We start from the raw sequence: 49482 nt of genomic DNA on the forward strand, positions 1-49482 counted from the left end.
TGCTTTGCGGTCTCTGCATAGAGCTTTGCCAGGGCTAGGCTGGCGAGGGATGCACGTGCTAGCTCGTCCGTACCACTGGTGTTAAGCGCGAGCAGTTCGTCTCGAAGCGCTTGGGTAAAAGCCTGACTAGCGCGGGATAACAATTGCGGTGAGCCCCGGTGATCGAACCTAGCTACCACAGCATCCACCCCATCCAGGCTCGTGCCAGACATGAGGCCGATGTAGATGGGGTCTGTCATGACCGGGTTCGCGTGCGCCAGCTATATTTACTGCTGCGCAATACTTGCAGACTCATCAGGGGCTGATGGCTGTTGAAATTTCGCCAGCACTTCGAGCTGTTGTTTGAAGGGGGCTACGGCTTTAGCAAAGGTCTGCAATTGCTGCACTTCGATCGGCTGTGATTCAGGTAAGGCAACGGTCAGAGGGTCAACGGGTTTGTCGTTAATTCTGAATTCGTAATGCAGATGCGAACCTGTCGACCAACCCGTGGATCCGACGTAGCCAATGGTTTGCCCTTGAGCGACCCTAGCACCTTTGACCAAGTCTTGAGCGAAGGCTGATTGATGGCCATAAACGACGGTGATGTTGCCAGGGTGACGCAAAATAATCACGTTGCCATAACCATTTTGCCACCCGATGAAATCAACAATACCGTCTGCGGTTGCTTGAATCGGCGTACCGGTGGGCGCAGCATAATCAACCCCTGCGTGGCCTGACCACGAGCCCAGAATGGGATCGCGACGTGTGCCAAAGGTCGAACTTATCCGAGAAAACTTCAATGCGTTACGCAGGAAGGCACCTCTCAGGGCTTCACCATCCAAACCGTAGTAGCCGCCCGATTTGCCATCTTCACCGTTAAACCACACGGCGCTATACGACTTGCCTTGATTGACAAATTGCAGCGCTAGCACGCGCCCTGCCCCGACACTACGCCCTTCATGAAATCGGCTCTCGTATACAACCCTGAACTGATCCCCTTTGCGCAAACCGCGCAGAAAATCGATTTTGCTACCCAAGATATCGGCCATCTGGCTCGTGATGTTATCGGGGATGTTGGCCACATCGGTCGCAGCAAATAACGAGCGCGTGATCACACCCATGCCGACTTCAATGTGTGTTTCGGTCTCTTCTTCTATTTCGTTGAATGAGTAGCTACCTACTTGAGGCTTAACTTCAAGCATCTTGGTGATGACTTTGCCATTGGTTTCAACACCTGGGGTGTGGACATATCTCATCCACAATAAGTCACCGTCTTGCGTAGTGGCAGTTAGAACGGTTCGGCCAGGGCGCAATTTGTAGATTGACCGCGCATGACTATCACTGGTGATTGCCGTCAGCAACCGAGTATCGGTGAGCCCAACGCGCTTGAGCACAGAGGCAACCGTGTCGCCAGGCTGAATATGCGTCTCGGTGATGTAGGGTGCGTCTGCGCTAGCGTTTACCTCTGTGTGCGCCAGTGCCTGATCGGGCATCGGGACGACATCTTGTAAAAGAGTTTGTTCTGGTGCAGGCAAGTCTGTTGAGCTTGGGACCACCATGCCGAAGGCGCCTACGCCAATACATAAACAGACGATTGAACAAATGGCAAGGCCGTAAACGACACGACCGCCAACCGAGCCGGCGGGCGATATTAACGGTGAGCGCAGTGCCGCGACGGCACGCTGAAATACTAGGGATACTTTAGAAATCAAAAGAAAAAATCCGATTAGGGGGCGCACAGTGCCCACACGATGATGCTGATTTTGGCGCGTCGACGTCAGAATGCGTATGATTCGTCTGCATGACAAAAGTTGCAGTTCGAAGTCGCTCAACTTGAAGCCCAAAGTTTAGCCGATTTCATCCGAAAAGCTGTAAAAATTTCGTAAAAATTAATAATTTGTTACCAATTTCGTTTAACTATCAGTCAAGTTACACTATGTCACAGTCAAAATACGCGATCACGCCCTCCGTTGAAGCCAGTATGCGAGTCGCCCTGCGCGGCTGTGATGAGTTGCTGGTGCAGTCAGAGTTTTTGCAGAAACTGGCACGCAGCGAAGCGACCGGCGTGCCTCTGCGCATCAAGCTAGGCCTGGATCCAACAGCCCCCGACATCCATCTGGGGCATACCGTGGTCTTGAACAAAATGCGGCAACTGCAGGATCTTGGCCACACCGTGATTTTTCTCATTGGTGACTTCACTTCTATGATCGGTGACCCCTCGGGCCGAAATTCGACGAGACCACCGCTGACGCGTGAACAAATTGAAGCGAATGCCAATACCTATTACGCGCAAGCTAGCCTGGTGCTGGATCCACAGAAAACTGAAATTCGCTACAACTCTGAATGGTCTGACCCGCTGGGTGCCCGAGGGATGATTCAGCTGGCATCCCGATATACCGTGGCGAGAATGATGGAAAGGGATGATTTCACCAAACGCTATAAAGGCGGTGAACCGATTTCGGTGCATGAGTTTCTCTATCCGTTGATGCAAGGTTATGACTCGGTCGCCTTAAGGTCGGATCTGGAGCTGGGGGGCACCGACCAGAAATTCAACCTGCTGGTCGGACGTGAACTGCAGCGAGAGTATGGCCAAGAACCCCAATGCATTCTGACGATGCCGCTGCTGGAAGGTACCGATGGCGTCGACAAGATGTCAAAGTCCAAAAACAACTACATCGGTATCAGTGAAGCACCCGAATCGATGTTCGGCAAGCTGATGTCGATTTCTGACACCTTGATGTGGAAGTATTTCGAACTGCTGTCGTTTAGCAGTCTTGAGGACATTGCCGCGTTGAAGTCAGAGATTGATGGCGGGCGCAATCCCAGGGACGCCAAGGTGATGCTCGCCCAAGAAATTGTTGCCAGATTCCACACAACAAGTGCAGCTGAGGGTGCTTTGGCTGCCTTCGAGGCGCGCTTTCGGGATGGTGCTATCCCCGAAGATATGCCTGAAATAACGGTTGCAGGCGCGCCGATTGGCATCCTTAAAGTGCTTCGTGAATCTACCTTAGTCGCATCAGGGGCAGAGGCTCAGCGAAATATTGAGCAAGGCGGGGTACGCATCAATGGCGATAAGGTTGAAGATAAGGGCCTGCAATTGATGGCCGGTACTTATGTGATTCAAGTCGGAAAGCGTAAATTTGCTCGAATCACCGTTGTTTGACGCGAGCAAATTCGCGTGAGGCAGTGGCAGTACACTATTACCCTCATATCAACTTGCCAGGAAACCCCATGTTTGACCGTAGCCTAACCCTCGACCGTGTTGACGCTGAAGTTTGGGCAGCCATCCAAAAAGAGGATCAGCGCCAAGAACACCATATTGAGCTGATTGCGTCTGAAAACTACGCCAGTCCTGCTGTGATGCAGGCACAAGGCACGCAGATGACCAACAAATATGCCGAAGGCTATCCCGGCAAACGTTACTACGGTGGTTGCGAGTATGTTGATATGGTTGAACAGCTGGCCATTGAGCGCCTGAAAGCATTGTTCGGGGCCGAGGCTGCTAACGTGCAAGCAAACTCTGGCTCGCAAGCCAATCAGGCGGTCTATCAAGCTTTCTTGAAGCCTGGTGATGCCGTGCTGGCGATGAGCCTTGCCGAAGGGGGCCATCTGACGCATGGTGCATCAGTCAATTCCTCTGGCAAGTTGTACAACTTTCAACACTATGGTTTGGATGCGGACGAGGTGCTCAACTATGATCAAGTTGAAAGTTTGGCGCGCACACATAAACCTAAAATTCTCGTGGCAGGGGCGTCGGCCTATTCGCTACGAATCGACTTCGAACGTCTGGCGCGGATTGCGAAGGATAATGGTGCACTCTTGATGGTTGACGTGGCGCATTATTCAGGTCTGGTGGCTGGCGGTGCCTACCCCAACCCCGTCCCATTTGCTGACATTGTGACCTCGACGACCCATAAATCGTTGCGCGGCCCTCGCGGTGGCATCATCATGATGAAGGCCGAACACGAAAAGGCAATTAATTCTGCGATTTTCCCCGGCATTCAGGGTGGCCCCCTCATGCACGTGATTGCAGCTAAGGCCGTCGCATTTAAAGAAGCATTAAGCCCTGAGTTCAAAACCTATGCGGCCCAAATCGTCAAGAATGCTGACGTGCTGGCCAAGACGCTGGTGTCACGCGGGCTTCGCATCGTTTCTGGCCGTACAGAGAGCCACGTGATGCTGGTTGACTTGCGATCCAAAGGGATCAATGGCAAAGAGGCCGAGGCTGTGCTGGGTCAGGCGCATATCACTTGCAACAAAAATGCGATCCCGAACGATCCAGAAAAACCGTTCGTCACCAGCGGTATCCGTTTGGGGACACCAGCCATGACGACACGTGGCTTTAAAGAAGCTGAGGCTGAGTTGACAGCAAATCTGATTGCCGATGTGCTCGACAATCCGCGCGATGAAGCCAATATCGCGGCGGTTCGTGCGAGAGTCAATGCGCTGACGGCGAACTTCCCCGTTTATCGTTAAATGCTGCGATGAAGTGTCCTTTCTGCGGATTTGTTGATACTCAAGTCGTTGATTCTCGCGCAAGCGACGATGGCGACTTTATCAGGCGCCGCAGAAAGTGCTCGTCTTGCGACCGTCGTTTTACGACGTATGAGCGCCCAGAACTGGCCATGCCTTATGTGGTCAAGCGTAATGGTAGTCGTCATGATTACGACACGAGTAAATTGCGCGCCAGCCTTGCCTTGGCTTTGCGCAAACGGCCCGTGAGCGCGGTGTTAGTCGATGCAACCGTGATGCGCATTGAAGATAAGCTGCTCACCAGTGGCGAGCGTGAAGTCAGTACTGCGCATCTGGGTGAGTTGGTCATGGCTGAGCTTAAAAAAATCGACAAAGTTGCCTATGTGCGTTTTGCGTCGGTCTATAAAAGTTTCGAAGATATCGGCGAATTCGTTGAGGCGATCCGTGAAATGCAAGTCCCAGCGGCAAAATCCAAAAAATCGTGAGTAACCCTGATCAGGATATTTTCTTCATGCGTCAGGCGTTAGCGTTGGCGCAAGGGGTACTTTACTTGCCCTCACCGAATCCCCGAGTGGGTTGTGTGATCATCCGAGACGGGGCGGTCATTGGGCGTGGTGCGACCCAGTTGGTCGGTGGTCCGCATGCAGAAGTGATGGCGTTGCGCGATGTCGTCAGCAACAGTCAATCGACAATAGGCGCAACGGTGTATGTGACCCTTGAGCCCTGTTGTCATCACGGGCGTACCCCCCCTTGTGTGGATGCACTGATTGCCGCTAAACCAGAGCGTGTTGTGTTCTCGCATTTTGATCCTAATCCGAGTGTGGCCGGTCGTGGCTTGCGTGCGTTGAGAGAGGCAGGCATACAAGTTACCGTGGGCGTCTGTGCCGAAGAGGCGCTTGAGATCAATCCGGGTTTTATTTCTCGGATGACTCGAGGCGTACCTTATGTCTGGTTGAAAGCAGCGGCATCGCTCGATGGCCGAACCGCTTTGAGCAATGGCGAGTCTCAGTGGATTACTGGGCCGCAGGCCCGCGCCGATGGCCACCATTGGCGCGCGCGCAGTTGCACCGTGTTGACCGGTATCGGCACGGTTCGTACCGATAATCCGCAGCTTACCGTCAGACATGTCGAGACGCCTCGGCAACCGAAGCGTGCAGTGATTGACCCAAGTTTGAGTATTGATGAAAATGCTCTCGTGTTGAAAGGGGGAGGCACAACCCTCTTTACCGCGATCAAAGATCTTGATAAAGCCGCGCGCTTGGCAGACCTCGGCACAGAGGTTGTTTATGTGCCCGAGACCAAAATGGTGGCCACGACAGCGTTGAGCAGTAAATCTCGTGCGCGGGTTGACTTATTGGAGGTGATGCATTGGCTTGCTCGGCGCGGCGATAATGAAATCCATGTTGAGGCGGGCTCAGGGATGAATGGCGCCTTGTTGCAGGCAGGCTGTGTTGACGAGCTGCTGGTTTACACCGCCCCGATGTTGATCGGCGAGGGGATGGGGGTTGCCAAATTGCCTGGTTTGAACAAGTTGTCGCAAGCGCCGCGTTTTGAGTTTATTGATGTGGCCAGATTGGGTGCGGATGTTCGTCTGCGCGCACGGTCAATATCCCGCTGGCAAGATTTGTTGAAAAAAATCCACTTGAATTGATGTGGTTATTGATGCGTTTAATGTTTTGAAGAGGGCAAGCCATGTTTACCGGTATCGTCGCAGCAGTCGGTCGTATAGAGAGCATTGTGCCTTTTGAGGGCGGTAGTTGGGCAGGTGTTCACTTGAGTATCAATGCCGGTGGGTTAGACCTCAGTGATGTGGGTCTGGGTGACTCGATTGCTATTCAGGGCGCGTGCATGACGGTTGTATCTAAAAGCGATAAAGGCTTTAGCGTTGACGTTTCACGTGAGAGCTTGCGTTTGACTCGTGGGCTGGACGCTATCGGTGAAGTCAATCTTGAAAAGTCGCTGCGTGTTGGCGATCAGATTGGCGGCCATCTGGTGTCGGGTCACGTTGACGGTTTAGGTGAGGTAATTAAATTCGAACCGGTGGGTGAGTCGTGGTTGTTGGTGATTAAGGCACCCGAGACGCTCGGCAAGTTTTTGGCGTACAAAGGCTCAATCACCGTCAATGGGGTGAGCCTCACGGTCAATACGGTAGATGATGTCGCAGACGGATCGCAATTCAGCATCAACCTGATTCCGCATACGATTGCTGTCACGACACTCAAAGCGTTAAAGCCAGGGCAGCAAGTGAATCTGGAAGTCGATACGATCGCTCGTTATTGTGAGCGGTTGATGAGTTATCGAAATAGTGTCAAGAAGTAAGGATTGAGGAAAGCCGTGTTTGTGATTGTTGAGCATGAGCCTGTCATGTTTGATCACTTCTTCAATTCGCCGTACGAAAAAAAGACCCGTACACTTTTTGATTAAGTAGTGTCAGACATCTGAAGTGATCAAGACGCAAGACGCGAGATGGTTTGAAGATGCATTATTTGATCCCGCGCTTATATGAACATCGCGCGCCACTGCAACAGAAACTTGGCTTCTGGCTTGGCGCAAGCGTAAGTATTGGGCAACACTCATCGTCGATGATCGAAACTAGACTCTGCTAAACTAGAGGGCTTGCTTATTTGCTGTCTGTGGCAGATAGGTATCATGATGCAGTATCCCGGACAGGTGGCCGAGCGGTTGAAGGCGCACGCCTGGAAAGCGTGTATACGTCACAAGCGTATCGGGGGTTCGAATCCCCCTCTGTCCGCCAAAACTTAAAGCTCGAACCTGCTACGCAGTGATTCGATATGCTACGAGCCCCGCACAGGGCTTTGCGCATGATGAAGAGCCGGCCCCAGTGATTGACTACAACGCGATCGATGTCATTGATTTAACTGACCAAAGACTTTGCTTTTTTTTGTCTGATATCTTTGTAGACAATGAAACTGACTATAAGCAGATTGCTTGGTTTGCGCGTCACTTTCCGTTGGATCATGTAAAAAAGGCGTTGTTTGAGTGGGTGGCACCTGTTTGCTACCTGAACTTAATGTCACCGGCTCCGTCCATCTGGTTTTGCTTTGACCCTGATGAATTGTGGGACGACATCCAAAAGAATATTCAGCGGCAAAAATCGAGAAATCCCTATATGCGTATAAAAATTCTTGTACGGGATTGGTACATAAAAAAGGCTTATTGGTCCTGTTGGCAACAATTAGTCCAGCAAATCAATGTGCTGAACGACCAATTTGGCAATGTGTTTGCCAAGGCACCCAGCCTTTGATGATGGTTGTGTGTCGCGACCTCTGAGAAGCATGATGTACGCAAAGATATCGTCAGTTCGACGAATCCGTCAGAAAAGCGACAAAATGGGTGTAACCAAATGCGATATTCTTGCGAATAGTCAACAAATAACGCATTTAGACCCTCAGTGAGCAAGCGATGAACAGACATGTTGTGCGGTGGTTAGGCTTTTTAGCTTTTTTTATGGCGCAGTTTGCGGCGCCTAGTTTTGCGAAAGACGCGGCGATTTACACACCGGTGTTCAGTAAAACCGCTGTGAGCGGTTATGACACCGTGGCATACTTCACTGAAGGCAAGCCCGTCAAAGGTGACCCAGCTATTTCAGTCACTTATAAGGGCGCAGAATGGCGTTTTTCTAGTACTGCCAATCGTGATAAATTCAATGCGCAGCCTGAAAAGTACGCACCCCAGTACGGGGGTTACTGTGCTTGGGCGGTATCCCAAGGTAATACAGCTTCAGCAGACCCGCAGCGCTGGACGATTGTCAAAGAAAAGCTGTACCTGAACTATGACGAAGAGGTGCAAAAGAAGTGGGAAGTCAATATCCCTGACTTCATCCAGAAGGCTGATAAAAATTGGCCGAAGGTTTTAGAGTAATTACCTTAAAGGGGTTCAACATGCAAAACTCGCGCGCTCAAAAAATTGCGTTATGGGTTCTCAGTGCGTTTGTCATCGTCGTTTTTGTGCAATCGCTGTTTTTCAAGTTTACCGATTCACCAGAAACGCAATACATCTTTGGCACCTTGGATAAATGGGGCGCAAGTTTGGGTTTCCCTGGCTTGTTTGCCCATTCGGGGATTTTTAGTCAGTATGTCGTTGGCACGGGTGAATTGATCGCGTCGAGTCTACTGTTGGTGGGCCTAGTCTTGGGTAAACCGTTGATCCATGCCTTTGCTGCATTGGTTTCAATCGGTGTGATCAGTGGTGCTATTTTTTTTCATCTGTTTACGCCGCTCGGGGTTCAAGTATTGAACACCGATGGTACTCTCGACGGCGGCGAACTGTTTAGTCTGGCTTGTGGGGTGTGGCTGTGTTCGGCGGTGATCTTATGGTTGCATAAAGAGCTGGTGGTGCAGTCTTTAACACAATTGACCCAACGAACACCAGCGCGCTAGCGGTGTCTCGCCTGAGCTCATCATCATCTTCTATGTTGAAAAAAATGCTGTCGCGATCTTTTACTGCTGTCACCGTGATGCTGGCTGCCACGGGCTGCGGCAATATGGGGCCAAATATTCCGCAAACCGATCTTGAACATCTTCGTCAATTCAAGACGGTCGGTGCACCACTTAACCGGAAGTTGAGCTATTTCCAATCGGCTCAAACGCTGGGGGTACCGGTCATCTATGTTCATGGTACGCCAGGCTCTGCACAGGCCTGGGCAAACTATGTCGAACGCCCGATTGATGGATCTTACTCAATTGCAATGGATAGGCCGGGTTTTGGGCAAAGCACGCCCGAGCTGGCGGTCACGAGCTTGAGCGATCAAGCGGCGGCTGTCCTTGCGCTTATGCCACCTGGTAATGAGCCGGTAGTGCTCGTTGGTCACTCGCTAGGCGGGCCAGTCGTTGCGCAGGTTGCCGCGGAGCATCCAGAGCGAGTGCGAGCGGTGGTGCTGTTGGCGGCCTCACTTGATCCCGGTCTTGAAAAAATCCATCCTCTCCAACCCTTAGGTAAATATTGGCCAATTCGAGGATTGTTACCTGACAAACTACGAAACTCGAATGATGAGCTGATGGACTTGAAGACGCATTTAATGGCCCTCGAGCCATTATTGAAACAGGTCACCGCCCCCGTCATCATCGTTCATGGCACTGCAGACGATTTAGTACCCTTTGAAAACGTCGCCTTCATGCAAGCCAAGCTCACGAATGCGCGCTGCCTGAAAACGGTCGTTGTCGATCGTCAAAATCATTTTCTTCCCTGGAACTCAGAGTCAATCGTACGTGACGCAATCTCTTGGGCAATCGAGGCGAAATGTTAACGGCCGCTTTGCATGGCATCGGTGAGCCATGGTTTATGGTTGTTGCCCTGGTGTTGACGACATTTTTAGTCGAAGACGTCGCCATTGCCGCTGGTGTTGCCCTATCAACCCAAGGCGCCTTGAGTTGGGGTGCGACCTTTACGGCCGTGGCCTTTGGCATCGCGTTTGGCGATGTATTGTTATACGGATTAGGGCTTCTGGCCCGGCGTGTGAGTTGGCTAGAGAAACGCTACATTAAATCAAATACCTCTGTTGGGCTGACCGAAAGGCTGCACAACAATTTATTGAGTGCTGTTTTGCTCGCGCGTGTCATCCCCGGTCTTCGTCTGTTGACTTACACCGCTTGTGGTTTTACGCGTGCTTCGATCATTCCTTTCACCTTGCTGGTTTGCTTTGCGGTGGTGATGTGGACAGGCACTTTGTACTGGCTAAGTGCGACGACGGGTGACGCGTTGGCTGCTTTATTAAATATCCCTAAAAGCGTGGCCGTCACGATACCCATGTTGACGGTTGCGCTCGCCATACCAATCATTAGATGGATCAGGAAGCCGCAGCAAATATGAAGAGCAATGATACGGGGGGTTCATCGCCCTCAACCGTTCAGCCCCACGAAGGCATGCCAGCTTTCGATGAGAACGGTGAGCCTTTGAGTTTTTTTGAGTTCTGGCCCATGTGGGCATTTTATCCCCCCGTATTTGCTTACGCGTTTTATCTGATGTTGCGCTATCGCGGGTTCTTGTTGCCAACGGTTGCTAACCCTTCGTTTCCAGGTGGCGGGTTTGTGGGTGAATCCAAGGCAGACATCCTCAGCCTCGCCATTCAACACGCACCAGCTTGGGTGGCTGATTTCTTTTCGGTTGAACGGCCTGACTTCAAAGATGAGAGTGAGCTGCAGTTGTTCAAGCAGCAGATGCTCGTGACGATGCAAGCAAAGGGTCTTCAGTTTCCTGTGGTGGCCAAGCCTGATCTTGGTTGTCGAGGGGTGGGTGTCAAACTACTGCGGACCGAGGCGGATTTAGTCAGTTATCTACAGAAATTTCCCGAGAATGCGAGCTTATTGATCCAGCGCTATGTTGATTTGGAAGGTGAAGCGGGTGTGTTTTACTGTCGGATGCCAGGTCAGCGCAAAGGCCGCTTGATTTCATTGACGTTGAAGTATTTTCCCTATGTCACGGGGGACGGTGTGAGTACTTTGCGAGAGCTTATTCTGGCCGATAGCCGTGCCGGCAAACTGACGCACTTATATTTCCATCGTCATTTGGCACGTCTCGACACCGTACCGGCCAAGGGCGAATCTATCCGATTGGCCTTCGCCGGCAGTCATAGTAGGGGGGCTATTTTCCGCAATGGCACTCATCTGATTACCCAGCAAATGCAAGACAAGTTCGATGAGATTTCGCAACACTTGCCAGAGTTTTATTTTGGACGCTACGACATTCGCTTTGCCGATTTTTCGAAAGTGCAACAAGGTGAAGATTTTACGATCGTTGAGGTGAACGGTGCAGGTGCCGAAAGCACCCATATTTGGGATCGGAAAACAACCTTGTTTAAAGCGTGGAAAGATTTGATGACGCAGTACAGGTTGCTCTTTCAGATCGGGTACGCAAATCGAAAGCGGGGTTTCAAGCCTGTCACCATGAAAGCGTTTTTTGCAGGATATCGTCGTGAGAAAGCGCTGACACCTCGGTATCCAGCCACTGACTAAAAGGCATAAATCATGACCCCTAAAATGTCGCAAAATACGGTGACCGATGTGACTGCCCTTTATACATACAACATTGACTTGCTGACGCAGATGCTCAATGTGATTGAGGTTTTGCAGCACCAGGCAGCTGCCACGTTTAACTACGCACAGGCGGTTGGCCCCCATTTGAGGCACGTCATTGAACATTATTCAGCTTTTCTGCATGCCATCGCACAAGATGTTGTTTGTGTCGACTACGATGCGCGTGATCGAAATTTAGCAGTTCAAAATGTGCCGGCTATCACGCTTTCAAAGATCCACGATTTGATCGATCAGTTCCGAGCACTGGCTGAGCAAAACGCTTTGTCGCTTGATCATCCTGTGCGCACTCGATTGAAATCTGGGCTCACAGGTGAACAAGATTTCTTGGTTGCGTCGACGATTGGGCGCGAGCTGTTGTTTTTGTCCTCGCACACCGTTCATCATTTTGCTTTAGTCTCTAGATATTGTAGAGACGCCGGCGTTGATCTTGGACATGATTTTGGCAAAGCCCCATCGACCATTGCATTTGAGCGGCGAACTGACTAGCCGTTTATATCGTGCTCAAGCGCACTACGTCGTGCGGGTCAGCTGGTAGGTGTCGCTCATTACCAGCTCGGTCGTTCTCGATTAAGTCGCGAGTTGGATCATGTTGCGCACGATGGGATAAATCTGGGTGTCCCACTTTTTGCCGTTAAAAACGCCGTAGTGACCTACTCCAGCTTGAAGGTGGTGACTCTTTTTCCACGCAGGCAGGCCTGCGCAGAGATCTTGCGCGGCAAGCGTTTGTCCAATACCACAAATGTCGTCACGCTCTCCCTCTACCGTTAGCAGAAATTGCCGCTTCATGGCTGTTGGATTGACTAACCTGCCTTTGTATTCAAGCGTGCCTCGTGCTAATTCAAAGCGTTGAAAAACCTTATCGACGGTTTCAAGATAAAAGTCCGCCGATAAATCCATGATGGCCAAGTATTCGTCGTAAAACTCACGAATAACATTTGCCTTTTGATGATCACCATTGGATCGCAGTTCAAATAAGTTTTTGAATGAATCAGCGTGCCGTTTCGCATTCATACTCATGAAGGCAGTTAATTGCAGAAATCCCGGGTAGACTGCGCGTCCTGCGCCTGTTAAATGTTGAGGCACGATGGCGATCAGATTTTTTTTAAACCATTCAATGGGCTTTTTGATCGCTAGCTCGTTGACTTTCGTCGGGTTGATCCGAGCATCCACAGGGCCCGCCATCAACGTGAGGCTAACAGGCTGGCACGGATGTTTGTCTTGCGCCATGATGGCCGTGGCGCTCAGGGCCGCCACGGTCGGTTGGCATACGGCCATCAGATGAGCACCGGGCCCAATCCACGTCAAAAATTCGATAATGTGGCTGGTGTACTCATCCATGCCAAATTTGCCGCACTCAAGCGCAATGTCGCGGGCGTTGAACCAATCTGTCAAATAAACTTCGTGATCGCGTACCAAGGTTTGGATCGTGCCGGTGAGCAGGGTAGCGAAGTGACCCGACATAGGTGCGACGAGTAGTATTTTGGGTTGCCCAGTGACCCCGTCTTGGTTGAAGCGATGAAGCCCAGCAAACGGCGTCTGATGAACTCGTTCATGTTTCACCTGACGTACCTTGCCCTTCGTATCCACAATATCTGCGATACGGAAGGCCGGACGATCATGGGTAAAACCCATCAGGGAGATCTGTTCGCAGTAGGCTACAAAACGGTCTTGTAGCGTGGGGCTGAGTGGCTCAAACCAGGAGGCCGTCACACCGTCCGCCAAATGGGCATAACGTCTGACTGGGGCCATCCAGTTGTAAACGCCTTGATAGCTTTGGTACAACATATCGGTACCCCTCGTCCAGCTCACTGAGCTATTGCCTGACAGAAGCAATTCGTATGCCACGGTCTGGCATATTTCTTGCGGCGGCTTCGGTCATCAGTTCACGCGGGGAGTCTTATCATGGCCAGACGAACTACCCTCACCATCAGTAGCAAAAACTATTCGTCCTGGTCTCTGCGCGGCTGGTTGATGTTAAAGCTCTCTGGCATCCCCTTTACGGAGATTGCTGTCGAGCCCGATAACGCCGACGCACGCGCTGAACTGTTGTTGTTGTCACCGTCGATTCTTGTGCCCCGCCTTGAACATCAGGGTTGTACGGTCTGGGATACGCTGGCCATCGGTGAATATCTCAACGAAGTCGCACCAAAAGAGGGGTTGTTACCCACCAATCCGGTGCACCGTGCGCATTGTCGGTCGATCTGTGGCGAAATGCATTCGGGGTTCGCAGCGCTCAGAGGGTCTTTGCCCATGAACTTAAAGAGTAAAGTGAAAAACTTTACCGTTTGGTCTAAGGCGCAGCATGACATTGATCGGGTTGTTTCGATCTGGACGGATTGTCTTGAGCGCTACAAAGGCCCCTACCTGTTTGGGCTAAAACCTACGATAGCCGACGCCATGTTCGCCCCAGTGGTGACACGATTTCTTACCTACAGTATCGCTTTGGATGCGGTCTGCCAGCAGTACTGCGACACCATCATGGCTTTGCCACAAATGCAAGAATGGATCGCAGGTGCGTTGACAGAACCCGACGATATTGAAGAGCTTCAAGTTGAGTTTTGATCTTGATACACAGGAGATTTGCTGATGAACACGGTCGTTGATTTGAAAAGCGATACCCATTTTTCGCACAATAAGCCTGGCGATACAAAGTATCTGGCAAATGGTTTGCGCGACTTTTTTCTTTATCGGGATCTTGGTGTCGCGAAAGCGACGAACGGGCGCGTCATTGCCCATCTCGTCAAAGCAAATTTACCGCCCGTTGATGGGACAGGGTGGCATTATCACGTGGCCGACTTTCAGATTGTGATCATGATGAAAGGATGGGCTCGTTTCATGTACGAGGATAAGGTGACTCTCGTTGAAGCGGGGGACTGTGTTCACCAGCGTCCCGGGATCGTTCATTACCTGTTTGATTATTCGCATGATATGGAATACCTTGAGATCGTGGGGCCCGCTGATTTTGGCTCGGTCAGCGTCGAAGGCTTATGCGCGATACCCCCGGTGACACCTTGGCCGACTCAACCGTCGTGATGGTTCCATAAATAACATCAAGCCCTTCTGACGCTAGCCGGTGATGTGTTCTTCTTGTAAGAGTGCCATCCGGTAAACGTCTCGATATTTGCCGTCAGCAAAGTATTCGTGTCGTAAGAGCCCTTCTTTTTTAAAGCCTAGCTTTTCATAGACGGCCAGCGCACGGTGGTTCTCGCAATCGACAATCAGCGACAACTTGTGCAGATTCAAGATTTTGAAGGCGTAATCCATTGCTAGCGTCACCGCGGTTGATGCGTACCCTTTGCCCTGATGCGTGGGGCTGATGATGATTTGAAATTCAGCTCGACGGTGAATGTGATTAATTTCAACAAGCTCAATCAGCCCAACCGCTACATCCCCTTTAACCACAACAAAGCGCCGTTCAGTTTGATCGTGGATATGTTTTTCGTAGAGGTCACTGAGTTCGACAAAAGCCTCATAGGGTTCTTCGAACCAGTAATGCATGACGGATTCATTGTTGTCGAGCTCATGGACGAATCTCAAGTCTTCTCGCTCGAGGGGGCGTAGTCGCAAACTTACTTTCGAGACCATGGCATGGCTCCTGCTTTGGTTACTGGTGGATAAAGTATTCGTTTTTTCGGGGTATCGGTAACTCACACGTCTGGACAAGCTCATCAAGTGTCTTTCTGAACAACGCGGTATCGACGCGCTCGAGTTCATAAGTCTCCATGAACGTCTCATTGCCTTCTGCATCGAGTGCGGGTCGTTTCATGAGTCTCATATGCAGGCCGGGAAACGCATCACCCAGTTGAGTTTGCATTCGCCTGATTTTTTGCACCAGTGAGTCGTCAGACGACGAGGGGACTTTGTAATATATGAATAAGATCATTGAGTGAATTGTTTGAGATTTTGCGTCAGTCGCGGTCGGTGAGTATCATTAAACCATCCGTACTCGATTATGATGGATTCGAGGAAAAATATACTTAACAGGATAGATAAGATGCTCAAACTCTATATTGGCAATAAGAATTACTCCTCCTGGTCAATGCGACCGTGGGTACTGTTGCGCGAAGCTGGCATCGCCTTTGAAGAGGTTAACGTTCGTTTTGATTCGTTTGAGCCAACGTCCAACTTCAAACGGGTCATTTCCCAAATCACACCCACGGGCAAAGTCCCCGCGTTGCTGGACGGTGATCTGGCCATTTGGGATACGCTGGCCATTGCCGAGTATTTGGCTGAACAATTCCCTGAGAAACAACTGTGGCCCGTCAGTGTGGCGAGTCGCGCGCAAGCACGAAGTGTCTGTGCAGAAATGCATGCAGGGTTCACGAGTTTGCGTTCGGCCTGCGGCATGAATATCGAGGCCGACTTGTCGCACCAGGGGGCATTGATCTGGCGAGATCAGGCGGCTGTGCGACAAGATGTCGCTCGGATTGACCAAATTTGGTCATCCTTGATTGCTGCTCATGGTGGGCCGATGTTGTTTGGTCGCTTCAGTATTGCAGACGCTTACTTTGCACCGGTTGTGATGCGTATTCGCAGTTATGCGTTGCCGGTCTCACCGATGGCACAGGCCTACGTACAGCGTGTCACTGAACTAAGATCCGTGAGCGCTTGGATGGCTCAAGCCATGGCTGAACAGGATTTTCTAGCTTTTGAAGAACCCTATCGGCTTAAACGGTGAAACAATTTGAGTTTTACGTTCCCTTCGATTGATCAACAGGCTAAAGCAAGCAAGAAAATGAAAATTCGCTTTGTGCTGACCTTGCTATTGCAAAGCCATTTGGCGGTTGCTCAACAACCTCTTGGGTCAGTGCCAGCATTGCAAAAGTTACAAACGTTGCAGCCGACCCAGCCAGGTCAAACGGTGCAACCCATGCAAGGGTTGCAACCGGTCGGTATTCTCGTGGCGCCGCCGAAGCCTGCGAGTGGCAATGCGAAAGTGACGTTGGTCAACACAGACATATTTCCGCACATTGTATTTGTGCAAATTTATAATAAAGGTGCTCGTCTTAAAGCAGTCGCCGAAGTGTCGGCCACCGTCAAGCCATACGAAACACTCAAATTAGATGTCAAGCCTCTCGTTGAGAATACTGTGTTTGAATCGGGTTTGCAGTGGGTAACCTATCAAGATATTGGCGATATCGGCCCGGCAATCAAAGATAACCATTTTCAGATCCCGTTTCCGCCGCAAACCAAAATCAGGGTGTGCCAGTCAGCTGACGGGCCACAAACAACACATGGCAAAGATAAAGTCGATGCGATAGATTTTTGCGCACCAGAAAAAACCCCGATTACCGCAGCAAAAGATGGAATCGTCACTGAAGTTGTTCAACATTTTACAGAAGGAGGGTTAAAACCTGAGCTGTTGATGAAAGCCAACACCATTCACATTCTGCATCGTGATGGCTTAATGAGCGTTTACTCACACATCTATCCCAACAGTGCACTAGTGAAAGTCGGGCAACGCGTGACGCAAGGGCAACCCATTGCGTTAGAGGGCAATGTTGGCTATTCGTCAGGCGCTCACTTGCATTTCGAAGTGCTTGAGGGCGAGACGAAGTTAAACGATCAGAAGAATCTGTTTCATCTGGTCCCGATTCATTTCTTCAATAAAAACAATACCCCGATAAAGATTAAACACGATCTTTATTACTCTGTGGATGGAGAGGCCTGCTGGGGGACGCTTCCCTCCGGGCGACGTTGCCGAGTCAACGTCGAGGAGTCAATGATGGGGATGCATTAATCGGCGCTTGACTGCCGCTTTGCAATCAGAGTCACCATTTCTGGCATGAGCGCCTGAATCCCACCCGCTTGAAAGCCAAGCTCAAGTGTCTGTTTGACCGCTTGAGCGACGATGTGGTCGGCGTTCATGTCTTCTGCCATCTGGTTGTAGTAAGTAAGATCTTTCAAACTGTTTGCCACGCTGAATCTCAGACCTGATGAATCCAAGTCAGTCAGGTAAGGCTTGATTCGCTCGAGTGGTGCACCCCAGCCCCCACCCTTGGCAAGCACTTCGATGAATACTTGAGGGTCGACCCCGGCCACTTGCGCACAAGCGGCTGCTTCTGCTAGCAGCGCCACCGAACCTAGCGACACGTAATTATGCAGTAACTTCATCCGATGCCCCGCGCCAACAGGCCCCGTATGTACGATGTTTTCTGCAAAACAAGCGAGGATGGGCTTGCATTTTTCAAATAGGGCAGTGTCTCCGCCGACCAATAAATTGAGCCTGCCTTCTGCAGCCTCTTTTGGCGTTCGCGTCATTGGGGCGTCAAGAAAAAAGCCGCCTTTGTCAATCACGAGCTGAGCCAAGCGCTCGGTCGAGGCGGGGATGGCCGTCGAACAATCGATCACGGTGGTGCCCGCTTGCAAGCCCTTCAGCACCCCTTCTGCGCCGAGCAGTGCGTCTTCGACTTGGGGGGTGCCTGTCACGCACACAATGACAATTTGAGAGTGCCTGGCTAATTCAGCGGGGGTTTGATAGACGTTTGCACCCGCAGCGACTAGTTCGCCCAACGGTTGGTTGCCAGCATGAGCGAGTAAGGATAACGGATAGCCGTGTTTCAAAAGATTGCTTGCGATGCCGTGGCCCATGAGGCCGATACCGATCATGCCGATTTCTTTCATGTTGGTTTTTCTTATGTTGTTTGAACGTGCCGGTTGCGAACAATCACTGAGTCTAACAACCTCTCAGTCATCTCCGTAGTGTGACAAAAGGATACCCAACTGTCAAAACAGCCCACTTGGTATTTCCCTGTGTCTTGCTGACGGTCTGTCGACAGCCTATGTCGTCACCTTAGCGGGTGAGACGCATTTCAGCGGCGCTCGCCCATTTGTTGGCCACCGTTGCAGATGTAGCACACGTGGCTTCACGCGTCACCACTCTCACGGCTCTTTCAAGCAATTGAATATCTGCCTCATGTTGTCGAGCGACGTGTGGATCTTCAAAGAAAATAACCTTTTGACACCGTTTATCCAGCACCAGGTCGGCAATTTGAGCATCGCCGCCCATCGGCCCGCTTAAGTAGCGATGCACCCAGGGGGTGTGCGCGGGCCAGCCACGCGACCAAGCGAGCTCGTTCAGCAATTGACCCGTCGTACCCGTGGCCACGCGTTTTGAAAAACTGGATAGCAGGTCGAAATGTTGAAGCGCGAAATCGAGCATGACCTCTTTGAGCGCATCGTGAGCGATAAGCGCAGCGCACTGTTGCGACAGGTCAAACAGTGGATCTGCACCTACGTCTGCTGCCAAACCGGCATGCATTCGCTCTACTTCAATCCATTCTATAGCACCTGCCATCGTAGAAATAAATGGCTTCTTGTGCGTAATACATTGACGTTTGAGCGCAAGCGCCTCAGGGAAAATGGATGAAGGATCTACTGGGTCGATGAGATAGATCGCCCCATCCAGCGATTCGGATTCGCGTTCAGTCTCGGTCACCCGCGCAACGAGCTTCATGAGCCCGCCATCTCGCCCGTAGGGGTAACGCACCAGACCTGCATAATCGCCCAGCAAACCTTCGCGCAAGATGGCATCGTAGGTGCGACCCACAGTGTGTAACTCGAGGCCAAGCGACCGTATGCTGTTGGTACTGGTACGAAGCCAATCAAAACAAATGGCGTTGCCAGACCCGTGATGCCGTTGATTGGCTGCTAAGCCGAACCGAAGATGGCGTGCGGGCTGGGTAATAGGCTTGGTTTGGGTGGTATCTTGAATTATGCTCATGCGGTATCAAAAATTAATCAGTTCGTTGCTAACACCACTTATGATAGGCGGTTATTGTGTTTTTGGTGAGCAAAAGTCCCGTTGACAATCCTGTTGGTCTGATCGAGAGAATCCATCCATGAAGCGGCCAGTGAATGCACAGGCGGTGGCCCTGAACGAACATTTTCAGCGCGCCTTAGCATTGCATCAAGCGGGGCAGATCGCCGAGGCGGTCGCTATTTACCGTCAGTTACTCACACAGCTGCCCAAGCACGGGGATTTGCTGTTCATGTTCGGCACGGCGCAATATCAACTGGGGGATAAGGCTGAGGCCATTAAATTGCTCGATAAAGCGATTGTCAGCAATCCCAGCAACCCTTCAGCATTCAATAACCGCGGTAACGTGTTGCAAGATTTATCGCGGTATACAGAGGCGTTGAAAAGCTACGATCAGGCCATTCGGCTCAAGCCTGATTATTTCGAAGCCTTTAATAACAAAGGCAATACCTTGCGCCTACTGGGGAGGCAAGAAGAGGCGATTGAGCAATATCAAAAGGCCATCGCATTAAGACCAGATTATGCGGATGCCTACAATAACTGGGGCAATGCGCTGCAAGACTTAAAGCAACTTGAAGCGGCGATTGAACGATTCACCGAGTGCATTAAGTTGAATCCTCACCATGCTCAAGCCTTCTATAACTGGGGCAACGCACTCAAAGAGCTCGGACGTTATCAAGAGGCCATCGTTGCCTATCAGCAGGCGATTGAGCTCAGCCCTTTATATGCCGCTGCCTACAATAATCTTGGCTACGCCTTGAAAGAGCTGCATCAAAACACCGAGGCATCGGGGATATTTCAGTTAGCCCTGCAATTGCAGCCGGACTTTCCCGAGGCCTTGAATAATCTCGGTACGGTGCTGACTTCGCTTGATCAACTTCCTGAGGCGAGGGCGCGGCTTGAGCGTGCGACGCAACTCAAGCCCGACTACGCACAAGCCCATAGCAACCTCGGGGTGGTGCTGTTACAAATGCGCTGTTTGACCGAAGCCTTGGCGTCGCTGGATCGCGCGTTAGTATTGCAACCGGCTCTCGCCGACGCGCAATGGAACCGGTCTCTCGTGCGTCTGACCTTAGGTGATTATGAGAACGGCTGGCGTGACCATGAGGCGCGCGTCAATACCATCAAGGCCCTGAACCATGGCAGGCGGGCATACACGGCCCCACAGTGGACAGGCACTGAACCGATTGCCGGTAAGACGATATTTGTGGCGGCCGAGCAAGGCTTGGGAGACACGATACAGTTTTGCCGCTATGTGCCGATGCTGGCAAGACGAGGGGCGAAAGTCATTCTTGAGGTTCAACCCCCCTTGGTCGAAACGATGAGCAAGCTTGAGGGGGCGGCAGAAGTCGTTTCCCTGCTCGCACCGGGTCAAGCGCTGCCTGCACACGATTTTTATTGCATGCTGATGAGTCTGCCGCTTGCCTTTAAGACGACCGTCGACACTATCCCCCACGCCACCCAGTACCTTCAGGCGGATACAAAAAAAGTCGCTTATTGGGCCGAAAAACTGGGCCCTAAAACCAAACTTCGGGTGGGGCTGGTGTGGTCTGGCGGTTTTCGGCCGGCACAACCTGAGTTGTGGGCAACTCACAAAAGACGAAATATCGAGCTCGCCAAGTGGATGAGCCTTAAAACGATTGACGCTGAGTTTTATAGTTTGCAAAAGGGTCAACCCGCAGAGGGTGAGCTGGCCGCACTTGAAGCTGCGTCATGGGATGGCCCGGTGCTGATTAACCATGTCAGTGAACTGCGCGACTTCAGCGATACTGCTGCGTTGATTGAAAATCTGGATTTGGTTGTTTCGGTGGATACCTCTACCCCTCATCTATCGGCGGCCCTTGGTAAGCCAACGTGGTTGTTGAGCCGTTTTGACAGTTGTTGGCGGTGGTTAGATGCGCGTGAAGACACCCCTTGGTATCCGACGATGAAGTTATTCAGACAAGTGACTCCGCTGGATTGGGACAGCGTCATCAGTCGCGTCGTGAGCGATCTCACCACGCTTGTCGCGACTAAATGATGAAAGACCAACGCTCTAAGAGCGATCGGTTTGCGCAAGCCGTTGCTCTGCATCAAGCTGGGCAAGTCGTGCTTGCGGTTGAGATATACCGGCCGTTGCTCAAAGTGTTACCCAAACATGGTGATCTTTTGTTCATGTTGGGGACCGCAGAATATCAACTTGGCAATCACGCCGAAGCCATGAAGCTACTTGATCGGGCGGTGGTGGTTAACCCTGGTAATGCGCTGGCGTTCAGTAATCGTGGCAATGTGCTGCAAGACTTGGCGAGGTATGCAGAAGCTTTAAAAAACTACGACCAAGCGATCGGCTTAAAGCCAGACTATGTCGAGGCGTTTACCAATAAAGGCAATGCGCTGCGATTGCTGGGTAGAGCAGAGGAGGCCTTAGCTTGTTATCAGCGCAGCATTGAGCTCAATCCGCATTACGAACCGGCGTATTACAACCTTGGCTACGCGTTGCAAACGTTGGGCAGGCTTGAAGCTGCGCTGGTCGCCTATCAGCATGCGATCGAATTGCGCCCGGATGCCGCGCAAAGCTACGCGGTTCGTGGCGCCGCACATCAGGAACTCAGGCGTTTCGCAGAGGCGATTGTTGATTACGAAACGGCGATCAAACTGAGCCCCAGCGTGGCGATGCTCTACAACAATTTAGGTAACGTGTTGAAAGAGGTGGGCCGTCACGAGGAAGCCGCCGTGCGTTTGACACAAGCCATTGAGCTGCAACCAAACGATGCTCAAGCCTACAATAACCTTGGCGTCGTGTTGTTGCAGATGCGACGATTGACCGAGGCACACGCGTGTTTTACCCAAGCGACGACCCTGAACGCCGAATTGGTCGATGCCCGCTGGAACAGAGCGCTGGCGAGCTTGGCGCTGGGCGACTATGCCAATGGCTGGCAAGATTATGAGACGCGGTTGCACCCAAGTAAATTTTCTGGGGTCAATTTAAGAACTTACGATCGTCCGAAATGGACAGGGGTCGAGCCTTTGGTGGGTAAAACCATTTTTGTGGTGGCCGAGCAAGGGTTGGGTGACACGATACAGTTTTGCCGCTATTTGCCGTTGCTGGCGCAATTGGGGGCCAAGGTGATCTTTGAGTCTCAACCTCAGTTGGTAGGCTTGATGAAAGCGATGCCAGGTCTCAGTCAGGTCTTGCCTGCCTTTTTAAGCCAGGATCAAATCCCGGCACATGATTTTTACTGCCCCTTGATGAGTTTGCCGCTGGCATTTCAGACGACGTTGTCGACCGTCCCCGCTTACCCCAACTACCTGAAGGCTGATCCAGAAAAGACAGCCCTGTGGTCAGCTCGTCTGGGCCCTAAATTGCGCCCTAGAGTTGGCCTTGTCTGGTCAGGGGGATTTCATCCTGCGCAGCCTGAAGTTTGGGTCATTAACAAGCGGCGCAATATGGCATTGGCCAGCTTGGCACGATTAAAGGCCGTTGAGGCAGATTTCTATAGCCTGCAAAAAGGTCAACCGGCCGAAGGGGAACTCACCGATTTATTGAACCAAGCTTGGGAGGGGCCTGCCTTGTTGGATTGTGCTGATGATTTGAAAGATTTTAGCGATACCGCGGCAATGATTGCGAATCTGGATTTAGTCGTGTCGGTCGATACGGCGGTGGCACATCTGGCGGGCGCCTTGGGCAAACCCACCTGGATGTTAAGCCGCTTTGATAGTTGCTGGCGTTGGCTAGATGGCCGCGAGGATACGCCTTGGTATCCGACGATGACGTTGTTCAGGCAAATCACCCCAGGCGATTGGGATGAAGTGGTTGGTCGTCTGGTTGATAGAATGCAGCAACATTTTCAACTCTCAAGAACTCACTCATGAAGCGCCACTCTTTACGGATTGCCTCTGTCGATACGCCCATCATCCCAGCCATTGCTGCCATGGTACGAGAAAATCCCGGCACAATTTCGCTTGGCCAAGGCGTGGTGAATTATGGGCCCCCAACCGAGGCAATTGCGGCTTTGCCTGGCTTGATGGCAGACTCGCAATTGAACAAGTATCAGTCGGTGATGGGTTATCCGGGTTTGATTGACGCATTGCAACAGAAGTTGAGTCGCGAGAATAGCGTGCACTGTGGCACCGACGCCATGGTCATGGTGACTGCGGGTAGCAATATGGCTTTTCTGAATTGCGCCATGGCAGTGGCGGATCCGGGGGATGAGTTTATTTTGCCTAAGCCGTTTTATTTCAATCAAGAAATGGCGATCCGGATGATTGGCTGCATCCCAGTGCCCGTCGAGGTCAACGAAGACTGGAGTTTGAATGTCGAGGCGCTAGCCGCTGCCATTACCCCACGTACCAGGGCCATTGTGACCGTATCGCCCAATAATCCCACGGGCGCCGTCTATTCAGAGGCGTCGCTGACCGCCGTTAATAGACTGTGTGCTTCGCATGATCTTTATCACTTCAGTGACGAGGCGTACGAGTATTTTACGTACGACGGTGTTAAGCATTTTTCACCTGCGTCATTGCCGGGCGCTGCTCAACACACGCTTTCCTTTTATTCGCTCTCCAAAAATTTTGGAATGGCGAGTTGGCGAGTTGGCTATGTTGTGTTTCCCGCAGATCTTTTTGACGCACTGAACAAGGTGCAGGATACCAACCTGATTTGTGCGCCAGTTCCTTCGCAGCTTTTAGCGATTGAGGCGTTGAAACTTGGGCGCGAGTGGGTTGAACCAAAAGTTCAAGCCTTAGCCAAGGTTCGTCAGGATGTTTTCGACGCTTTGGATACCTTGGGGGAGCTGGCACAGTTTCCACGAACGCAAGGGGCGTTTTATGTGTTGTTGAAATTGCCCGGTTTGCCGCGCCAATCTGACGTCCTCGCGTTTAATCGCACAATGGCTCAGCGACACAAGGTTGTCTCCATCCCCGGTTTTGCTTTTGGCCTATTGGACACTGAACAGGCTAATTATCAGCGCTTGTCATATGGCGCGCTTGAGCCGGCAAGTGTTGCTCAAGGCGTCGAGCGTTTCGTTGCCGCTGTCAGGGATTGGTATCGGTAAGTCATGGTTGTCAGAGACGCAAGAGGGGTTTTATGACGTGGTCTATTTTGGCAAGAGACGAGCAAGGGCACTTTGGTGTTGCAATTGCAAGCCGCTTCTTTGCGGTGGGATCGCTGTGTGTTCATACCCGTCGGCAGGTGGCTGCGTTGTCAACGCAAGCGTTGATGAATCCCTTATATGGCCCAGCTGGCCTTGACTTGATCGCGGATCATGTGGCCGCAGATGTCGCCATCAAGGCGTTGATAGCAGGGGATGAGGGAAGGGAGCAACGACAGGTGCACATCCTTCCGGCGCATGGCACTGCAGCCGCTTACACCGGATCAGCGTGTGTGGATTGGTGCGGGCATTTCATTGGTGACGACTTTAGCGTTGCGGGCAATATGCTCGCAGGCCCTGCAGTGATTGAGCAGACGGCAGCGGCGTTTCTTGATTTGCGTGGTCGCCCGCTGGCTGAGCGACTGTTGGCAGCCTTGGATGCAGGGCAAGCGGCGGGCGGAGACAAACGAGGCAAGCAGTCGGCCGCACTTAAGCTGCATTTTGATGAAGACTATCCACAGCTAGATTTGCGTGTCGATGATCATGAGGAACCTTTCATCGAACTGAGACGTCTATACGAAAAAAGTCTCGAGCGTTTCCAACCGTTTTTAGCCTGTTTGCCGGGGCGGGGCAGATACTCGGGTCTTACTGAGCGAGCAGAAATTGAAGCGTCGATTGAAAAGTTTCATCAACAAAAATAACGCATTGTGTATATAATTTGAGTGTGTTTAACTTGGCGTTGTAGGGGGTTCCATGTCAATGCCTCAGCAAGTGTTACTTCGGGACGCCATGCGTCGTTTGAACATGACGCGCGACGCTTTCGCCGACCGTATTGGTTGTCGTCGACGTACTCTGGATAGCTGGCTGTTGCCGGATGAGTCGAGTGAATATCGCGCGACGCCAGAGGTTGCGCGCCGGTTTATCACTGAAATTTTGTCCAACCATCCTGATGCTGATGAATATACACAAAGCGCATACTCTGAGGCGGCGCATATTGGTGGACACGGTAGTCGCATCAACCATCTTTTGTCCGTCGATCAGTTCACTCGAGACTCTGTCGAAGAGTTATTTGCCTTGGCTGACGTCATGCAACCAATCGCCAAACGACAGAAAGTGACTCGTGTGCTCGAAGGCGCCGTCCTCGCTAACCTGTTTTTTGAGGCAAGTACCCGAACCAGAATCAGTTTCGGCGCTGCATTTTGTCGTTTGGGTGGGTCGGTCTGCGACACCACAGGTTTCACTTTCTCATCGATGGCCAAAGGTGAATCGATTTACGACACCAGTCGCGTCGTCAGTGGTTATGTCGACGCGATTGTCGTGAGGCATCCAGAAAAGGGTTCGGTGGCTGAGTTTGCGCGTGCGACTAATATTCCTGTTGTGAATGGGGGCGATGGCCCGGGCGAACATCCCAGTCAGGCGTTGCTTGACTTGTACACGATTCAACGAGAGTTTTCTGGCTTGGGCAAGCTCATTGATGGGGCTCACATTGCCATGGTGGGTGATCTGAAATATGGTCGAACGGTGCATTCTTTGATCAAATTGCTGTCGCTTTACCGTGGGTTGAAGTTCACGCTCATTTCACCCACAGCGCTTGAGATGCCAGTCGAGATTGTCGATGTGGTCAGCCGCAACGGACACGTGGTGGAACTGAGCAATTCTCCTGCCCGATCGCTCGCCAACGCTGATATTCTGTACGCGACACGGATTCAGAAAGAGCGATTTACAGAAGAAGCCATTGACGGTTATGGCACTGATTTTGAAATTAACCAAAAGCTCGTCAATGCGGCGTGTAAAAAGGATGTGATCATCATGCATCCTTTGCCAAGGGATAGCCGGCCAGAATCTCATGATCTGAGCACCGATTTGAACACCGACCCACGGTTGGCAATTTTCCGGCAAACCGATAATGGTATCCCCGTACGCATGGCTATTTTTGCCAAATTGCTTGGGGTAGATAAGCTGGTGCAGCGTTCGATGAAAGATGTAACCTGGGTCACTCCAGCCAATGTTGGTCCCGACGATGCTTTACCTGATGTTGATGAAAGTTAATCAAGTATTTGTGAGGTCTCTATCATGAGTATGAAGCGAATAGCAGGGGTTGCCTTGGTTGCGCTGACGTTGTCAGTTTCTGCCTGTATTGTCGTACCTGCGAGACCCGTGCAACCGCCACCGCATGTCGTGTATGTCCAGCCGCCACCGGTGGCGCCCGGCCCAGGGTGGGTTTGGGCTTATCATCCTCAGCGCTCATGGGGTTGGTATCACGAGCACGAGGGCTGGCGTCACGATTGAAAAGCGCTCGTTGTTTGTCAAAGCTGGATAAGCCACGCTTGTAGCCCTTATTTCCTTGCTTCAGTCGTGGTGGATAAAGTCTAAGATAGCTCGTCCTTTAAGGGGCATTTGGCCAATCCAATCAAGATTAAGGCGAGTACAAATGGCATCGGCAAACAATGACCAAGTGGTGATGACGCAACTTAAAAAAGGGTTGGCACATCATCAACTGGGAGAGCTCGCGAAAGCACTGGTGTGTTACGAGGCAGTGCTCAAGATGCAACCTCGCAATTTTCACGCCCTGAAGTTGTCGGGCGTGATCGCCGCTCAGGCGCAAGAATATGAAAAAGCCTTTTCGAGGTTAAGCGCTGCCGTTGCGATTAATAGTAAAGATGCTGAACTACTCAACAATTTTGGCGTTGTGCAAAAAGAGCTAGGCCTTTACGAGGATGCCCTCAAAAGTTACAAAAAGTCGATTGCGATCAACCCGAAAAACTTTGAGGCGTTCACGAATCAGGGGGCGGTTTATGAGCACTTGCAACAAGTCGATCTAGCCTTTGAATCCTATCAACAGGCACTGAAGGCCAAACCTGACTATGTAGTGGCGGTTTTCAACCGTGGCATGCTGTACGAGAAGCAGCAGCAGTTCGAGAATGCCCTAGTCGATTACCAATTAGCGATTCAGTTGAACCCAGCCTTTGCTATGGCCTGGCATAGCCTGGGTTACCTCTTGCAAAAAATGCATCGGTATGAAGAGAGTCTGGCGGCCTTCGACCAGGCGATCAGTATCAACCCACACTACGCGTCAGCTTATGTGAATCGCGGGCTCGTTTTAAAGTCCCTTAATCAGCCGGACCAAGCGATCAACAACTATCTGCACGCGATCGCGATTAACCCCTCGTCATTCGAGGCCTACGTTAATCTTGGCTTGATTTATCGTGAGCAGGGTCAATTAGAGAACTGTTTACAGGCCTACGAAAAGGCTCTCGCCCTGAATCCGAATTATTCGGCGATTTATTTTGATCGAGCGGCGGCGCTGCAAGAGCTTGATAGGATGGACGAGGCGCTCGAAAGTATTAACCATGGCGTCGCTTTAGACGGAAATATGCCCGAAGGGTATTACAACCGAGGCATCATGCTGCAAGCCGCAGGCGATATTGAGGGCGCACTGGAGAGTTATTCAAAGGCCATCGAGTTAAAGCCCAATTACACCGGTGCGTTGAATAATCGGGCGGTGATTTATATCGATCGCGAGGATTACGGCCGTGCACTGCCTGATCTGATGATGGCGACGGTATTCGACAGCAGCTTCCCCGATGCCTACTGCAATTTAGGAACCGTGTTCGAAAGAATGAAAGAGCACGAATCCGCGGTCGAGCAATTTCAAAAAGCTATTTCGATCAAGCCTGACTATGCCGAAGCCCATTTCAATATGGGGGTCAATCTCAAACGGCTCGGTCGAGTTCATGAGGCACTTGAACACTACAATATGGCGCTTTCCTTAAACAGCACCCTGCACGAAGCCTATAACAATCGGGGCGTGATTTTGCATGAGATGCGTCGTCTGACGGAGGGGTTGCACGATTTGAACCGCGCCATCGAACTCAAAGATAACTTTGACGAAGCGCGGTGGAATCGATCCATGCTGTTGCTGACGCTGGGTGATTATGAGAAAGGCTGGCAGGATTACGAGGCACGCTTTACCGCGACGGTTTCTATCGTTGCTAACCGTGAGTACGATAAACCTCGGTGGACAGGTGTTGAACCACTGGCGGGTAAGACGATTCTCATTATTGGTGAACAAGGGTTAGGCGATACGCTGCAATTCTGCCGTTACATTCCCTTGGTGGCTAAATTAGGCGCGAAGGTGATCTTCGAGTCACAGGTTCAGCTCGTTGAGACGATGAAGCGCTTGGAGGGGGTGAGTCAGGTGGTACCTACCTTTTATCCAGGCGATACGATGCCACCTCATGATTACTACTGTGCCCTCATCAGTTTGCCCCTGGCCTTCAAAACAACGCTAGAGACCATACCCGCTGATGTCCCGTATCTGTCTGCAGACCCCGCGAAAGTCGGCGCTTGGCGTGATTTGCTGGGGCCTCGAACCAAGTTGAGAGTGGGGCTCGTCTGGTCGGGGGGTATCAGTAACGACCAGCAAGAGTCTAACGCGACAAAAAAACGCCGAAACATGTCCTTGCAGCAACTGGCTGGTTTGCGCGCCGCAGATGTCGAATTCTATAGTCTGCAAAAAGGCCAACCCGCGGAGGGTGAACTGGCAGAAGCAAAGGAAGCGGGATGGGACGGCCCAGAGATTATTGATTACACTTCGCGACTGAAGGATTTCTCTGACACGGCTGCGTTGATAGAAAATCTTGATCTCGTGATTGCCGTGGATACGTCGACCCCTCACATGGCTGCAGCGATGGGCAAACCTACTTGGATCATGAGCCGTTTTGATGCTTGTTGGCGCTGGCTCGACCAAAGAGAGGATAATCCCTGGTATCCAACGGTTCGACTTTTTAATCAACGGCAGCCTTTGGATTGGAGTGACGTGATTCAAGAAGTGATTGCGGCACTGAAGGAATACTCGGCAGTTATAAGTTAAACTTTATTTCATACGGCAGATATGCGGTATGTGCGGACTTCAAGCATGACGGATTTGGCATGACAATAGATCAGTGGCGCGAAGTACATCAAACGATTGCGAAAGACCTGCACGGCGAGGTTGGCGGCAATCTGTTTGCCGTGCGCCTCGGGCTGCAGAGTTTGATCAACGAAACAGATCAGGTAAAGCTGGCTTCACAGGTCGACAAACTGACCAACATTCTTGTGGCAACAGAGCAGAAGCTTGTAAAAATCACTGGCCTTTTGAGTTCGAAGAACTAGTATGCGACTCATCAAAATTGTTCTGGCGGATGATCATGTCTTAGTCAGGGAAGGCATGATGACTGTGCTGTCCTCGCGACCCGATATGAAAGTAGTTGCACAAGCGTCTACCGCGGCCGAGGTAGTCAAGATTGTTGGCTCTACCGAAATAGACTGTCTGTTGTTGGATTTATCCTTACCTGATCGGGACGGTATTGATCTTGTGAAGGCCATCCGTTTACGTCACAAGGACGTTCCGATACTGATTCTGAGCATGTACCCAGAAGAGCAATATGCGATGAGGGCGCTTAAAGCAGGCGCGAACGGTTATCTGAATAAAAGCACAACCAGTGCAGAGTTGCTGATTGCGATTCAGAAAGTTGCTAGCAGAAGCAAATATATCAGCCCCAAGGTGGCTGAGCTTTTGGCTGAGGATATTGGTAAAACGTCGACTGCAGAGGGCCATGAACAACTGTCTGACCGAGAGTATCAGTACATGGTGATGGCTGCTTCAGGGCTGACCATCTCTGAAATCGCTGACAAGATGACGTTATCAGCCAAAACAGTCAGTATGTATCGTAGTCGAGCATTGAAAAAAATGAATATGCGAACAACGGCTGCGTTGACAAATTACGCCATCAAAAACAATCTACTTGGTTGACGCCGACGTCTTAACCAAGTTTGTCTTTCGTTTCGAGATCTGCACGGATCGAGTTCACCATCGCAATGGACGCATCCAGTTGTTCAATAAACGCGAGGTGAGCCGCTCGGTCGAGTTCGCCTTCAGTCAACTTGGCGTTGAACGCATTGATCGTTTCCAGTAACTGGTGCATGCCCAGAATGCTGGCCGATCCTTTTAAGTAGTGCAGTTTTTTCTTGGCATCTGCCAAATTATGTTGAGATAGAAAATTGTTCAACTCACTTTTGGTTTTGAGACTGTCCGCTGAGAACATCCCTAATAAGCGCAACGCCAACTGGGTATCGTTGAGACCTTGGACAGTCTCTTCGATAGATAGAAAGGCTTCGTCTTTAGCGGGGGGGCGCGGCACGGGGGTTTCTTTGCTCATGTTTGCGCTTGCTGCATCATGTGAGGGGGCAATAGGTTTTACAACGTCGCGCAACAGTGCGATGAGTTGTTGCCAATTTACTGGTTTGAGCAGAAAGTCTTGCATGCCGGCTGCCAGGCACTTGTCCTTGTCTTGATTTGATAAACCCGCGCTGACGCCAATGATGGGGCAATGATTCCAGCTGGGGTGTTTGAATAATTCTTGAGTGGCCGTTAACCCATCCATTTGAGGCATTTGAAGGTCCATGAGGATGATGTCGTAATTTTTCTGCGCAATCATCCGAAGCACTTCCACCCCATTTTCCGCGACCTCCACCTTGGCACCAGCCCGCGTCAGAAACTTGGCTGCGATCTCTTGATTGATCGGATTATCTTCGGCGAGCAGGATGCTGAGTGCGCGCAAGGGCAATTGTGCAGGATCAAGCAGTAAGCCAGCGATACGTCTGTCTGGTTCGGGTACCTCGTTGTCTTTACTGCTGGTCTGATCGCGTTCTGCACTGATCCCGAGCGTCAGGTCGAAATAAAAATGAGCGCCGCCGTGTGTGGCTTTGATTAACTTCAATTCGCTGTGCATTAAGTTCAAGAGCCGCTGACAGATGGTGAGCCCTAGCCCTGAGCCTCCGTATTTGTTCCAAGTATCAGTGCTTGCCTGGTGAAAAGGCTGTAGTACGTATTCGAGCGCTGCTGGGTCTAGACCAATGCCAGTGTCAAGCACAGAAAATCGAACCGTGACCTGCTTTTCGTTAGACGAAACGAGATCTAAGATAATGTGGACGGCACCGCGAGAAGTAAATTTAATGGCGTTGCCCACTAAATTGGACAACACTTGCCGAATTTTCGTCGCGTCGCCGACGACCCACTGCGGGCAGTCTTTTGACAGTTGTAAATCGAGTCCAATCCCCTTCAGAGAAGCTGACGCGAAAAACAAGTTTCTGATTTCCACCAATAACTTATCGAGGCTGATACGGCTGACGTCTTCAGTGACCTTATCTTCTTCGATCTTTGAAAATAATAGAATGTCATTCAGGATGGTCAGGAGAGTCTGAGAAGCAGTCTGGGCGGTGCCTAACAGACTTCTCGCAGACGCAGGTAGCTCTTCAAGCATGGCCAATTCGATCAGGCCAATAATACCGTGCATGGGTGTTCGAATCTCGTGCGACATGGTGGAGATGAAATTGGATTTGGCGCGAGTATTTTCGTTGGCGGCTTGTACAGCCTTTTTCAACCCATCCTCTAAGTCCTTTCGCTTGGATGCATCTCGAAGGACGAAAATCCAGTTGATCGGAGACGAGTTGCTTAAGAGCACCGGTTGTATCGTGATCTCGTCCCAGTTGGCGCCACCGCTTTTTGTATAGGTGGCCAACTCAGTTCTGAAGGCGGATTTGGCGAAAATGGCACGCTTGATACTGTTAATCGCTCTTCTGGAGGTTTGCTTGCCGAACAGCAGTTGGGGGGATTTGCCCAGTACGTCACTGCGTAAATAGCCTGATCGGGTCACGAAGGCGTAATTTACGTAAATGGCTTTCAATTGGTGATTGTCATCTTTATCTTCGATACAGATCATGATCATGTCATTTGAACTATCCATGACTCGTCTGAATAGATTCAATTGTTCATTGATCGTGGCTTGTTCATTGACGTTAATCACGACGCCGAGCAATCTGCCAAGCTTGCCCGCTTTGCGCGATTCAATATATTGAACCCGATGCATCACCCATTCGTATTGATCATTGATGAGTAGTCGGTAGGTCAAGCTTCGTTCGGTAATATCCCGCGCGATCAGTGCATCGAGCATGCTGCTCACCGCATGCATGTCATCAGGATGTACTTGGCTCAAGTAATCGTCTTTCGTCATGGAAGAGGACAGATCGACTGAGTTTTTCCAGTTGCCCTCGAGTACCACCGTATCCGTCGAAATGCGAAACTCCCAAATCAATGCCTGGGCAATGGTTTGGAGCCGATCGAGCGTGCTTCTGACATCTGCGACGATCGCCTCGTCAGGATCCATGCGATGAAAGACATTCAAAATGCTCAAACTCGCCTTCGCTCTCTTGCCTGAATAATGCAAAATAGCCGTTTGAAGCCCCAGCAAGAGCAGCAACCCAAGGACCCCAACCATGAGCGGGTGCGCTGGCGCTGAGGTGAGCGAAGATAACAGCAAGACGATCGCTAAAGCGCCAGTCAACCAACGCCAACGACCCTCCCAGAGTGGCCTTTGACGCAGCATGATGGATATCATCAGCGGCGCGAAGAGTGTGACGCTAAAGCAAATCCCCAACCAGGTATGTAAGAACGCGTGCCAGTGAATGTTTTCAATCGTATCGAGCCGCTGGTAACTCAGGCGGTCTGACGCCAAAAACAGTTCATAAACCGCACTTGGCAACAAGCAAGAAACTGGTAACGCGACCCCAAGTAAGACCACAATGGGTTGTAGCCGGTTCAGTGCGTGGTAAGCAGACTTGAAATATTTTCTTGGATAATTCGCAGCGATCAGGCATTGAAGAGCCATCGCCATGGCGAAGGTTAACGTCGCGACAATGAGTACCAGAACGTTGTTATCCCCTCGGTACTGGAGACCCAACGCCAACAGGATAGAGCCCACCCACACAGTTCGCATCGCGTGAGGGGTGTTGCTAAAGACAAGAGCGACGCCGAAGCTGCTGGCTAACATCAATGGCACGCTGGCGCCTAACATGACCGGCGGCAACCATCGATCGAGCATGCCCAACGCGACAAACACCAAAACGCGGAGAGTGAATCCTAGAGGATGATCCGTTTTAACAAACATTGTCAGCTAGTCTGTGCCCGAACGTGAGCATTGATGAGCGCAATCAACTGGTCGGGTTTAGTGGTTTTGGCGATTAAGTCGGTCATGCCACTTTCGAGACAAGCCGCACGCTCGCTCTCAGTGGCCGTGGCACTTAAACCGATAATCGGCAGGGTTTGGTTTGAAGCCATCTGGCGAATTTCACGGGTTGCCTCTAACCCATCAAGCACGGGCATTTGCACATCCATTAAGACGATATCAAACTGAGCCCGGCTCGCTGCAGCGACGGCTTCTTGACCATTGTCCGCGATCGTCACGAGCCAGCCGTGTCTGTTGAGCAGCGCTTGCATGGCTTGCTGAACAAACTGATTATCGTCGGCAAGCAGGATGTTTCTATTGGTTTGCAGTTTCAGCGAGTGCTCACTTCCATGCTCTTTGGATGGGTCGTGATCGGCTGGTGAGTCTGATTGCAATATATTCATGAGCGTGGTCGTACTTCGTTGAAATTCTGTGGTGAACGCATCGAATGCAGACTCGATCATGTATCTTTGCCGCAATGCGCGGTCGAGTTGCTCGGCGGTGTTTCGCAAGGCCGTTGCCCCAAGAATGCCGGCCGTACCGATCAAAGAGTGGATGAGGTACTGAGCCTCTCTGTGCTGCTGAGAATCGATTTTTTTGGTTAAGTCACGAATTGTGTTGACTGAATCCTTCAAGAATATTTCTATCATCTGCAAAATCAATGCCTCGTCGCCCAGCATGACGATAGCGCTGGCAAAATCAAACCCCTCAATCGATCGATTCAAGATGCTTGGCTGGCGGGGCCGAGGAGCTCGTGCGTCAGTCGAGATCTCAACCTGTCTGGGGCTGGACTTGAAGTGAATTGCCGGACGCAGGCCTTCGCTCGAGGGTTGCACTGCCGCACTCTGGGCCGATGAGGGGGCAGAGGTGTTGTTAACCACGGGTTCTGTGGTGGTTGGAACCCGTCCTATTTGAACTTCTGTCCGAGCCAATGGCGTCGGATCAATGCCCTTGGCATGAGGAAAGGAATAGGTCAAATCATCGTGCTCATGGCGAGTCTGATCCCCGGCAATTTGCCGTTGCTCGGTCTTCTCAACGTCAGCGTCGGATAACCAAGAACGAAGCTGACCCACGATACGTTTGATTTTGCTCACTATCTTCCTTTGTTCTTCTTTGAGCACGTGATTAGTATCGCCTGAGGGAGTGTTATCTGTGTTTATAGAACAGAGGGTAAAACCCGTCTTTGTTCGCAGGATAAACCTGACCTAGTTGCCAAGCATAATGGCGTTACTGTTCTCTCTGAATCGCGCCCTCATGCCTAAACGCAACATTTTATCGGTCTATGATGACATGCTTCAAGTCAGTCATCAAATGGTAGAGGCCGCCCAGCGGCAGGATTGGGATACCTTGACTGAGTTGGAGTCCATTTGTGCGACCTATGTCAAGCAAATTCAACTTGCCAAGCGACAAACCGATCTGACCTCAACCGAGGTGCAGACAAAAGTCGCTTATTTGATGAAAATTCTGGCCGACGACCGTCGAGTCAGGGATCTGTCCGAGCCCTGGATGGTGGAGCTTGCCAGTATGATGGCGCCAAAGGCCAGGCTCAGACCGACAATGCCCAAAAGGGATTAATCTCACTGACTTATGGAAATTAAAGGCATACCAGGGATCGACGCAGTCAAGTCTGGTGCGTCGGGGCAGGGCTCTGCAGCCACTGTTGCAACCCCCTTTGTGCCCGGTCAGGAGTATCAGGCAGAAGTCGTGAGCTATGCGCAAGGGCAAGTTGTCCTGCTCAGACTTCAGGATGGATTAGTGAACGTCAAGCTGGCAGGAGATGTCAGCGCGGGCCAAGTAGTCACCTTGAAGTTCTTGAGTGGTGACCCCATCCCGACGTTTGAGGTGATTGGGGCGAATGCCGGCAACAGCTCTGCGTATGTCGCGATCAGCAACGCAGCCACCCTGATTGGGCAATTCTTGGCACAGACGAGCGGTGTCCCTGACATTGGCGAGACGGTGACTACCGGACCGCCGCTGCTGAGTCAAGTGACTGATGCGGCCAGTGTCGCCGCTGAGCTCAAGCAATCATTGTCTGGTAGCGGCTTGTTCTACGAGTCTCAGCTAGCCAATTTGGTCCTGGGTGGCGGAGGAGCTGAGCATCTGATGGCCCAGCCACAAAATGCGCATGGTTTTGATCCTGCTGGGTTAGTTTCAAAGCAGTTGGAAATTTTCGAAAGCAATGCAGTTCGTTGGGCGGGGACAGTCTGGGCGGGCCAAGTCATGCATTGGACGACACAAATTGAAGAGGAGTCGCCCGCTGACCCCAATGCCGGGGACCATGCAGCGCAGACAGAGATCGATCATTCGAAAACGGTCACCAGCACCATGACGCTGGATTTGCCCAAACTCAAAAAGATTGCTGCCACCTTTAAGCTGAGATCCAATGGATCTCTGAGCCTATCGCTCAAAGCAGCCGACGATGTCGCCGCGTCCCTGTTAAGACCCGCCCTGCCAAGACTCGTCGATGCGCTCACCGCCTCTGGGCAGAATGTCACGTCGTGTCTCGTTTCGCCTCATGACAAAGCCTAAAGTCACCAAGCAGGCGGTTGCCCTCGCTTATGAGCAGGGCGAATTCGCCCCACGCGTGGTGGCCAAGGGTCGAGGGGTGGTGGCTGAGCAGATCATTAAACGGGCCAAAGAACACAATTTGTTTGTGCACGAGTCAAAAGAACTGGTGAATTTATTGATGAATGTGGATCTGGATGAGCATATTCCAGAACTGCTTTATCAAGCCATAGCCGAATTGCTGGTTTGGGTCTACCAGCTAGAGAAAGCCGAAGACAAGCCCCAGCGTCGGTGATTAAATCTGCATATTCATGATGGATTGGTAGGCGGAAACCAGTTTATTACGGACTTGCACGGCAGATTGCAGCGACAAACTCGCCTTTTGATTGGACATCATGACGTCAGATAACGCCACCGAGCTATCCCCGAGGGTAAAGCGTTGCCCGAGACTTTGAGCTTCATCCTGGTAGCTTTTGATCTGGTTAAGAGATCCTTGTAGTATTTTAGAAAAATCAACGACGCTTGACGGCTGCGGTGCCCCCGATACCGGCTTGGCCATCTGCGGCAGAGAACTGGCGCTTGATGGTGCGCTGGCTTGAGAGGCAACACTACGCAATTGAGCCAGCATTGACTGGATTTGATCCGTGCCGATTCCTCCTACGTTCATGTCATCTCCTTTGCGGATTGCTTCAATGTATGTAAATGTAGCAGGGGGGGTGTTAGGATTGCAGGTCAATTAAGTCAAAAAATACTGGCTTATTCAAGCAATTGAAATGCCTCGCAACGTCCATAATATCTGCTATGAACGGTCTAAATCGAAAGCTTCTACTTGCCCTGGGGATCGCCGCAGTGATTGCGGTCATGATCGCCTTTTGGCTATGGAGTCAAGAGCCGAAGTACAAAGTCCTGTTCTCGAACTACAGTGACAAAGATGGTGGCGCTATTGTGGCGGTGCTCGAACAAATGAATATCCCCTACAAGGTCTCAGATGGCGGATCCGCCATTATGGTGCCGGCCGACCAAGTTCATCAGGCGCGTTTGAAGTTGGCCGCGATGGGCCTACCCAAGGGGGGCAATATCGGGTTCGAACTGCTAGAAAAGCAGGGTTTTGGGGTGTCACAGTTCATTGAACAGGTGAATTATCAACGCGCCGTCGAGGGCGAGCTTGAGCGCAGTATTCAGGCCATTTCTGTCGTAGAAAATGCCAGAGTTCACTTGGCTATCCCAAAGTCAACGGTGTTTCTGAGAGATCAACAAAAGCCGACCGCATCCGTGCTGGTGAAACTACAAGCGGGTCGCTCGCTCGAACGACAACAGGTGAGTGCCGTATTGCATCTGGTCGCCAGCAGTGTCCCGGGTTTGTTGGTGACCAATGTGTCCATCATCGATCAAAACGGTGATTTATTGTCTGACACGAGCAAAGACAGAGCCAATCAGGTCGATCCCAGTCAGCTGAAATATGTCGAAGACTTGCAAAAAGGGATTGCCGCGCGGGTCGAGTCCATTATTACGCCAATCGTTGGGCTGAAAAACGTACTTGCCCGGGCGAACGCAGAAATCGATTTTTCGTCACTCGAAGAAGCAAAAGAAGAATACAAACCTAACAAAAACGCAGATGCCGCTGTCATCCGTAGCCAGCAAACGAATGAGTCCTCTGCGGCAGGTGGCGGCGCGGCTGCGGGCGGTGTGCCAGGCGCTTTGACCAACCAGCCCGGCGCCAATGCGACTGCGCCGATTGTCAACGATCCGAACGCGGTTGGCGCAACCGATGCTGCACCGGCAGCTGGGCCAACCAGCAAGAACACGACCGTCAATTACGAGGTTGATAAAACCGTCCGTTACACACAGAAGACAACCGGGGTGATCAAACGTCTATCGGTGGCGGTTGTGGTTAATCAAAAGCAAGAGCTCAAAGACGGCAAGGTTGTCTCTCGGGCGTTGACCGACGATGAGAAGAACCAAATCACTGAATTGGCGAAACAGGCCATGGGGTACAACGAGACGAGGGGCGATACGATCAGTGTCGTTAATTCGGCGTTTGTGCCCGAAAAAATCGAAGAGCTTCCTGCCATCCCGATCTGGCGTAACCCCGAGATCATCGAGCCCGCCAAAGACTTTGGCAAACTGGCGCTTGGTGTGATTGTGCTGTTCATTTTGTATCAGCGAGCCCTCAAACCGATGGTCACCAAGCTGATCGAATCGTTGAGCCCTCAAGAAGAGGTCTACCAAGCGCAACCTGCGTTGCTTGAGGGCGAGACGGCCCCTTTGCTTGAACCGGTGGCGCCTAAAGAGGTCGTGCCGGTGACGCGCAACTATGCTGACAATCTGGCACAGGCAAAAGCCTTGGCAACTGAAAACCCTAAACTGGTTGCCAATGTCGTGTCATCTTGGATAGCGGGCACGAACAATGGCTGACGACGACGGCGTAACGCGAGCAGCTGTCTTGCTCTTAGCACTCGGTGAGGATGGTGCCGCCGAGGTGATGAAGTATTTGGGTCCGCGCGAAGTGCAAAGGCTCGGTGTGGCAATGGCGGGTCTGACAGGGGTTGACCACGCACAGGTTGAAGAGGCGCTGCAGAAGTTCACCGAAGCAACCGGCGACGCGTCGGCGTTCGCGAAAGATTCTGACGAGTTTGTTCGAACAGTGCTGGTCAAAGCGCTCGGTGAAGATATCGCCACCGGCGTCATTGAGCGGATTTTGAATAAGCGCGAGGCCAGTGGTATCGAAGGCCTCAAATGGATGGATGCGCAGACGGTGGCGGATCTTATCCGTCAAGAGCACCCTCAGATTATTGCAACGATCTTGGTTCATTTAGAGCCGGACCAAGCGTCTTCGATTGTGGCCTGTTTTACGCCTCGCTTGCGTCAAGATGTCATGTTGCGCATCGCTACACTCGATAACGTCAAGCCAACTGCGTTGAAAGAGCTTAACGACGTTCTCACCCGATTGCTGTCTGGTAGTGAAAGCGTCAACAAGAAAAGCATCGGAGGTGTGCGTGCAGCTGCTTCCATCATGAACTTTATGAATTCAGAGGTTGAAAGCAGTTTGATCGAAGGCATCAAGGGGTACGACGAGGACATGGCGCAAGAGATTGTCGACGAAATGTTCATCTTCGACGATATTACAGAGTTGCCTGATGCCAGCATTCAGATCTTGCTACGCGATATCTCGTCTGAGTCTCTGGTAGTGGCCTTGAAGGGGGCCAGTAATGGATTGCGCAACAAGGTCTATAGCAACATGTCGGCGCGTGCGAGCGAAATGTTGAAGGAAGATCTCGAGAATCGAGGGCCCGTCAAACTGTCTGATGTCGAGGCACAACAGAAAACGATCTTGCAACTGGTCCGTAAATTAGCTGACGAGGGCACGATTATGCTCTCCGGTAAGGGCGGAGACGAGCAATATGTCTAGCGCTTTTATGCCGCCCGATCGGTCTAGACCACAGCAGGGGGGGGGGTTTGCCGATCTGTTTGAAACCAACAGAGCCAAGGTCGCTGAGCAAACGCCAGTCGTGTCGCCCGAAAAAGTAAAACTGATCTACGAAAAAGCCTATAAAGATGGCTACGAACGAGGGATGAATGAAGGGCACTTAAATGCACTGGAAGCAGGCAAGCATGAGACGGCGGGCGAGCAACGTTTGTTATTGCAGCTGTTGGGCAATTTTCAACAGCTTGTGGATCGTAAAAATGTAGAAACCTCTGAAGATCTGTTGAATTTGGCTGTCGACATTGCCAAGGCCATGATTCGAGTCAAACTTGAGACTGACCCAGAAGTCTGTTTGCCAATCATCAGTGAGGCGATCGGCAGTTTGCCTTCACTGCAAAGCCCTTTGCGCTTGAGTCTGAATCCGGCAGACGTAGAGGTCGTCACGCGTCATATGATGGATGATTTGCGCGATTTGGGCTGGGTACTCGTTGAAGATCACACGATAGAAAGGGGTGGGTGCGCGGTACAAACGGCGACCAATACCGTTGACGCAACCAATACGAACCGTTGGCGCAGAATATGCGACGCCTTGGGTCGATCCAACGATTGGCTAGAGACCTCATCGTGATGGATGACGCTCTCATCGATGCAGCACCATCACTGGGAGACGGTCGTGCGCCCGCCAGAATTCGAAATTGGCAAGAAATAGTCGGAGAACTATCGAAATCACTCAATCAACTGGATACGTTTGAGGTGGCGGGAAAAATCACTCGCGTGGCCGGGCTGGTCATCGAGGCGGCAGGTTTGCATATGCCGATTGGCAGCCTGTGTTACATCCCGCTCGATGATGGCAAATTGCTAGAGGCAGAAGTCGTCGGTTTCGAGAGTGGTAATTTGTTGTTGATGCCTTATGGCGGTACGGAAGGGGTGGGGCCAGCCTCCAAAATTCTGTCAAGAAAGGCCAGCAGCAATGGGCATCAGCCGCCACCGGGGCATTTGCCGGTTGGTCAATGTTTGCTCGGACGAGTGCTAGACGCGAGTGCTCAACCGCTTGATGGTCAGGGACCACTGCACGCAACTGAATTTGCTTCATTACATGCGCTCCCCATCAATCCGCTGAACCGGACTCCGATTGACACCATTCTAGATGTGGGCGTGCGTGCGATTAATGGTTTGTTGACGGTGGGGCGCGGGCAGCGGATGGGCGTGTTTGCCGGCTCGGGTGTTGGTAAAAGTGTGTTGCTCGGCATGATGGCTCGCTATACCGACGCAGAGATTATTGTGGTCGGTTTGATCGGTGAACGCGGCCGCGAGGTGAAAGAGTTTATCGAAGAGATCCTAGGGCCAGAAACACTCAAAAAGACAGCAGTCATTGCAGCGCCCGCAGACGCGCCGGCGCTGATGCGACTGCAAGGAGCGCGCTACGCCTGCACGATTGCCGAATATTTTAGAGACCAAGGCAAACACGTCTTACTTATCATGGACTCATTGACTCGCTATGCCATGGCTCAACGTGAAATCGCCCTCGCGATTGGTGAACCACCGGCGACGAAAGGTTACCCCCCTTCGGTATTTGCCAAACTGCCTGTACTCGTTGAACGTGCAGGTAATGGCGAACCTGGCGGAGGATCTATTACCGGGTTTTATACGGTCTTGACCGAAGGTGATGATCAGCAAGATCCGATCGCCGATTCGGCTCGCGCCATTCTTGATGGGCATATCGTGCTGGATCGAGCACTGGCTGAAAGCGGGCATTACCCCGCAATTGACATTGAACAATCCATTAGCCGGGTGATGTACGCCATTGTGACCGCAGATCATCAACGTGATGCCAGACGACTCAAACAGCTGACGTCCCGATATAACCGAAATATCGATTTAATCAATGTCGGTGCTTATTCAGCGGGTAGTGATCCTATCCTCGATGAAGCGATCAGAAAGCGGCAGGCGGTTGAGTCATTTCTGCAGCAGGACCGCACTGAGCGATCAGATGTTCCGACCAGCATCAATCGCTTGGCAACCTTATTTTCAGATGCTGGAAGCAGCGCAACAGCAGGACGCTGAACAACATGGCTAAATCGACTTCGTCATTGGAAACTTTGCTTGAACTGACGCAAAAAGCGGTCGACGAAGCGTCGATTGAGTTGGCGCATATCAATCGACAGCTTGCTGAGGCTGAGGGGCAGTGGCAAACGTTGAGTGAGTATCGGCAGCAGTATATGGACGACCATGTCGAGCAGCTGACCGCAGGCATTCATCTGGATCAGCTATCAAACTTTAAATTGTTTGCTGCGAACCTGGATAAAACCATGCAGGGTCAGCAGCAAGTGATTGATCGTTGCAGAATCATGGCAGAAGAACAAAGAATTGCTTGGCAGGCGTGCAAAAGAAAACAAATGTCCTTCGAAGTCTTGCTTGAAAAAGAGATGAAAAGGCGCAGGGCAGCTGAATTAAAGAGAGATCAAAAAACAACAGATGAATTTGTGAACGCTCGCGCTGCGGTAAAGTTAATCAAGAAGCGGATACAACCATGATTAATACCAACTTGAACCAAGCGATGATTAGTCAATCGGACGAGACCCGTTCGTCGGATCGATCGGTGACTCAGTCATCGACTTATAAGAGTTCAGGTTCGGTGAGCTTTTCTCAATTGCTTCAACAACGAGAGCGGGGGCAGGATATTGCCGGGGCTTCACTTAAAGCAAGCCAAGACCAACAAGCGCAACGCAGTCAAGCAGATAAGCGTCATCGAGAAACTGAAGCGACGAATGCGAGGGGGCCAACAGGGTTCTCTAATTCGTCTGGTCTGGGCGCAAACGGCGTTAGCCGGCCGACCAGTAACAACGCCTCTGGGCCTGCGTTAGATACCGAATCAGACGCGCCAGCTGCCCAAGAGATGGTTGCGGGTCAAGGGCTGAGTTCAAAAATCCCGTCTTCGCGCGCGACTCGAGCATCGTCGTCATCAGGGTTAACCGTCGCCAATGGCGACGATACTGAGAAAGAAGAGGCGGCTGCCGGCACTCAGCTAACACGAGACGGCGCACGCTCAAATCGAGCAATTTCAACCGCCTTGGGTAATAGTCGCGGCAACTTGTCGGATACCGGTCTACCCAGCAAACTCAATCAAAGCGCTGGTGCAGCGATTCACAAAATCGATGCCCGCGTGAGCGATGGACACCAAGACGAGGAGGGGGCTGAGGCAAGCGTCGTTGCGACGCTGACCAGCACGGCGATCACCCCGCGAGACGGTAATCTGGCGCATGGACAAGGGGGTGAAGCTTATACCTCGGCGACGAAGGATGTGGAACCGTATGTCATGCAGTCAAGGCTGGATGCAGGGGGGTGGCACGCAGAAATGGGCCAACGTCTGGTCTGGATGAGCCAAGGTGAGCATCAAACAGCGACACTGACATTAAACCCTCCCCATTTAGGTCCGTTGAAAATTGAGATCCAAGTGCACCGAAATATCGTTTCGGCGAGTTTCATGTCGGATAACGCCGAGGTGAGGCAGGCGCTGGCTGAGGGGTTTCCTGCACTGAAAAGTGCGATGGCCAATGCTGGGGTCACCCTTGGCCAAGCGGCTGTCTCTTCGGGTGAACAGGCGAGCCAAGATGCTCAGCCCGCACCCGCCGCCCGATTGATGGCCAAGCGCTTTTTGGCAGATAGTTCGCCCGTTCAGACAGGGTTGGATATAGATCAGAGACGTGGCACGTCTGGCCACGGATTAGTAGATACTTTCGCATAATCATCATGATCAAGAAAATCCCTATCCAAGAAATTCGTATTGGCATGTATGTCGCGAAACTGCCGGGCAGTTGGATTGAACGTTCTTTCTGGCGTTCGTCTTTCATGATTAAAAACGTGAAAACCGCTAAAAAAATCATTGAAAGCGGTTGTGAGCATTTTTGGATCGACACCGACAAAGGACGAGATGTCGCCACCGCGGAAGAAAAGGCGCAAGAGAGAGAAGCGGCGGCGGCAAGAAACCGAGTGGATGAGATTGCCGAGTATTTTGCGCCCAAGCAAAAAAACGTGCGAAAGCAGTCTAAGGAAGAAATCAAAGAAGACGAGAAGGCAAAAAACGAGTCGGCCATGGACAAAGCCGCCGCAGTGCTCGCGCGCAGCAAAGAGTCGGTCAATGCCTTTCTGAACACTGCCCGATCGGGTAAACCCATTGATATCAAAGCAGCAGAGAAGATCGTTGATGAGATTGTTGATTCGGTGAGTGACAATCGGCATGCCGTGGTTAGTGTGGCACGACTCAAAGAGTCTTTCGACTTCACGACTACCCATGCAATTGCGGTGACAGGTTTGATGGTTTCACTCGCGATTGAGTTAAAGTTTTCTGACGCTGCTATCCGTGAAGCAGGGCTTGCAGGCCTATTGCATGACCTAGGGATCGTCGCAAACACCCCCGACATGATGCGACAGCATGGCACGACCATGACTTCTGAAAACTTATTCGGAACTCATCAAAGGGATGGCTATGACATGCTTCAGAAGGGCGGGGAAGTGTCTCAAGCGGTGCTTGATGTCTGTTTGCATCACCATGAGTCTCTTGATGGATCTGGGGGGCCCGATGGTTTGAGTGGCGAACAGATGAGTCAACTGACCAAAATGTGCAAAATCTGCGACATGTACGATTCGATGACATCGGATCATGACCGAAGGGCGGGTATGCCGCCGCCCTTTGCTATCAAGCAGATGTTAAAAAAGACGGATAAGGAGCTTGATGAAACCCTCATGGAAGCCTTTATCAGAGCGGTAGGACTATACGCCGTTGGTAGCCTGGTCAGACTTAAGTCAGATAAATTAGCGATCGTCATTGAACAATCGTCGAACTCACTGACCACGCCACGCGTCAAAGTTTTCTATTCGATTAAGTCGCAGCTCAGAGTGGTGCCTGAGATCGTTGATCTTTCTTCTGATGACGTGGCTGACGAGATCGTGTCCGCTGAAGATCCAGCTAAATGGCAGTTGGATAACTTAGATGCTTTGTGGCGGTAATGATCGATTTTTACAATTGCCACATATAAATCGGATTCCCCGCCCTATTTAAGACATTTGACTGAGCAAATTTCGTCCATAATGAGACCCTGAGTGATGACAGGAGCATTTAATGGCGACGGCAGCAAAAGGCAAGAAAGTAGAAGAACAAGAGGACTCTGACGAGCCTAAAGCTGGTAAAAAATCAAAAGCAAAACTTTTGGTGTTGGTGCTGTTGCTGCTGATCCTGCTGGGCGGCATTGCCGGGGGAACTTACTATTTCTTAATCAAAAACGGGGATGCCCCTGTCGCTGGCGCAGAGGCAGAGGCAGAGGCAAAGCCCAAACCGAAAGAGAAGAAAGCACCGACTAAGCCACAGTTTGCCCCCCTTGACGCCTTTACAGTCAACCTATTGGGTGAAGAGAATCAAGATCCGCAGTTTTTGCAAGTCAGTGTCACCTTGCAGGCAAAAGATACCAAAGGGGTAGACAATATTAAAGAACACATGCCCATGGTACGCAATCGTATGCTGATGATTCTCTCGAGTAAAAAGGCAGCGGATGTGTCTAATTCAAAGGGCAAAGATAAGTTGGTCGAAGAAATCATGAACGAATTGAACAAACCCTTTGAAGAGGATGATGAAGAGCAGCATGTCATTGCTGTCTACTTCACGACGTTCATCATTCAGTAAGCGGATACTCAACCGATGAAAGACGGATTTTTGACGCAAAATGAAGTCGATGCCTTGCTCAAGGGCATTGACGATGAAGAGATTGGGTCATACGATCAAGTCGATGAACCCGGTGAAGTACGGACATTTAATTTAGCCAATCAAGAGCGCATTGTCCGTGGAAGCTTACCGACCCTCGAAATCATTCACGAGCGGTTTATTCGGATGTTGCGGGTGTCCCTATTCAACTTTTTGCGACGCACGACCGAAGTCTCGGTCAACGCCGTCAAAACGATGAAGTACGGCGAGTTCGTCAGAAATCTGGTCGTGCCGACCAACCTGAACTTGGTTCATATCAAGCCTTTGCGTGGTACGGCCTTGATTGTTTGCGATCCCACGCTGGTGTTTTCGGTCGTCGATTGCATGTTTGGGGGAGATGGCCGTTTTCACACCCGTGTCGAGGGGCGTGATTTTACGCAGACCGAACAACGCATCATCAGACGCGTTCTTGATTTGATTTTCGACGCCTATCAAAAATCATGGGCACCTGTCTATGAACTTGAACTTGAGTATTTAAGGTCTGAACTCAATACTCAGTTTGCCAATATTGCGACGCCTAATGAAGTGGTTGTGACGGCGGCCTTTACGGTTGAAGTCGGGGCGGCGATTGGGCAAATCGATCTGTGTATCCCGTATTCAATGATTGAGCCCATCAAAGACCTGCTGGCGTCTACGTTGCAGGGCGAAACCCTTGGGGCAGATGATCGTTGGGTCAGGCTGATGCGAAGAGAGATTATGCCAGCCGAGCTTGAGCTTGTGGCTAATCTCACGACCAAGCAGGTCAATGTTGCTACCTTGCTCGAAATGAAGGTGGGAGACGTGATTCCGCTGAACTTGAGTGAAGAAATCGAAGTAACGGTTGAGAGCGTGCCGGTCTTGTCTTGCCGGTATGGGACATCGAATGGGCAGTACGCGCTTCGAGTGGAAAAAGTTCTCAAAATGGATAGTAACGAAACGGCCAGGAGATCTTAAATGGCGACAACCCCCGACGAAGAATCATTGAATCCCGAAGAAATTCTGGATGCGGGCTGGGATGCAGCGATGCGTGAGCAAGCACAGGCAGATAAACCCGCAGCAGCACCCAGAAATGATGTGTTCAATGAGTTTGCACCCGCAGAGAAAGCCACGGGTCAGAATGACATAGAGTTTATTTTGGACATCCCTGTTCAGCTAACGGTTGAGCTGGGTCGCACGAAAATGACCATTAAAAACCTCTTGCAGCTTGGACAAGGCTCGATTGTCGAGTTAACAGGGATGGCAGGCGAACCCATGGATGTGCTCATCAACGGCTATATCGTGGCCCAAGGCGAAGTTGTCGTGGTGAATGATAAGTTTGGCATCCGCTTGACCGACATCATTACGCCGACAGAGCGTATCCGTAAGCTGAATCGGTAAACAAGATGGATATGATTCGCGCCACAGCTAGCCTTGTCCTCATACTGGGCCTCGTCCTTGCTTTGGCGTGGGTGCTCAAGCGCACTTACGGCAAAAAGCTGCTGAATGGCTCGGTTGCTCGGGTCTTAGGGGGTGTGAGCGTCGGATCCAGAGAAAGGATTGTCGTGATTGAGGTCGCCGGTCGCTGGCTCGTTGTTGGCGTGTCGTCGGGACGGATGACTGCAATCGCAAACCTCGATCCGCCGTCCTCAGTGCAAGCGGCGGTTTCGGGGCTGGCTGAGCAAAAGGATTTAACGTCATGAAAAGGGTCGGATCCGGGTTTTGCTTGTTCTTAGGCCTTGTTTTTTTTGCAAGCATGGCGCAAGCCCAAGAGGCTGAGGGTTTGAATCTGATCAATTCGGCGGCATCCGCCAACGGAGGACAGACCTACAGTTTGAGTGTCCAGACGCTCGTGTTCTTGTCTGCTTTGTCATTTTTACCAGCCGCGCTGATGATGATGACCAGCTTCACCCGCATCATTATTGTGCTGTCCTTGCTTCGTCAGACCTTAGGCGCACAAGGGGTCCCACCAAACCAAATCTTGCTCGGCCTCGCGTTGTTTCTGACCTTCTTTGTGATGCAACCCGTTTTTGACAAAATATATGTGGATGCCTATCAGCCATTTAGTGAAAATAAAATCACCATGACGGTTGCCCTGGATAGAGGGGTACAACCACTGAAAGAATTCATGCTGAAACAGACTCGGCAGACAGATCTTGCCTTATTCATCAAGCTCTCGCGTAACGACAAAATTCTCAAACCAGAGGATGTGCCACTGACAGTGCTTGTGCCTAGTTTTGTGACCAGTGAGTTAAAAACCGCGTTTCAGATTGGTTTCAGTATTTTTATTCCCTTTTTGATTATCGATATGGTGGTCGCGAGTGTGCTCATGTCGATGGGGATGATGATGGTGTCGCCTTCGATTGTCGCGTTGCCCTTCAAATTAATGCTCTTTGTTTTAGTGGATGGGTGGCAGTTGCTGCTTGGTTCGCTAGCGCAAAGTTTCTATTAATGGGACATTGATCGATGAATCCAGAATCCGTCATGAATATTGGCCGCGAGGCAATGCAAATCATGGTTATGATCGCAGCGCCAATGCTGTTGTCGTCTTTGGTCGTGGGGTTGATTGTCAGTATTTTTCAAGCGGCGACTCAAATTAACGAGCAAACCCTGACGTTTATTCCAAAACTGGTCACCGTTTTGGCGGTGCTGGTGATTGCCGGCCCGTGGATTCTTTCGGTCATGACCGACTATATGCATCATGTATTGACCCAGTTTCCAACCTACTCCGAATAACCTTCACACGAACCCGTCGGACAAATCGTGATTGACCTCGATAGCGATATGCTGCAAATGTGGGTCACAGGTTTATTCGTCCCATTGACGCGTATCCTGGCCTTTTTTGCAGCTGCGCCACTGTTTAGCAACACCTCAATTGCTGCCCCCGTCAAAGTGGGTCTGGGGGTATTGATCACCCTCATCATTGCCCCCACGCTTGCAAGCACCAAGGTCGATCTTTTTTCTGCCAGCGGGGTACTGGTCTTAATTCAACAAATGTTGATCGGTACGGCGATGGGATTTGTGATGCGACTGGTGTTCAGCGCGATCGATATGTTCGGGCAGATGAGCGGGCTAAGTATGGGATTTGGTTTCGCAACCTTTTTCGATCCCGAATCTGCAGGCCAGACGACTGTGATTAGCACGTTTCTAAACCTGTTAACCATGCTCGTCTTTTTACATATGGACGGTCACTTATTGATGATCTCAGTACTGGCAGATAGCTTTGAGATTTTGCCTATCCAGCTGGGGCTTGGGGGATTGAACGGTATGCAGGTAGCCAGATGGGGTTCGACGATTTTTAGCACAGGGCTGCAGCTGGCGTTACCCATACTCGCCGCTATGCTCGTGACCAATATGGCGCTCGGCGTCTTAACGCGGTCAGCCCCGCAGTTGAATGTTTTCGGGATCGGTTTTCCGATAACGCTGGGGACAGGTTTGGTCATCTTAATGCTGCTGCTGCCACCCATGGTAAAGCCGCTACAGAAACTGTTTGAACAGAGTTTGTCCGCGACCCATATGATTTTGCGGCAGCCCTAGAGCTGCCGCAAGTTCAGAACTAAAGGCAGATTGCTGAGACTTCAAGCAGGAGCGTCTGTCTTTTTCTCGTATGGCTTCAGAATGGTTTTAACCGAAGCGATGACAATGGCGAGCATATCTGTGTTTAATGTTTCAATCACGCCGTTGATAATTCTGATGTTCGTCGAGTAAATCGACTTGAGCAACGTACGGTGTTGTGAATTCAGACGTTCGTTGAGATTCTCTTGAACCCATTGCAAACCATCTCTCACTTCAATTAAGCGAACATGCGTCGTGACTGGATCGTACTGCCCAGCTTGGATTCTGTTGAGAACCATGATGACTGACTCGAACCATCTTTTTTCAAAATCGGCGCCCTGTACATGATTTTGGACTGTGGTGTAGGCTTTCAAGCCATTGGCTGATGCAAACATGATTAACTCCTGTGGATACCCATACGTTAATGATAGGCCGTTACAGTTTCATTCAATTCAAAGTAAACGACTACTAATACATGTTATTTATAACGACTGAAAACCTCAAAACTTGAGGGTTCAGTTTGGTTAAATTTAGGTTGATGCCCTCCCGTTGTGATAACACCGTCTGCGAAAGCGGTGGTCAATATGCTTGACCACCGTTTGTATAGGGTTTGTCTGTGGCTAAAGGATTAACGGAAGAGCGTCAGCACTGCTGCTGCAGCCGTGTTCATTTGGCTAACCAGGTAGTAATCCACCGATTGCTGGTTGTTTAACTGTTGCAACTGAGCTTGCAGGGCGGTTTGATCGACTGCTTGCAGTGAATTCACCGTGTTTTGCAAGTTGGTGCCCAGTGATGTCACGGCATTTTGGTCAGCGCTCAGGGCAACTGAGTAAGCATTCAGGTTCGACTGGCCCGTTGACACGGTGCTCAGCAAAGAGGTCAAGCTCGTGATCGAGGCCGCGGCAGCCGTGC

Annotated in this window: 54 protein-coding genes and 1 tRNA gene (1 of these 55 cut by a window edge); 43 read left to right on the forward strand and 12 right to left on the reverse strand. The window is 51.2% G+C overall.

Features of this window, described 5'->3' with window-relative positions:
- Both AC1W8Y_RS08760 and AC1W8Y_RS08765 read right to left on the reverse strand, forming a co-directional pair.
- Positions 1 to 239 carry the 5' portion of an anhydro-N-acetylmuramic acid kinase gene (locus tag AC1W8Y_RS08760; protein ID WP_482014098.1) on the reverse strand. 862 nt of this gene lie to the left of the window's left edge, so only the first 239 of its 1101 coding nucleotides appear in the window; its start codon is at positions 237 to 239; the stop codon falls past the left edge of the window.
- Between the two features lie 27 nt (positions 240 to 266).
- The gene (locus tag AC1W8Y_RS08765; RefSeq protein WP_482014099.1) at positions 267 to 1691 is read right to left on the reverse strand and encodes a peptidoglycan DD-metalloendopeptidase family protein; all 1425 of its coding nucleotides are present in this window, start codon (positions 1689 to 1691) and stop codon (positions 267 to 269) included.
- A 224-nt stretch (positions 1692 to 1915) separates the two neighbouring features.
- Here AC1W8Y_RS08765 and tyrS point away from each other — a divergent pair, with 224 nt between their 5' ends.
- The 13 genes from tyrS to AC1W8Y_RS08830 all read left to right on the forward strand — a co-directional run bounded on the left by tyrS (position 1916) and on the right by AC1W8Y_RS08830 (position 11990).
- Entirely contained in the window at positions 1916 to 3142 is a 1227-nt protein-coding gene (gene tyrS, locus AC1W8Y_RS08770) for a tyrosine--tRNA ligase (protein WP_482014100.1), read from the forward strand.
- A 68-nt stretch (positions 3143 to 3210) separates the two neighbouring features.
- Positions 3211 to 4455: a serine hydroxymethyltransferase gene (gene glyA, locus AC1W8Y_RS08775; protein ID WP_482014101.1), complete on the forward strand. Its 1245-nt coding sequence runs from the start codon at positions 3211 to 3213 to the stop codon at positions 4453 to 4455.
- A gap of 8 nt (positions 4456 to 4463) precedes the next feature.
- Positions 4464 to 4937, forward strand: a complete 474-nt coding sequence (nrdR, locus tag AC1W8Y_RS08780) for a transcriptional regulator NrdR (RefSeq protein WP_482014102.1) — start codon at positions 4464 to 4466, stop codon at positions 4935 to 4937.
- Positions 4934 to 6103 (forward strand): bifunctional diaminohydroxyphosphoribosylaminopyrimidine deaminase/5-amino-6-(5-phosphoribosylamino)uracil reductase RibD, encoded by a 1170-nt coding sequence (gene ribD, locus AC1W8Y_RS08785; RefSeq protein ID WP_482014103.1) that lies wholly within the window; start codon positions 4934 to 4936, stop codon positions 6101 to 6103. Before nrdR ends, ribD begins: the two co-directional genes overlap by 4 nt.
- Before the next feature lie 41 nt (positions 6104 to 6144).
- Positions 6145 to 6771, forward strand: a complete 627-nt coding sequence (locus tag AC1W8Y_RS08790) for a riboflavin synthase (protein WP_482014104.1) — start codon at positions 6145 to 6147, stop codon at positions 6769 to 6771.
- Positions 6772 to 7116: 345 nt separating this feature from the next.
- A tRNA-Ser gene (locus AC1W8Y_RS08795) sits at positions 7117 to 7207 on the forward strand.
- A 27-nt stretch (positions 7208 to 7234) separates the two neighbouring features.
- Positions 7235 to 7717 carry a DUF7079 family protein gene (locus AC1W8Y_RS08800; RefSeq protein WP_482014105.1) on the forward strand — a complete coding sequence of 161 codons (483 nt, stop codon included), beginning with the start codon at positions 7235 to 7237 and terminating at the stop codon, positions 7715 to 7717.
- Positions 7718 to 7875: 158 nt separating this feature from the next.
- The gene (locus AC1W8Y_RS08805; RefSeq protein ID WP_482014106.1) at positions 7876 to 8334 is read left to right on the forward strand and encodes a YHS domain-containing (seleno)protein; all 459 of its coding nucleotides are present in this window, start codon (positions 7876 to 7878) and stop codon (positions 8332 to 8334) included.
- 20 nt (positions 8335 to 8354) lie between these two features.
- Complete coding sequence (locus tag AC1W8Y_RS08810; protein ID WP_482014107.1) at positions 8355 to 8852, forward strand: hypothetical protein; 498 nt, start codon at positions 8355 to 8357, stop codon at positions 8850 to 8852.
- 44 nt (positions 8853 to 8896) lie between these two features.
- A complete protein-coding gene (locus AC1W8Y_RS08815) occupies positions 8897 to 9718 on the forward strand; it encodes an alpha/beta fold hydrolase (RefSeq protein ID WP_482014108.1) in 822 nt (273 codons plus the stop codon).
- Positions 9712 to 10281, forward strand: coding sequence for a DedA family protein (locus tag AC1W8Y_RS08820; protein ID WP_482014109.1), 570 nt, complete (start codon positions 9712 to 9714; stop codon positions 10279 to 10281). The genes AC1W8Y_RS08815 and AC1W8Y_RS08820 overlap by 7 nt, the downstream gene beginning before the upstream one ends.
- The gene (locus AC1W8Y_RS08825; RefSeq protein ID WP_482014110.1) at positions 10278 to 11423 is read left to right on the forward strand and encodes a hypothetical protein; all 1146 of its coding nucleotides are present in this window, start codon (positions 10278 to 10280) and stop codon (positions 11421 to 11423) included. Before AC1W8Y_RS08820 ends, AC1W8Y_RS08825 begins: the two co-directional genes overlap by 4 nt.
- Positions 11424 to 11435: 12 nt before the next feature.
- Positions 11436 to 11990 carry a hypothetical protein gene (locus tag AC1W8Y_RS08830; protein WP_482014111.1) on the forward strand — a complete coding sequence of 185 codons (555 nt, stop codon included), beginning with the start codon at positions 11436 to 11438 and terminating at the stop codon, positions 11988 to 11990.
- 81 nt (positions 11991 to 12071) lie between these two features.
- Here the strand turns inward: AC1W8Y_RS08830 and AC1W8Y_RS08835 are convergent, their stop codons facing one another.
- The gene (locus AC1W8Y_RS08835) at positions 12072 to 13313 is read right to left on the reverse strand and encodes a polyhydroxyalkanoate depolymerase (protein ID WP_482014112.1); all 1242 of its coding nucleotides are present in this window, start codon (positions 13311 to 13313) and stop codon (positions 12072 to 12074) included.
- Positions 13314 to 13406: 93 nt separating this feature from the next.
- On the opposite strand from AC1W8Y_RS08835, the gene AC1W8Y_RS08840 reads away from it, so the two are divergent.
- Positions 13407 to 14066, forward strand: a complete 660-nt coding sequence (locus AC1W8Y_RS08840) for a glutathione S-transferase family protein (protein ID WP_482014113.1) — start codon at positions 13407 to 13409, stop codon at positions 14064 to 14066.
- 24 nt (positions 14067 to 14090) lie between these two features.
- Entirely contained in the window at positions 14091 to 14537 is a 447-nt protein-coding gene (locus tag AC1W8Y_RS08845; RefSeq protein ID WP_482014114.1) for a cupin domain-containing protein, read from the forward strand.
- A gap of 33 nt (positions 14538 to 14570) precedes the next feature.
- Here AC1W8Y_RS08845 and speG read toward each other — a convergent pair whose 3' ends face one another.
- Together speG and AC1W8Y_RS08855 are read right to left on the reverse strand one after the other, a co-directional pair.
- Positions 14571 to 15089: a spermidine N1-acetyltransferase gene (gene speG / locus AC1W8Y_RS08850; protein WP_482014115.1), complete on the reverse strand. Its 519-nt coding sequence runs from the start codon at positions 15087 to 15089 to the stop codon at positions 14571 to 14573.
- A gap of 19 nt (positions 15090 to 15108) precedes the next feature.
- Positions 15109 to 15387: a DUF4936 family protein gene (locus tag AC1W8Y_RS08855; protein WP_482014116.1), complete on the reverse strand. Its 279-nt coding sequence runs from the start codon at positions 15385 to 15387 to the stop codon at positions 15109 to 15111.
- Positions 15388 to 15498: 111 nt separating this feature from the next.
- Here AC1W8Y_RS08855 and AC1W8Y_RS08860 point away from each other — a divergent pair, with 111 nt between their 5' ends.
- Both AC1W8Y_RS08860 and AC1W8Y_RS08865 read left to right on the forward strand, forming a co-directional pair.
- Positions 15499 to 16182 carry a glutathione S-transferase family protein gene (locus AC1W8Y_RS08860; RefSeq protein ID WP_482014117.1) on the forward strand — a complete coding sequence of 228 codons (684 nt, stop codon included), beginning with the start codon at positions 15499 to 15501 and terminating at the stop codon, positions 16180 to 16182.
- Positions 16183 to 16239: 57 nt separating this feature from the next.
- Positions 16240 to 17244 (forward strand): M23 family metallopeptidase, encoded by a 1005-nt coding sequence (locus AC1W8Y_RS08865; RefSeq protein ID WP_482014118.1) that lies wholly within the window; start codon positions 16240 to 16242, stop codon positions 17242 to 17244.
- On the opposite strand, the gene AC1W8Y_RS08870 is transcribed toward AC1W8Y_RS08865, so the two are convergent.
- The gene (locus tag AC1W8Y_RS08870; protein WP_482014119.1) at positions 17241 to 18128 is read right to left on the reverse strand and encodes an NAD(P)-dependent oxidoreductase; all 888 of its coding nucleotides are present in this window, start codon (positions 18126 to 18128) and stop codon (positions 17241 to 17243) included. The genes AC1W8Y_RS08865 and AC1W8Y_RS08870 overlap by 4 nt on opposite strands.
- A gap of 169 nt (positions 18129 to 18297) precedes the next feature.
- Positions 18298 to 19227 (reverse strand): methylglyoxal synthase, encoded by a 930-nt coding sequence (locus AC1W8Y_RS08875; protein WP_482014120.1) that lies wholly within the window; start codon positions 19225 to 19227, stop codon positions 18298 to 18300.
- A 118-nt stretch (positions 19228 to 19345) separates the two neighbouring features.
- Here AC1W8Y_RS08875 and AC1W8Y_RS08880 point away from each other — a divergent pair, with 118 nt between their 5' ends.
- From AC1W8Y_RS08880 to AC1W8Y_RS08920, 9 genes are all read left to right on the forward strand, one after another.
- Positions 19346 to 21283, forward strand: coding sequence for a tetratricopeptide repeat protein (locus tag AC1W8Y_RS08880; protein WP_482014121.1), 1938 nt, complete (start codon positions 19346 to 19348; stop codon positions 21281 to 21283).
- Entirely contained in the window at positions 21280 to 23115 is a 1836-nt protein-coding gene (locus AC1W8Y_RS08885) for a tetratricopeptide repeat protein (RefSeq protein WP_482014122.1), read from the forward strand. The genes AC1W8Y_RS08880 and AC1W8Y_RS08885 overlap by 4 nt, the downstream gene beginning before the upstream one ends.
- On the forward strand, positions 23112 to 24296 hold the full coding sequence (locus tag AC1W8Y_RS08890; protein WP_482014123.1) for an aminotransferase class I/II-fold pyridoxal phosphate-dependent enzyme: 1185 nt from the start codon (positions 23112 to 23114) through the stop codon (positions 24294 to 24296). The genes AC1W8Y_RS08885 and AC1W8Y_RS08890 overlap by 4 nt, the downstream gene beginning before the upstream one ends.
- Before the next feature lie 32 nt (positions 24297 to 24328).
- Positions 24329 to 25033 (forward strand): DUF1028 domain-containing protein, encoded by a 705-nt coding sequence (locus AC1W8Y_RS08895; RefSeq protein WP_482014124.1) that lies wholly within the window; start codon positions 24329 to 24331, stop codon positions 25031 to 25033.
- 52 nt (positions 25034 to 25085) lie between these two features.
- Positions 25086 to 26381 (forward strand): aspartate carbamoyltransferase, encoded by a 1296-nt coding sequence (locus tag AC1W8Y_RS08900; protein ID WP_482014125.1) that lies wholly within the window; start codon positions 25086 to 25088, stop codon positions 26379 to 26381.
- Between the two features lie 24 nt (positions 26382 to 26405).
- Positions 26406 to 26621, forward strand: a complete 216-nt coding sequence (locus AC1W8Y_RS08905) for a hypothetical protein (RefSeq protein ID WP_482014126.1) — start codon at positions 26406 to 26408, stop codon at positions 26619 to 26621.
- A 142-nt stretch (positions 26622 to 26763) separates the two neighbouring features.
- Positions 26764 to 29205, forward strand: coding sequence for a tetratricopeptide repeat protein (locus AC1W8Y_RS08910; RefSeq protein ID WP_482014127.1), 2442 nt, complete (start codon positions 26764 to 26766; stop codon positions 29203 to 29205).
- Between the two features lie 59 nt (positions 29206 to 29264).
- Entirely contained in the window at positions 29265 to 29486 is a 222-nt protein-coding gene (locus AC1W8Y_RS08915; RefSeq protein WP_482014128.1) for a hypothetical protein, read from the forward strand.
- A gap of 1 nt (position 29487) precedes the next feature.
- Positions 29488 to 30126, forward strand: a complete 639-nt coding sequence (locus AC1W8Y_RS08920) for a response regulator transcription factor (RefSeq protein ID WP_482014129.1) — start codon at positions 29488 to 29490, stop codon at positions 30124 to 30126.
- A gap of 10 nt (positions 30127 to 30136) precedes the next feature.
- Here the strand turns inward: AC1W8Y_RS08920 and AC1W8Y_RS08925 are convergent, their stop codons facing one another.
- Positions 30137 to 33319: a hybrid sensor histidine kinase/response regulator gene (locus tag AC1W8Y_RS08925; RefSeq protein WP_482014130.1), complete on the reverse strand. Its 3183-nt coding sequence runs from the start codon at positions 33317 to 33319 to the stop codon at positions 30137 to 30139.
- Positions 33320 to 33321: 2 nt separating this feature from the next.
- Positions 33322 to 34470, reverse strand: coding sequence for a response regulator (locus tag AC1W8Y_RS08930; RefSeq protein ID WP_482014131.1), 1149 nt, complete (start codon positions 34468 to 34470; stop codon positions 33322 to 33324).
- Positions 34471 to 34630: 160 nt separating this feature from the next.
- On the opposite strand from AC1W8Y_RS08930, the gene AC1W8Y_RS08935 reads away from it, so the two are divergent.
- The 3 genes from AC1W8Y_RS08935 to AC1W8Y_RS08945 are packed head-to-tail and all read left to right on the forward strand — an operon-like array spanning position 34631 to position 36176.
- The gene (locus tag AC1W8Y_RS08935; RefSeq protein WP_482014132.1) at positions 34631 to 34951 is read left to right on the forward strand and encodes a flagellar protein FliT; all 321 of its coding nucleotides are present in this window, start codon (positions 34631 to 34633) and stop codon (positions 34949 to 34951) included.
- A 12-nt stretch (positions 34952 to 34963) separates the two neighbouring features.
- Positions 34964 to 35905, forward strand: coding sequence for a flagellar hook-length control protein FliK (gene fliK / locus AC1W8Y_RS08940; protein ID WP_482014133.1), 942 nt, complete (start codon positions 34964 to 34966; stop codon positions 35903 to 35905).
- Positions 35892 to 36176 (forward strand): EscU/YscU/HrcU family type III secretion system export apparatus switch protein, encoded by a 285-nt coding sequence (locus AC1W8Y_RS08945; RefSeq protein ID WP_482014134.1) that lies wholly within the window; start codon positions 35892 to 35894, stop codon positions 36174 to 36176. The genes fliK and AC1W8Y_RS08945 overlap by 14 nt, the downstream gene beginning before the upstream one ends.
- Here the strand turns inward: AC1W8Y_RS08945 and fliE are convergent, their stop codons facing one another.
- Positions 36177 to 36548, reverse strand: a complete 372-nt coding sequence (gene fliE, locus AC1W8Y_RS08950; protein WP_482014135.1) for a flagellar hook-basal body complex protein FliE — start codon at positions 36546 to 36548, stop codon at positions 36177 to 36179.
- A gap of 134 nt (positions 36549 to 36682) precedes the next feature.
- Here fliE and fliF point away from each other — a divergent pair, with 134 nt between their 5' ends.
- From fliF to fliR, 14 genes are all read left to right on the forward strand, one after another.
- A complete protein-coding gene (gene fliF, locus AC1W8Y_RS08955; RefSeq protein ID WP_482014136.1) occupies positions 36683 to 38296 on the forward strand; it encodes a flagellar basal-body MS-ring/collar protein FliF in 1614 nt (537 codons plus the stop codon).
- Complete coding sequence (fliG, locus tag AC1W8Y_RS08960) at positions 38289 to 39290, forward strand: flagellar motor switch protein FliG (protein WP_482014137.1); 1002 nt, start codon at positions 38289 to 38291, stop codon at positions 39288 to 39290. Before fliF ends, fliG begins: the two co-directional genes overlap by 8 nt.
- A complete protein-coding gene (locus AC1W8Y_RS08965) occupies positions 39283 to 39933 on the forward strand; it encodes a flagellar assembly protein FliH (RefSeq protein ID WP_482014138.1) in 651 nt (216 codons plus the stop codon). Before fliG ends, AC1W8Y_RS08965 begins: the two co-directional genes overlap by 8 nt.
- Positions 39933 to 41369, forward strand: a complete 1437-nt coding sequence (gene fliI, locus AC1W8Y_RS08970) for a flagellar protein export ATPase FliI (RefSeq protein ID WP_482014139.1) — start codon at positions 39933 to 39935, stop codon at positions 41367 to 41369. Before AC1W8Y_RS08965 ends, fliI begins: the two co-directional genes overlap by 1 nt.
- Before the next feature lie 5 nt (positions 41370 to 41374).
- The gene (gene fliJ / locus AC1W8Y_RS08975; protein ID WP_482014140.1) at positions 41375 to 41839 is read left to right on the forward strand and encodes a flagellar export protein FliJ; all 465 of its coding nucleotides are present in this window, start codon (positions 41375 to 41377) and stop codon (positions 41837 to 41839) included.
- Positions 41836 to 43050: a flagellar hook-length control protein FliK gene (locus tag AC1W8Y_RS08980; RefSeq protein WP_482014141.1), complete on the forward strand. Its 1215-nt coding sequence runs from the start codon at positions 41836 to 41838 to the stop codon at positions 43048 to 43050. The genes fliJ and AC1W8Y_RS08980 overlap by 4 nt, the downstream gene beginning before the upstream one ends.
- Positions 43051 to 43055: 5 nt before the next feature.
- Entirely contained in the window at positions 43056 to 44312 is a 1257-nt protein-coding gene (locus tag AC1W8Y_RS08985; protein WP_482014142.1) for a cyclic di-GMP phosphodiesterase, read from the forward strand.
- Positions 44313 to 44424: 112 nt separating this feature from the next.
- Complete coding sequence (gene fliL / locus AC1W8Y_RS08990) at positions 44425 to 44982, forward strand: flagellar basal body-associated protein FliL (RefSeq protein ID WP_482014143.1); 558 nt, start codon at positions 44425 to 44427, stop codon at positions 44980 to 44982.
- 15 nt (positions 44983 to 44997) lie between these two features.
- Positions 44998 to 45993 carry a flagellar motor switch protein FliM gene (gene fliM / locus AC1W8Y_RS08995; RefSeq protein ID WP_482014144.1) on the forward strand — a complete coding sequence of 332 codons (996 nt, stop codon included), beginning with the start codon at positions 44998 to 45000 and terminating at the stop codon, positions 45991 to 45993.
- On the forward strand, positions 45994 to 46416 hold the full coding sequence (gene fliN / locus AC1W8Y_RS09000; RefSeq protein ID WP_482014145.1) for a flagellar motor switch protein FliN: 423 nt from the start codon (positions 45994 to 45996) through the stop codon (positions 46414 to 46416). It abuts the gene before it with no gap.
- 5 nt (positions 46417 to 46421) lie between these two features.
- A complete protein-coding gene (gene fliO / locus AC1W8Y_RS09005) occupies positions 46422 to 46718 on the forward strand; it encodes a flagellar biosynthetic protein FliO (protein ID WP_482014146.1) in 297 nt (98 codons plus the stop codon).
- A complete protein-coding gene (fliP, locus tag AC1W8Y_RS09010) occupies positions 46715 to 47467 on the forward strand; it encodes a flagellar type III secretion system pore protein FliP (RefSeq protein ID WP_482014147.1) in 753 nt (250 codons plus the stop codon). Before fliO ends, fliP begins: the two co-directional genes overlap by 4 nt.
- Positions 47468 to 47481: 14 nt before the next feature.
- Positions 47482 to 47751, forward strand: coding sequence for a flagellar biosynthesis protein FliQ (gene fliQ / locus AC1W8Y_RS09015; protein ID WP_482014148.1), 270 nt, complete (start codon positions 47482 to 47484; stop codon positions 47749 to 47751).
- A 27-nt stretch (positions 47752 to 47778) separates the two neighbouring features.
- Positions 47779 to 48552 (forward strand): flagellar biosynthetic protein FliR, encoded by a 774-nt coding sequence (gene fliR / locus AC1W8Y_RS09020; protein WP_482014149.1) that lies wholly within the window; start codon positions 47779 to 47781, stop codon positions 48550 to 48552.
- Between the two features lie 41 nt (positions 48553 to 48593).
- Here fliR and AC1W8Y_RS09025 read toward each other — a convergent pair whose 3' ends face one another.
- A complete protein-coding gene (locus tag AC1W8Y_RS09025; protein ID WP_482014150.1) occupies positions 48594 to 48965 on the reverse strand; it encodes a hypothetical protein in 372 nt (123 codons plus the stop codon).
- Positions 48966 to 49198: 233 nt separating this feature from the next.
- Positions 49199 to 49482, reverse strand: a 284-nt coding sequence (locus AC1W8Y_RS09030; protein ID WP_482014151.1) for a hypothetical protein, incomplete at its 5' end; no start/stop codon positions are given.

This window comes from Jezberella sp., assembly GCF_964834465.1.

Excerpts from the sequence above, each read along its gene's own strand:
- tyrS (WP_482014100.1), top strand. The coding sequence starts at position 1,916 with ATGTCACAGTCAAAATACGCGATCACGCCCTCCGTTGAAGCCAGTATG.
- glyA (WP_482014101.1), top strand. The coding sequence starts at position 3,211 with ATGTTTGACCGTAGCCTAACCCTCGACCGTGTTGACGCTGAAGTTTGG.
- nrdR (WP_482014102.1), top strand. The coding sequence starts at position 4,464 with ATGAAGTGTCCTTTCTGCGGATTTGTTGATACTCAAGTCGTTGATTCT.
- AC1W8Y_RS08790 (WP_482014104.1), top strand. The coding sequence starts at position 6,145 with ATGTTTACCGGTATCGTCGCAGCAGTCGGTCGTATAGAGAGCATTGTG.
- AC1W8Y_RS08805 (WP_482014106.1), top strand. The coding sequence starts at position 7,876 with ATGAACAGACATGTTGTGCGGTGGTTAGGCTTTTTAGCTTTTTTTATG.
- AC1W8Y_RS08810 (WP_482014107.1), top strand. The coding sequence starts at position 8,355 with ATGCAAAACTCGCGCGCTCAAAAAATTGCGTTATGGGTTCTCAGTGCG.
- AC1W8Y_RS08815 (WP_482014108.1), top strand. The coding sequence starts at position 8,897 with ATGCTGTCGCGATCTTTTACTGCTGTCACCGTGATGCTGGCTGCCACG.
- AC1W8Y_RS08820 (WP_482014109.1), top strand. The coding sequence starts at position 9,712 with ATGTTAACGGCCGCTTTGCATGGCATCGGTGAGCCATGGTTTATGGTT.
- AC1W8Y_RS08825 (WP_482014110.1), top strand. The coding sequence starts at position 10,278 with ATGAAGAGCAATGATACGGGGGGTTCATCGCCCTCAACCGTTCAGCCC.
- AC1W8Y_RS08830 (WP_482014111.1), top strand. The coding sequence starts at position 11,436 with ATGACCCCTAAAATGTCGCAAAATACGGTGACCGATGTGACTGCCCTT.
- AC1W8Y_RS08840 (WP_482014113.1), top strand. The coding sequence starts at position 13,407 with ATGGCCAGACGAACTACCCTCACCATCAGTAGCAAAAACTATTCGTCC.
- AC1W8Y_RS08845 (WP_482014114.1), top strand. The coding sequence starts at position 14,091 with ATGAACACGGTCGTTGATTTGAAAAGCGATACCCATTTTTCGCACAAT.
- speG (WP_482014115.1), bottom strand. The coding sequence starts at position 15,089 with ATGGTCTCGAAAGTAAGTTTGCGACTACGCCCCCTCGAGCGAGAAGAC.
- AC1W8Y_RS08855 (WP_482014116.1), bottom strand. The coding sequence starts at position 15,387 with ATGATCTTATTCATATATTACAAAGTCCCCTCGTCGTCTGACGACTCA.
- AC1W8Y_RS08860 (WP_482014117.1), top strand. The coding sequence starts at position 15,499 with ATGCTCAAACTCTATATTGGCAATAAGAATTACTCCTCCTGGTCAATG.
- AC1W8Y_RS08865 (WP_482014118.1), top strand. The coding sequence starts at position 16,240 with ATGAAAATTCGCTTTGTGCTGACCTTGCTATTGCAAAGCCATTTGGCG.
- AC1W8Y_RS08870 (WP_482014119.1), bottom strand. The coding sequence starts at position 18,128 with ATGAAAGAAATCGGCATGATCGGTATCGGCCTCATGGGCCACGGCATC.
- AC1W8Y_RS08875 (WP_482014120.1), bottom strand. The coding sequence starts at position 19,227 with ATGAGCATAATTCAAGATACCACCCAAACCAAGCCTATTACCCAGCCC.
- AC1W8Y_RS08880 (WP_482014121.1), top strand. The coding sequence starts at position 19,346 with ATGAAGCGGCCAGTGAATGCACAGGCGGTGGCCCTGAACGAACATTTT.
- AC1W8Y_RS08885 (WP_482014122.1), top strand. The coding sequence starts at position 21,280 with ATGATGAAAGACCAACGCTCTAAGAGCGATCGGTTTGCGCAAGCCGTT.
- AC1W8Y_RS08890 (WP_482014123.1), top strand. The coding sequence starts at position 23,112 with ATGAAGCGCCACTCTTTACGGATTGCCTCTGTCGATACGCCCATCATC.
- AC1W8Y_RS08895 (WP_482014124.1), top strand. The coding sequence starts at position 24,329 with ATGACGTGGTCTATTTTGGCAAGAGACGAGCAAGGGCACTTTGGTGTT.
- AC1W8Y_RS08900 (WP_482014125.1), top strand. The coding sequence starts at position 25,086 with ATGTCAATGCCTCAGCAAGTGTTACTTCGGGACGCCATGCGTCGTTTG.
- AC1W8Y_RS08905 (WP_482014126.1), top strand. The coding sequence starts at position 26,406 with ATGAGTATGAAGCGAATAGCAGGGGTTGCCTTGGTTGCGCTGACGTTG.
- AC1W8Y_RS08910 (WP_482014127.1), top strand. The coding sequence starts at position 26,764 with ATGGCATCGGCAAACAATGACCAAGTGGTGATGACGCAACTTAAAAAA.
- AC1W8Y_RS08915 (WP_482014128.1), top strand. The coding sequence starts at position 29,265 with ATGACAATAGATCAGTGGCGCGAAGTACATCAAACGATTGCGAAAGAC.
- AC1W8Y_RS08920 (WP_482014129.1), top strand. The coding sequence starts at position 29,488 with ATGCGACTCATCAAAATTGTTCTGGCGGATGATCATGTCTTAGTCAGG.
- AC1W8Y_RS08925 (WP_482014130.1), bottom strand. The coding sequence starts at position 33,319 with ATGTTTGTTAAAACGGATCATCCTCTAGGATTCACTCTCCGCGTTTTG.
- AC1W8Y_RS08935 (WP_482014132.1), top strand. The coding sequence starts at position 34,631 with ATGCCTAAACGCAACATTTTATCGGTCTATGATGACATGCTTCAAGTC.
- fliK (WP_482014133.1), top strand. The coding sequence starts at position 34,964 with ATGGAAATTAAAGGCATACCAGGGATCGACGCAGTCAAGTCTGGTGCG.
- AC1W8Y_RS08945 (WP_482014134.1), top strand. The coding sequence starts at position 35,892 with ATGACAAAGCCTAAAGTCACCAAGCAGGCGGTTGCCCTCGCTTATGAG.
- fliE (WP_482014135.1), bottom strand. The coding sequence starts at position 36,548 with ATGAACGTAGGAGGAATCGGCACGGATCAAATCCAGTCAATGCTGGCT.
- fliF (WP_482014136.1), top strand. The coding sequence starts at position 36,683 with ATGAACGGTCTAAATCGAAAGCTTCTACTTGCCCTGGGGATCGCCGCA.
- fliG (WP_482014137.1), top strand. The coding sequence starts at position 38,289 with ATGGCTGACGACGACGGCGTAACGCGAGCAGCTGTCTTGCTCTTAGCA.
- AC1W8Y_RS08965 (WP_482014138.1), top strand. The coding sequence starts at position 39,283 with ATGTCTAGCGCTTTTATGCCGCCCGATCGGTCTAGACCACAGCAGGGG.
- fliI (WP_482014139.1), top strand. The coding sequence starts at position 39,933 with ATGGATGACGCTCTCATCGATGCAGCACCATCACTGGGAGACGGTCGT.
- fliJ (WP_482014140.1), top strand. The coding sequence starts at position 41,375 with ATGGCTAAATCGACTTCGTCATTGGAAACTTTGCTTGAACTGACGCAA.
- AC1W8Y_RS08980 (WP_482014141.1), top strand. The coding sequence starts at position 41,836 with ATGATTAATACCAACTTGAACCAAGCGATGATTAGTCAATCGGACGAG.
- AC1W8Y_RS08985 (WP_482014142.1), top strand. The coding sequence starts at position 43,056 with ATGATCAAGAAAATCCCTATCCAAGAAATTCGTATTGGCATGTATGTC.
- fliL (WP_482014143.1), top strand. The coding sequence starts at position 44,425 with ATGGCGACGGCAGCAAAAGGCAAGAAAGTAGAAGAACAAGAGGACTCT.
- fliM (WP_482014144.1), top strand. The coding sequence starts at position 44,998 with ATGAAAGACGGATTTTTGACGCAAAATGAAGTCGATGCCTTGCTCAAG.
- fliN (WP_482014145.1), top strand. The coding sequence starts at position 45,994 with ATGGCGACAACCCCCGACGAAGAATCATTGAATCCCGAAGAAATTCTG.
- fliO (WP_482014146.1), top strand. The coding sequence starts at position 46,422 with ATGGATATGATTCGCGCCACAGCTAGCCTTGTCCTCATACTGGGCCTC.
- fliP (WP_482014147.1), top strand. The coding sequence starts at position 46,715 with ATGAAAAGGGTCGGATCCGGGTTTTGCTTGTTCTTAGGCCTTGTTTTT.
- fliQ (WP_482014148.1), top strand. The coding sequence starts at position 47,482 with ATGAATCCAGAATCCGTCATGAATATTGGCCGCGAGGCAATGCAAATC.
- AC1W8Y_RS09025 (WP_482014150.1), bottom strand. The coding sequence starts at position 48,965 with ATGTTTGCATCAGCCAATGGCTTGAAAGCCTACACCACAGTCCAAAAT.